The sequence below is a fragment of the Pseudonocardia lutea genome, from assembly GCF_042658055.1.
GTDB classification, from domain to species: domain Bacteria; phylum Actinomycetota; class Actinomycetes; order Mycobacteriales; family Pseudonocardiaceae; genus Pseudonocardia; species Pseudonocardia lutea.
Map to the genome: position 1 here is coordinate 1 of NZ_JBHSQK010000023.1, position 55863 is coordinate 55863.

Sequence of the window (55863 nt, forward strand, 5' to 3'; positions counted from 1 at the left end):
GGCGCTGCCGGCCGACGCGTTGAAGGACGCCGGCGGGCGCCTGCTGTCGCTGCTCGTGCAGCGCGCGGCCGAGGCCGCGACCGAACGGGTGACGAGCCTCACCGACCGGCTCGACACCGTGACGGAGAACGGCGGCACGGGGGTGCGCGAGGCCCTGGGCCGCCGCCGCGAGGACGACGACGCCGACGGCGACCCGGACGACGAGTCCGGCGACGACGACGGCGACGGCGGAGGCAAGGGCGGCGGCTTCTTCTCCGGGATCAAGGACAAGGTGACCGGCCTGTTCGGCGGGGGCGGCGACGACGACTCCGAGGGCGGGGGCGGCGGCAGCGGCGGCGGCAAGAAGGTCAAGCTCACCAACATCGTCGAGGAGATCGACGTCGGCCTCCCGGTGCGCACCACCTACAACCTGTGGACGCAGTACGCCGACTTCCCGGGCTTCATGAAGAAGGTCGAGAGCGTCGACCAGATCACCGACGAGAAGACCCACTGGAAGGCGAAGGTCTTCTGGTCCCACCGCGAGTGGGAGGCGACGACCATGGAGCAGGTCGCCGACTCGCACATCATGTGGCGTTCGAAGGGACCCAAGGGGCACGTGGACGGGGCGGTGAGCTTCACCGGGCTCGGCCCGAACCTCACCCGGGTGCTGCTCGTGCTCGAGTACCACCCGCAGGGCCTGTTCGAGCGCACCGGCAACATCTGGCGCGCCCAGGGCCGCCGCGCCCGGCTGGAGTTCAAGCACTTCCGTCGGCACGCCATGACCACGGCCATGCTGCACCAGGACGAGATCGAGGGCTGGCGCGGCGAGATCCGGGACGCCGAGGTCGTCACCACCCACGAGGAGGCGCTGGAGGAGGAGCGGCGCGCCCGCGAGGAGGAGGGCGAGCCCGAGGAGCGCGGCGAGTACGCCGAGGACGAGGGCACCGGGCCCGAGGAGGAATACGACGAGGAGGCCGAGCCGGCCGCCGAGTACGACGAGGACTACGACGAGGAGCCCGCGGACGAGGCCGGCGAGTACGCCGAGGACGAGGGCGACTACGCCGACGAGGGCGACTACGACGACGAGGCGGACGAGGCCGACGAGTACGAGGAGGGCGAGGAGGGCGCGCGCGACGAGGACACCGAGCCCGCCGACGAGGCGGACGAGGACACCGCGCCCGCGGACGAGGCCGCCGAGGCCGACGAGGAACCTGACGAGGAGCCGCCCCCGGCCCGCCGCCGTACCGCACGCCGGCAGCCCGCGGGCGCCGGCGGAAGGAGTCGATGACCGATGACGGTGGCGACGCAGACGGGTGGTGGCGTGCAGCGCGGCGGGGGAGGCTCGAGCGGCCTCGCCGACGTCGTCGAGCTGATCCTCGACAAGGGCCTGGTCATCGACGTGTTCGTGCGGGTGTCGCTGGTGGGGATCGAGATCCTCACGATCGACGCGCGCGTGGTGGTGGCGAGCGTGGACACGTTCCTGCGGTTCGCCGAGGCCACCAACCGGCTCGACCTGTACGGCAAGGGCAAGGGCGGCAAGGACCTCACCGAGCTCACCCAGGGCATGATGGAGGGCGGCGCCAAGGGCAAGACCTCCGGGGCCCTCGACGCGGCCGTCGACAAGGTGGGGGAGCTCCTGGGCGGCAACGACCGCGAGGAGGAGCGGGAGGAGGCGCCGCGTCGGCGGCGGCCGCAGCGGACGCGGGAGCGTGAGGCGTGAGCGCGACGTACGTCTACGGGTTGGTCCGGTCCGACGCCGAGCTGCCCGACGACCTCGTGGGGCTGGGCCCCTCGGGGACGGTCACCACGGTCGCGCACGACAAGGTCGCCGCCATCGTGGGCGACGTGCCGCTCGACCGCCCGCTCGGCACCCGGGACGACCTGGTGGCCCACGAGGCCGTGGTGGACTCGGTGGCCGCGCGCACGACCGTGCTCCCGATGCGGTTCCCGGCCGTGATCGAGGAGGAGGGCGTCGTCGACGAGCTCCTCACGCCGCACCACGACCGGTTCGTCCGGGCGCTGGACCAGCTCGAGGGGACCGTGCAGTACACCCTCAAGGGCCGCTACGAGCAGGACGTCCTGCTCCGCGAGATCGTGGAGGAGGACTCGGGGGTGCGCGAGCTCCAGGAGCGCATCCGCGGGGTGCCCGAGGAGGCGGCCTACTACGACCGCGTCAAACTGGGCGAGCTGATCGTCAAGGCGCTCGAGGAGCGGCGCGAGGTCGACGCGAAGGACATCGTCGACCGGATCGGCCCGTTCGCGGAGGCGGTCTCGACCACCACCCCGACCCAGCCCGAGGACGTCGTGAACGCGGCGTTCCTGGTCCGGCGGGACGGCGCCGAGGAGTTCGAGAAGGCCGTCGAGGAGCTGGGCGCGGACACCGGCGAGTGGCTCCACCTGCGTCTGCTCGGGCCGCTCGCCCCCTACGACTTCGTCCCGGAGGAGTGAGCGAGGGTGGGGCTCGTGTCGGGTCTGCTCGGGTTGCCGCTGGCACCGGTGCGCGGTGTGCTGTGGCTGGCGGAGCAGATCCAGGACCAGGCCGAACAGCAGTACTACGACCCCGCCCGGATCCGCGCCGAGCTGGAGTGGGTCGACGAGGCGCGCCGGACGGGCGAACTCACCGAGGAGGAGGCGGCCGAGCGGGAGAACGAGCTGTTGCAGCGGCTGATGGTGCGCCGCGCCTGAGCGACGGGGACGGATGACGGAACGACACGAGGACACCGGACGCGAGCGCCCCGCTCGCCGCACCGCCGCCCGCCGGGGCGAGCGGGCCGGCCAGCGGGAGGGCTCGCCGGACGGCGCGCGCGACGGAGCCCCCGACGGCACCGCGCGCAACGGCACGGCGCCCGCGCGCAGGCGCGGGCGCTCCCGTGCCGTGCTGCCGGCCGAGGCGGCCCGCCGTGCGGCCGAGCAGATCGTGGCGCTCACCGGCCGCGAGCTGGAGTCCGTGGTGTCGATCGAGCGGCAGGGCGAGGGCTGGCGGATCGGCGTGGAGGTCGTCGAGACGCGCCGCATCCCGGACTCGGCCGACATCCTGGCCGTCTTCGAGGCGGAGGTCGACGAGCACGGCGACCTCCACGGGTACAAGCGGATCAGCCGGCACAGCCGCGGGCAGCTGCACGGAGGAGGACGATGACGACCGGAGGCCTTCCGCTACCGGGACGCACGGCGCGCCCGCCCGAGCACCGCGTGGAGTCGACGAACCTGGCCGACATCCTCGAGCGCGTGCTCGACAAGGGCATCGTGATCGCCGGCGACATCCGGGTGAACCTGCTCGACATCGAGCTGCTCACCATCAAGATCCGGTTGCTGGTCGCCTCGGTCGACAAGGCCCGCGAGATGGGCATCGACTGGTGGGAGCACGACCCGACGCTCAGCTCCGGCCAGCGGGACCTGAACGAGGAGAACCGCAGGCTGCGGCAGCGCATCGGCGACCTCGAGGCCGCCCGCAACCGCGAGCTCGGGAACGGATCGGAGCCGGAGGCGCAGCCCGAGCCGGCCCCGAGGCGCACCGCGCGAGCCCGGCAGGAGCAGGGGGAGCGGGAGTGAGCCTGGTCTGGTTGTACGCGGTGCGGCGCGGGGAGGCGGAGGCGCCCGCCGGGCCGGGCGTGGACGGCGAGGCGCCCCGGCTCGTCGCGGAGGGCCCGCTCGTCGCCGTGGTCGGCACCGTGCGCGAGGAGGAGTTCGACGAGGCGGCGCTGGCCCGGGCGATGGAGGACCTCGGCCGCATCGAGCGGCTCGCCCGCGCGCACCACGCCGTGATCGTGCAGGCGGGGGCCGGGCTGCCCACCGCGCCGCTGCGGCTCGCCACCGTCTACCGGGACGACGAGGCCGTCGCGGCGATGCTGCGCGAGCGGGCGGCCGAGTTCGGGGCCGTGCTCGACCGGGTGCGCGACCGGCGCGAGTGGGGCGTCAAGGTCTACGTCGACGCGAAGCCCGACGCGCCCGCCGAGGAGCCCGAGCCCTCCGGCAGGCCCGGCACCGCGTACCTGCTGCGCCGGCGCGCCGACCGGGACCGCGGGGCGCGGGCCCGGGAGCGCGCCCGGGCGGTCGCCGACCGGATCGACGAGACGCTCGCGCGGGTCGCGGCGGGCGCGCACCGGATGAAGCCGCAGGACGCCCGGCTCAGCGGCCGCGAGCAGGAGATGGTGCTCAACGCGACGTACCTGGTCGACGTGGCCGGCGAGGAGGAGTTCCGGGCCGCGCTGGCCGGTGTGGCGGCGGAGGGGGCGACGGTCGAGCTCACCGGGCCGTGGCCGCCCTTCTCCTTCGCCACGCTGGGGGAGTCGTGACGCTCGCCCGAGCTGACGGTCGGGGTCGCGAGCTCCCCCTCCACCCGGACGACGAGCTGAGCCTCGTCGACCTGCTGGACCGGCTGCTCTCCGGGGGCGTGATGCTCACCGGCGACATCACGATCTCGCTCGCGGACGTCGACCTCGTGCACGTCTCGCTCCGGGCGTTGATCAGCTCGGTCGCGAAGCTCGACGAGGGCCACGCGCCGCCGGCGGAGGCGCTCGCGGAGGCCGAACGTGCCCAGGTCGACGTCGCGGAGGTGCGGCGTGCCTGAGCTGCCCCGCCGCGTCGAGGCCCAGCCGGACACGGTCGGCCGCGACCTCGGCCGGCTCGTCCTCACGATCGTCGAGCTGCTCCGCCAGCTCATGGAGCGGCAGGCGCTGCGCCGGGTCGACGCCGGCGACCTGCCGGAGGAGAAGATCGAGCAGCTCGGCCTGGGCCTGATGCGGCTCGAGGAGGCGATGGTCGAGCTGCGCGAGCACTTCGGACTGGAGCCGGGCGACCTGAACATCGACCTGGGTCCGCTCGGCAACCTGCTGGGCCCGGAGGCCGGGACCCGGTAGGCAGGAGGGCGCGAGGACTGCCGGGGCGCGGTCCCGGGTACACGACCGGCGCCCGGGGCGTCCGGGACGGACGAGGGAGGCGGCGTGGCACGCGCGATCTGGACGGGCTCGATCACCTTCGGGCTGGTGTCGATCCCGGTGGGGCTGTTCACCGCGACGGACGACCACACCGTGCACTTCCACCAGTTCCAGCGGGACACCTCGGACCGGATCCGCAACCAGCGGGTCAACGAGCGCACCGGCGAGGAGGTCGAGTACGACGACATCGTCAAGGGCGCCGAGGTCGGCGACGGCGAGTACGTCGTGGTCGAGCCCGAGGAGCTGGAGCAGATCGCGCCCGGCCGCTCCCGCACCCTCGACATCACCGACTTCGTCGACCTCGCCGACATCGACCCGGTGTACTTCCAGCGCACGTACTGGCTGGCCCCGACCGGCGACGAGTACCGCAAGCCCTACGCGCTGCTGCGCGAGGCGATGACCAAGGGCGACAAGGCCGCGATCGGCACGTTCGTGATGCGCGGCAAGGAGTACCTGGCCGCGGTGCGGGCGGACGGCGCCGTCCTGGCGCTGCACACCCTGCACTTCGCCGACGAGGTCCGGGACCCGTCGGAGCTCGACAACGTCCCCACGCGCCGGACGAAGCCGGGGGAGAAGGAACTGAAGATGGCCACGCAGCTCATCGAGTCGATGAGCGGGCCGTGGAAGCCCGAGCAGTACCGCGACACCTACCGCGACCGCGTCGAGCAGCTCATCGAGGACAAGAAGCAGGGCAAGGAGATCGTCACCGAGTCCGAGCCGCCGGAGCCCACGGAGACGAACGCGCTGCTGGAGGCGCTGCAGCGCAGCGTCGAGGAGGCCCGCGGGAAGAAGTCCGGGAAGTCGGGCGGGAAGAGCGGCGACAAGTCCTCCTCGGGCTCGCGCCGCAAGGCCTCCTAGCGCCCTCGGCCGGTCGGCTCAGTCCCGCGCCGCCAGCGCGTCCCGCACCACGGACCGCAGGTCGCCGCCCTGCGCGAAGGCCCGGCGCTGGTGGGTCGCGCCGGGCCGGCGGGCGGCCAGGGCCTGCCACAGCTCCCGGACGGTGTCGAGGTCGCCGGCCTCGCGCAGGGCCGGCCCGACGTGGTCGACCAGCGCGCGCACGACCTCGTCCGCCGGGGCCGGGCGCCAGGTGTGCGGGTGCAGCAGCTCCTCGTCCAGCCCGGAGCGGCTCGCCCGCCAGGCGGCCAGCCGCAGGATCTCGACGCGCACGGGGTCGGCCGGCACGCCGTCCGCCCACTCCCGGGCGGCCGTCTCGACCAGGGCGCGGGTGAGCGCGGCCACGAGCACGGCGTCCGTGGGCTCGCGGCACACGTCGGCCACCCGGACCTCGAGCGTGGGGTGGTGGGCGGAGACGCGGGCGTCGAAGTAGAGCATGCCCTCGTCGAGCAGGGTGTCCGTGCCGAGCAGGGTCTCGGTGAGCTCGCGGTAGGCGGCCGCGGAGCCGTGCGGCCCGGTCGGTCCCGCCGAGGGCCAGCGGCCCCAGACCTGGGTGCGGAAGCCGGCGTAGCCGGTGTCGGTGCCGCGCCAGAAGGGCGAGTTGACCGACAGCGCGAGCAGCACCGCGAGCCAGGGCCGGATCCGGTCGAGCGCGCCGACCGCCTCGTCGTCCGACCCGACCGCGACGTGCACGTGGCAGGCACAGGTCAGCTGCTCGCTGCCGGTGCGCCCGAAGCGCTCGACCATCGCCCGGTAGCGGGCGTCCGAGGAGACGTGCGGCTCCGCGGGGACCGGTGGCGTGCCGAGCGGTACGGCCTCGACGCCGGCGGCGCGGGCCGCCCGCGCGGCCTCCCCGCGCCGGATGCGGATCTCGCCGAGCAGGTCGCCGAGGTCGCGGCAGGGATCGGTCGCGGTCTCGACCTGCTGGGCCTGCAGCTCGGCGGTGAGGTCGGCGGAGCCTGCGCGGCGCAGCACGGTGGACCCCACGGCGCGTGGTTCGCCCGAGTCCGGATCGACCAGCAGGAACTCCTCCTCGACGCCCAGCGTCCGCACCGCCACGCGAGCAGTATCGCCGAGGGCCGTGATCGGCTCCGGGCCCACCCACGGAGCCGGTCCGCGCCGGTCCGCGTCGGTCGGCGTCGGTCGGCGTCGGTCGGCGTCGGTCGGCGCCGGTCGGTGCTAGTCGGCACCCCCGGCCCCGGCGCAGGAGCCGTCGCAGGGGCCGCCGTGATCCCGGCGGCGCAGGCAGCGCCACCACAGTCCGCTCACGAACGCCATGGCCGCCCCGATCAGCGCCCACCCCGTCCGCCCGGCCACGAGGCCGACGAGCAGCCCGAGGACCGCCACGACGGCCAGCGCGGCGATCCCGGCGACCTCGGCGCCGCCACCGGGCGGCTCCGCCTCCTCGTCCTCCTCGCCGGCGTCCGCACCGTGGCCGCCCCGGCCTTCGGCACGCTCGTCGGCGTCCGCGGGTGCGNCGGCCCGTTCGTCGGCGGCCGCGGGTGCGCCCGCCCCGAGCACCGGGTCGGGGACGGGGGCCGCGGCGGCGGGACGACCGGGGCTCGGCTCGACCGGACCGGGCACCTCCCTGGGGTCGGCCGTGAGCTGCCGCGCGAGCCGGGGGTCCTCGCGTTCGAGGACCCGGCCGATCGCCGCGAGGGCGGCCCGTTCCCTGCTGCTGAGCACCGTTGCGCTCCTTCCGTCCGGATCGCGGCCCGACTACCCCGGTCCGGCGGGCCGAACCCCGCTGCGCGGCACGGGGATCGGCCGGCCGGACGGGTCGTCGCGACCACGCGGGGTACCCGCCGGCCATGACCTCCTTCGGCTACACCCTGATGACCGAGCAGCGCGGGCCCCGCGAGCTCGTCGCCGACGCCGTCGCGGCCGAACGGGCCGGGTTCGACTTCGAGGTGATGAGCGACCACTACTTCCCGTGGCTCGACGAGATGGGCCACGCCCCGTACGCCTGGAGCGTCCTGGGCGCCGTCGCCACCGCCACCGAGCGGGTCGGCCTGATGACCTACGTGACCTGCCCGATCATGCGGTACCACCCCGCCGTCGTGGCGCAGAAGGCGGCGACGGTCGCGCTGCTGTCCGAGGGCCGGTTCACGCTCGGTCTGGGCTCGGGCGAGAACCTCAACGAGCACGTCGTCGGGCGGGGCTGGCCGACGGCCGACGTCCGCCAGGAGATGCTCGACGAGGCCGTCGCGATCATCCGGGGGCTGTTCGCCGGGGGGTACGTGACCTACGAGGGCAAGCACTACCGGGTCGACTCGGCCAAGCTGTGGGACCGCCCGGAGGACGGCGTCCCGCTCGCGCTCGCGGTGTCCGGCGCCCAGTCGGTGAACAGGTACGCGCCCCTCGCCGACGCGATGGTCGCCGTGCAGCCGGAGCCCGACCTGGTGCAGGGCTGGGACCGGGCGGCGGGCGCCGACCTGCCCAAGATCGGCCAGCAGCCGATCAGCTGGGGCCCGGAGACGGACGCCGCCGTCGACCGCGCCCACGCGCTGTTCCGCTGGTTCGCCGGCGGGTGGAAGGTCAACGCCGAGCTGCCGAGCACCGCCGGGTTCGCCGCGGCCACGCAGTTCGTGCGCAAGGAGGACGTGGCCTCGGCGATCGCCTGCGGGCCGGACGTGTCGGCGCACGTGGAGGCGGTGCGCCCGTTCGTCGAGGCCGGCTTCACCCACGTCGCCCTCGTCGAGGTGGGCGGGGAGATGCAGCCGGAGTTCCTCGAGTTCGCGCGCACCGAGCTGCTGCCGGCGCTGCGCGAGGAGTACGGCGAGGCGAAGGACCCGGCTATCGCCGTCCGAGCGCGCTGACGAGGTGGTCGCGCAGCTCCGGGACGGACTCGAACACCTCCCGGGCGCCCGCCTCCCGCAGCTCGTCGACCGAGAAGCCGCCGGTCCGGATCGCGTAGCCCGCGCACCCGGCGCGGCCGGCCGCCTCGAAGTCCCACACCGAGTCGCCGACGACGAGCCCGCTGCGCCCGCCGACCTTCTCCATCGCCACCCCGATCAGGTCCGGCTGCGGCTTGGTCGACTCGACGTCCTCGCTGCTCGTCCAGGCGTGGGCGAGCTCGCGGCCGCCGAAGAGGTCGAGGTAGGCGTCGACGTGCTCCGGCTTGCCCGAGCTGGCCAGCACGACCTTGAGGTCGGCGTCGCGCAGCGCGGCGAGCAGCTCCCGGACCCCCTCGAACGGTTGGATCTCGGCCAGCAGCGGCGCGAACTCCTCGCCCCAGGCGTCCCGGGCCGCGTCGCCGTGCTCCTCCTCGAACCGCTGCCCGGCGACGGCGGGGACCAGCTGGTCGCCGCCCATCCCGATCGCGCGGTGCAGCCGCCACACCGGCAGCGTCACGTCGAACCGGCGGAAGGCCCGGAACCAGGCCAGCGCGTGGTGGTAGTTGGTGTCGACCAGCGTCCCGTCGACGTCGAGGACGGCGGTGTCGAGCGCCGAGAAGTCCGGCTCGCCCGCCTGCGAGGTCCTGTCCACCGTGGTCTCCGAAGCCATGGGGGCCGGGTACCCAGGGAGCGCGGCCTGACGCGCGGTCAGTGGCGCCGCAGCCAGTGCGCACCCTCTCCCGGGCGGCGTCGGCGAAGGGCGACCCGTCGGCGGCCAGCCCGTCGGAGCGCGCCCGCAGGTCGTGCAGCACGTGCCCGTCGAAGCCGGTGCCGACCTTGCCCGCGTAGTGCAACCGGTCGCCGTCGTACACGCCGACGAGCAGCGCGCCGGCCGTGCGCACCGGGCCCCGGCGACGCACCGGGCGCGGCGCCGGCGTCGGCGCTCAGCGGCGGGACCGGCGGCGGACCGGGGGCGGGCTCAGCGGCGCAGCTCGCGCAGCAGCGCCGGCGGGCGGCCGCCGAAGCCCTCGGCCTCGAGCATCGCCAGCAGCACCCGCGGCAGGTCCCGCACCGCCGGGAACAGCAGGAAGCGGGGCACCCAGCACGGCCGGAACTTGGCGTTGAACCGGTAGAGGCTCTCGATCTGCCACCAGCGCGAGGCGACGTGCAGGATCCGCGCCCACAGCCGCGCGACCGGCCCGGCGCCGAGCCGCTGCCCGCGTTCGAGGGCGCCGCGGAACACCGCGAAGTTCAGCGAGACCCGGACGATCCCGTGCCCGCCCGCCCACCGCACGACGTCGACGACGAGCTTCTCGGTGAGCCCGGTGTCGGCCGCCGGGTCGCGGCGCATGAGGTCGAGGGAGAGCCCGTCGCGGCCCCAGGGGACGAACTGCAGCAGCGCGGCCGGGACGCCGTCGCGGTGCGCGACGGCCAGGACCGCCTCGCCGTCCGTGCCGTCGGCCGTGCGGGAGAGCGCCATGGAGAAGCCGCGCTCCTCGGCGTCGCCGCGCCAGCTGCGGGCCAGCCGGGCGAGCTCCGCCCGCTCGGCCGGGTCGATCTCCCGGATCCGCCGGACGTCCACGGCGACGCCCGCCCGCTCGGCGCGGGCGACGGTCTGCCGCACGCCCCGCATCGCGCGGCCCTTTAGGGAGAAGGCCGCGGTGTCGAGGACGGCCTCGTCGCCGAACTCGAGCACGGAGAACCCGACGCGGGCCCAGGCCGTCGCCCCCTCCTCGGAACAGGCCAGCACGGCCGGCACCCAGGCGTGCGCGACCGCCCGCTCGAGGAAGGCCGCGATCGCGGCGCCCCACTCGCCCTGCTCGCCGAGCGGGTCCCCCGAGGCCAGCGCGACGCCGGCGAGGACCCGGTAGGACACCGCGGCGCCGCCGCTCGGGGCGTAGACGACGGTCCGGTCGCGGCGCAGCGCGAAGTAGTCGAGGGAGTCCGGGTCGGGCCGGCGGGCGAGCATTGCGCGCAGCCGCGCCTCGTCCGCCGGCTCGAGGCGGGACTCGGGCTCGGGGGAGCGGAGCAGGAAGTACCCGGCGCCCAGCACCGCGAGCACCCCGAAGGTGAGGCCGACGGTCGCGGTGAGGTCGTCGAGCCACACCCCGTGGGCGGTGAACGCGACGGGGCCGGACACCCCGACCAGCGCGAGCAGCGCCTGGACCAGCTGGTCCGTCGCCGCGGTGCCCGGGGCGAGACGGTGCGGGTTCAGCGCGAGGAACAGCCACACCACCGCCACGCCCGCCACGGCGAACTGCACGAGCACGCGGGCCGCCCGGGTGACCCCGCCGGGATCGGAGCGGGCCGGGAACGAGCGGCGGGTCACGACGAGCAGGACCAGCAGCAGCGCGGTGACGACGGCCGCCTCCGCCCCGTGGCCGTGCGCCGGGCCGATCACCCGGGCGAGATTGACCGCGGTCAGCGCCGCGGTGATCAGCACGGCGAGCGCCCACGCCCGCCGCTTGCGGCGCCGCAGTCCGGCGGCGAGCAGCAGCATCCCGACGCCGGCGACCACCGTGACGACGACCTGCCCGACCCCGACGATCTCCGGCAGGCCCACCGAGGCCCGGAACGGCTCGCCGAGCATCCGGCGCGGCCCGGCCAGCAGGCCGCCGGCGAGCGCGAGGATCCCGACCAGTCGTGTGGACCACACGACCACCCCGACCGCGGTCGCCCCGGCCAGGGCGCGGGCGGGCACCCGCGGCAGGGCGCGGCCCGCCGCGGGTCCGCTCGCGGGACGGGTCAACGCGCCCTCCCCGCTTCGCGGGACGCGCTCGACGCCGGTGCCATGAGGTCGCACGATACGACCTCCCGGCCACCGCGCGGCGTGCACTCCCGGTAGGTGATCGGGCGGTCGCCGGCCGGTCGTCAGTCGCGGGACCCCGCGGGAACCGGCAGCGCGTCGACGGGCCCGGACGGGTACGGGGCGGGCCGCCGCGCCGACAGCAGGGCGACACCGACCGCCGTCACGACCATCCCGAGGATGCCGACGGCGAGCGTCGGCGGCGTGGTGCCGAAGGGCTCGCCGAGCACCAGCACGCCCACCGCCCCCGCCGTGACCGGGTCGAGGATGGTGAGCACCGCGAGCGGGGCGCCGAGACCGCCGCCGCGGTAGGCGTGCTGCGCGAGCGCGGTCCCGACCAGCGCGGCCGCCGCGGTCACGGCGAACCGGCCGGGGGTGAGGTCGCCGAGCAACAGGGTCTTGGCCGTCGCGGAGGCGGCGCCGAAGCACAGCGCGGCGCCCACCGCGTAGCAGACCGCGCCCCCGCGGGGTCCCCGCCGGCCCAGCAGCAGCCCGGTGGCGGCCGCGGCCGCGACCACCACCGCGAGCACGCCGACGACCGGCCAGAACCCGACGCCGCCGCCCGGCGGGAGGTGTACGCCGTGCGGGCGGTGGTGCGGCACGGCGGAGAGCACGGCGGGCAGGCCGAGGACCACGCACAGGAGCCCGGCCCACGAGCGCGGCGTGATCGGCGTGCGGTTCACCCGCGAGCCGAGCAGGAGGGCGATGGCCAGGCAGGACACGCCCAGGGGCTGCACCACGACGAGGGGCCCGGCGGCCAGTGCCGCGACGTGCAGGCCCGCTCCGGTCAGCGTCGCGGCCACGGCCGCCCACCAGAGCCGGCGCCGCAGCAGCCGGGTCATCAGGCCGAGACCGGCCGCCGACTGCCGGGACGCCTCGCGCTCCTGCAGCACCGCGGACACCGCGTAGAACACCGCCGAGGCGACGGCGAGCAGGATCGCGAGGGGGATCAGCACCTCCTCGACGATACGGGGCGCCGGCCGAGGACCGGGGCCAGCCGGGTCGCGATGTCGGTGAGGATCTGGACGTAGTCCTCCTGCGCGAAGCTGAACGGCAGGGCGAACACCACCTCGCGCACCGCCAGGAACCCGGCGTGCGCGTAGAGCTGCTCGGCGATCCGCTCGGACGGGCCGACGAGGTCGGGGGAGAAGAGCATCCGGGCGGGGCCCTGCGGCGCGCGCGTCCGCGGCAGCCGGGCGGCCGCGTAGGCCTCGTACTTCGCGCGCTGCTCGGGCGTGGCGGTGTCGGTCGGCACCACGACGAGCCCCTGCGAGACGCGGGCCGCGGCCCCCGCCGGGTGCGCCGCCCGGAAGGCGTCGATGTGCGAGCGCTGGATGGCGGCGAAGTCCGTGCCGGCGCCGTCCTCGGCCCGGACCACGCTGCTGGTCAGGAAGTTCATCGCGTGCTCGCCCGCGCGGCGGGCGGAGCCGAGGCTCGCCGCGCCGTACCACATCCGCCCGCGCAGCCCGGGGGAGTGCGGCTGCACCCGGTCGGAGAACACCTCGATGCCCCGCGTCCCGGAGAAGCGGCTCGCGGGCTCCCCGGCGACCAGCCGCAGCAGCCGGGTCACCCGCTCGTGCCCGAAGTCCTCCCGGTCCGCGGTGTCCGGGTAGAGCGCCTCCCGGACGTCGTCGAAGTGCATCGGCGGCCCGACGCTGACGCCCGGGTTGAGCCGCCCGCCGGACAGGACGTCGACCGTCGCCAGGTCCTCGGCCAGCCGCAGCGGGTTCTCCCAGCCCAGCGGGATCACCGCGGTGCCCAGCTCGATCCGCCGGGTGCGCTGCGAGGCCGCGGCGAGCACCGCCACGGGCGAGGAGATCCCGAACTGCAGGTGCCGGTGCCGGACCCACGCGCTGTCGAACCCGAGCTCCTCGCCGAGCTCGATCATCCGCAGCGTGGTCTCGTGGCCGCCGCCGGGGTCGGCCTCGTCGAACGAGCCGATGGTGAGGAAGCCGAGCTTCTCCAGCGGTTCCGACGGTGCGGGCATGCGTCCATCATGATCCGCGGCGCGGGGCGCCGCTCGTGGGGCCGGGCCGGCCGGGGGCTACGGGCAGACCCCGGGCCGGACGAGGTCGAGGGCGAACCGGTCCCGCCAGCGCTCCGGCCGCTCCCGGGGCACGATAACCAGGCCGACCTTCGGCTCGTCGTCCCCGGGCGGGTCCGCGTCGATCAGCTCCCGCACGCGCTGTCCCGCCCGCCGGTAGAACTCCAGCTGGAGGGTGCGCCCGAACAGCACCCAGCCGAGCCGGAGGAGCGGGTTGGGCACGGGGCCGCGGCGCGAGTAGGCGTGGATCCAGAAGGTGACGCGCCCGGTCTCCGGGTCCTTGACCACCTCGTAGCTCAGCCGGCCCTGCTCGAGGTGCCCGCACAGCGTCTGATAGGTCCAGCCCCACACGCGCTTGCCGTCGCGGACCGTGTCGTAGGCGTCCGTGACCCGCACCGGCATCTGGAACCGGAGGAACAGGAACCGGCCCTCCAGCACCATGTCCCGGCCGAGCAACGGGTCGTCGCGACGGTAGATGCCCCGGAGGATGCGGTCGTCGGGGAACTCGTAGTCGCGCACGATCCGGCAGGCGCGTTCGAAGGGTCCGCCGGGCTCGGGCGGGCCCGGGGCCTCGGTGCCGAGCTCGGCGTAGCCCGAGTCGACGTGCCAGTTCGGGTCGTCCGGGCTGGTGGGCGCCTCGTCCTCGGAGTAGTTCACCTCGAGGCCGGCCAGGTACGCGACCTCGGCCTCCAGCGCCGCGCGGTTCAGCGGGACTCCTCGCGCCGCACGGACTCGCTGATCAGCCAGAAGGTCGGCGGCCACAGCCCGACGAACAGGGCGCGCCGCTCGGCGTTTCCCCGTTCCTCCTGGTCGAGGGTCTTCGCCCGCATCCACAGCCCGATGCAGAGCGCGATGCAGCCCAGCGACACGCTCTGCAGGTGGATCGCGCGCACGCCCGCGCGCCGGAGGATCGTCCCGATGGTCACGGCGCATGGGTTCCCGCTCCACGGGTACTCACACGCGATGCTCGCTTCCCCTGCGCGCCGCGAGCCGGTCACGGGCACCCGGCGGCACCGGCGGGTCGGCGCGGTCGTCCGGTGGCCCCTGGGGCTCGCCATCGTGGCGTGGCGCTACCTGTGGCGGACCACGGTCACGCACCGCAGCGACGAGCCCGGCGACGCCTCGGACCTGCCGAAGCCGCTGCCGCCCGAGGTCTGCGACGACCGCGTCCAGCACATCGAGGGCGGGCACGGGGACCTGCTGCACCGCTGCTACTCGGTGACGATCGCCGGCGGCGACTGCACCCCCGAGCTGCTCCTCGAGCGGCTCGCCGCGGACCCCAACGACTGGTCGCCCTCCGGGCTGGCCGTCTTCCGGCGGACGAAGGGGCACGACGGCGCCATGACCGTCGGCGACGAGTTCCTCATCCGGCTGCCCGGCCCGTGGGACGGGCCGGTCCGCGTCGTCGGGTCCGGGCCGCGCCACTTCCGGCTGGCCACGCTCACGGGCCACCTCGAGGCCGGGCAGATCGAGTTCCGGACCGAGGAGGCGGGGGAGGACGTCCGGTTCGTCATCGAGTCCTGGGCCCGCCCGGGCGACCGGCTCGCGCACGTCCTCTACGACCGTCTGTCGCTGGCCAAGGAGGTGCAGCTGGTCATGTGGACGCACGTGTGCCTGCGCGCCGCGGCCCTGGCGGGGGGGCGGCCGCGCGGGGGTCTCACCGTGCGCACCCGGTGGCTGGACATGGCCGGCGGGCAGACGCCGGCGACACGCCCGGCGGACGCGGATCGCACGGATTCACCGGATGAGGTGTAGGCCACGGCCGGGGTGGGGATCCCAGGACCGAGGCACACGAGGCCGGCGGGGAGCCGGCACGGACCGCGACTGTCCGTCGTTGGGGAGCGGATCGGACAGTCCGTCGGGCCGGGGTCGCCCTGGTCGGGGTGGCGACCCCGGCCCAGCTCTTTCCGGCGCCTCGTCCGAAGGCGTTCTCCGGCACGTCCTCCGGCGCCTTCCTCCCGCGCCGGCCACCGTTCAGCGGTGCAGGGTCAGCAGCTGCTCGTAGAACCCGCCGAAGCCGCGCTCGCGGTCCACCAGGTGCACCTCGAGGATCCAGTGGCACCGCCGCCCGGAGGGGTCCGTGCGGCGCATCGGGTGGTCGCTGCCGGGCGCGATGTAGCTCTCGATCCGCTCGCCGTCGATCCACTCGTGCGGGAACTCGCCCACCAGGTGGCCGCTGTGCGCGCCGCCGAACTCCCAGCCTGCCTCCTCGGCCAGCCCCACGACGTGCGCGTACAGCTCGGCCCCGCTGATCTCCGGGTGCGCCTCGAAGTGGGCGCGGCCGGCGTCGAAGATCCGGGGCAGGTCGTCGCGCAGGCGGTGCTTGACCGGGTCGTCGCCCAGCACGAAGGTCCGGCCGAAGTCGGCCTCCCACTCGGCGAAGATCGGGCCGAGGTCGAGGAAGACGATGTCGTCCGCCTCGATCAGCCGGTCCGGCGGGTTCTCCTTGTAGGGCAGCAGCGTGTTCGGGCCGGAACGCACCACGCGCTTGTGCCAGTGCCGGTCCGTGCCGAACAGCTCGGCGCCGAGGTCGCGCACCCGGTCGCTGACGGTCCGCTCGGACTCGCCGGGGGCGATCAGCCCGCGCCGCCCCGCCTCCTCGAACAGGTGCAGGGCCTTGCGCTCGGCCTCGACGAGGTTGCGCGCCCGCGCCTCCTCGTCGACCGGTGCGGTGCCCGTGACATCGCCCATCCCGCCTCCTCGCGTCACCGGTGACCCTAGGTCGGCGGGGGCGCCGTCTCCAGGGCCGGCGGCCCCGGGTGTCGTGCGGGGCGCGGGCCCCCGCCGGAACCGCGGGGACCTGACGACGGGTCTCCGGGCACGGCCGGACCGCGGGGCGCCGCAGCGCCCCGCGGTCCGGTGGTCGTGCGGGTGGGCGGCTACTCCGGGGTGACCTCGGCCATGTCGTTCCAGGCCTCGCCCTCGAGGTCCTGGTAGTTGATCTTCGGCCGCTCCGCGACGACCTTGCCCATCCAGGGGAAGAACTTCTGGGCGTGCTCGGTCTGCACGTGCGCGGCCCCGGCGTCGCCGTCGCGGAAGGTCTCGACGATCGCGAACTCGTTCGGCGTGGTGCCGCTCTCGTAGAAGTCGAACGAGACGTTGCCCGGCTCGGCCCGCACGTTGTCGGTGTACTCCTTGATGCCGGCCAGCCAGTCCTCGCGCTTCTCGGGCTTGATCTTCACCTTGAGCACGATGAGGATCACGGTCACCTCCGGGGTCGTGGATCGTGGTCGGCCCCGGGCACCCACCCGGGACGGTGGGGGAAGCCTCCCACCCCGGCACCGCGGATGGTGTCTCAATCGGCGACGGCCCGTCCGTCGGGTGAGGCGCCGAGGATCCGGACCGCCCGCCGCGGCACTTCCGCCCACCGGAAGCTTGCCCTGACAAGGGTCCGGTGGCCCGCTCATACTCCGGCGGATCCGGACACCGAGGAGGGTTCCATGACAACGGAGTCGGCAGGACCGTCGGAGCGGGCGGGGGCGCGGGCCGGCTGGGCGGCGCCGCTGTGCTGGTCGGCCGTGGCGCTGGAGGGGTTCGACCTGGTCGTGCTGGGGGTGGTCCTCCCGTCGCTGCTGCGCGACCCCGCCTGGGGGCTCAATCCCGCGTCGGCGTCGCTGATCTCGGTCGTCGGCCTGGTCGGCGTCATGGTGGGCGCGCTCGCGGCGGGCCCGCTCACGGACCGGTTCGGCCGCCGGTCGATGCTGCTGGTCACCGTCACGTCGTTCTCGGTGCTGACGCTGCTGTGCGCCTTCGCCCCCGGGCCGGTGCTCTTCGGCGTGCTGCGCTTCCTCGCCGGGCTCGGCCTCGGCGGCGTGCTCCCGGTGGCGATCGCGATGGTCAACGAGTTCGCCCGGTCGGGCCGCGGCGGCAGCGCCACCACCGTGCTCATGACCGGCTACCACGTTGGCGCGGTGCTCACCGCGCTGCTCGGCATCGTCGTGATCCCGTCGCTGGGCTGGCGCGCGATGTTCGTCATCGGGGCGCTGCCCGCGCTGGTGCTGGTGCCGCTGGTCCGGGCGCGGCTGCCCGAGTCCGTCCCGGTCGAGCGCGGGCCGGCCGCCCGGCGCAACCCGGTCGCCACGCTCTTCCGCGGCGGCTACCTGCGCGCCACGCTCGCCTTCTGGGTCACCTCGTTCATGGGGCTGCTGCTGGTCTACGGCCTGAACACGTGGCTGCCGGAGATCATGCGCACGGCGGGGTACGCGCTGGGCGCCGCGCTGGCGCTGCTGCTGGTGCTCAACGTCGGCGCGGTCCTCGGGCTGCTGGTCGCCGGCCGGGTCGCGGACCGGATCGGCGTGCGGACGTCGACCATCGCCTGGTTCACCGCCGCCGCCCTGTTCCTCGCGCTGCTGTCGATCAAGCTGCCCGGCGTGGGTGTGTACGTGAGCGTGCTGCTCGCCGGCGTGTTCGTGTTCAGCTCCCAGGTGCTCACCTATGCCTACGTCAGCCAGCACTACCCGGCCGAGGCCCGCGCGACGGCCATCGGCAGCGCCTCCGGCGTCGGCCGGCTCGGCGCCATCTGCGGCCCGGTGGTCGGCGGCGCGCTGCTGTCGGCCGGCATCGCCTACCCGTGGGGCTTCTACGCCTTCGCGGTCGTGGCGGCGATCGGCGCGGCCTCGGTCGCGGTGGTCGGGCGCAGCCGCACCGACGAGCCCGCGGACCGCCGGATGGAGACCGCGTGAGGACGGTCCGGGACGCCACCTTCGACGTCCTCCGCCGGTACGACCTCACGACGGTCTTCGCCAACCCGGGATCCACCGAGATCACGCTGCTCACCGACCTGCCGGCGGACCTCGAGTTCGTCCTCGCCCTGCACGAGGGGTCCGTGGTCGGCGTGGCCACCGGCTGGGCCACCGCGCACGACCGGCCCGCGCTGGTCGTCCTGCACACCACGGCGGGGCTGGGCAACGCCGTCGGCGCGCTCGCCACGGCGCGGGTCAACCGGGTGCCGCTGGTGGTCGTCGTCGGGCAGCAGGACCGCCGGCACCTGGCCTTCCGGCCCTTCCTCACCGGGGAGCTGGAGGGCCTGGCCGGCAGCTACCCGGTCTGGACGACCACGCCCGCCCGGCCGCAGGACGTCCCGTCGGCCGTGGCCCGGGCCCACCACGAGGCCGTCGCCGGCCGCGGACCCGCGCTGGTCGTGGTGCCCAGCGACGACTGGGCCGAGCCGGCCGGCGACGAGGTCGCGGCGCCCTCCGTGGTGCGGCATGGCACGCAGGCCGGACCCGAGGTCGTCGAGGAGCTGGCCGCGGCCCTCGCCGGGGCGGCCTCGGCCGCGCTCGTGGTCGGGGCCGACGCCGACGGCGAGGAGTCCTGGGCGGCGCTCGTCGCGCTCGCCGAGCGGCTGGACTGCCCGGTGTGGCAGGAGGCGTTCGCGGCCCGGGCCGGGTTCCCGCAGGACCACCGGCTCTTCGCCGGGCACCTCCCGGCGGGGCGGGCGCGGCTGCGCGACGTCCTCGCCCCGCACGACGTCGTCCTGGTCGTCGGGGCGCCGGCCTTCCGGCAGTACCCCTACGAGGCCGGGCCGCTGGCGGGCGAGGGCACGCGGCTGCTGCTGGTCACCGACGACCCCGAGGACGCCCACCACAGCCCGGTCGACCTCGCCGTGGTCGCCGACTCGGCGTCGGTGTGCCGGGCGCTGGCGGAGCGGCTGCCGGGTTCTCGTGGTGAGCGGTCCTTCCCGAAGGCGGCCGCGCCGGAGCCGCCGGGCCCGGGGGAGCCGCTGCGCGCGGGGCACGTGCTCGCCGCCCTCGCCGCGCGGGTGCCGGCCGAGACGGTCGTGGTGGAGGAGACACCGTCGAGCCGCCCGGACCTGCACCGGCTGCTCCCGGCCCGGCGCCCGCTGGGCTTCCTCTCCGCGGCGATGGGCGGGCTCGGGTTCGGGCTGCCCGCGGCGATCGGCGTGCGGATGGCCCGCCCGGAACGGCCCGTCGTCGCGGTGGTGGGGGACGGGTCGTCGCTCTACGGGATCCAGGCGCTGTGGACCGCCGCGCACTACGGCGTCGGCGCGGTGTTCGTGGTGTTGGCCAACGGCCGCTACGCGATCATGGACCGGCTCGCCGAGAAGCAGGGCGGCGCGGCCCCCTGGCCCGCGTTCACCGAGGTCAGCGTGTCGGGCCTGGCGCAGTCGCTGGGCTGCCCGGCGCGGCGGGTGGACACGTGGGAGGAGCTCGCCTCGACCCTCGACGCGCTCGTCCCGACCCTGGGCTCCCGCACGGAGCCGCTGGTGCTGGAGGTGGTGGTCGAGCCCGACCACACCTTCGACCCCTGACCCGGGCGGGTGTGCCGGAGCCGGTCGGCCGGTGGGCGCCCGCGCTGACACCCCTGGTCGAGCACGACACACCCGCTCGAGCCCGGCGGCGCATCCGGGAGGTGCGCCGCACACCCCGTCGACCGGTTGTACGGAGCGCGAGCGGGTGTGAGAGCGGGCAGGGCCACGGCGATCGTCGTCCCCGACGCCGTTCGAAGAGTGCTCTCGCACGCTCTCACACCCCGAGAGGCGTCCCACCTGTCGTCGACGGGGTGTGTCGCGGATGTTCCGGGTGCGGGACGGGGCCCCGGTGGGTGTGCCGACACCACGCGAGAGCGGGCGGGCGGGTCAGCGCGTGAACCAGGAGGGGGCGTCGAGGCGCGGGCCGGAGGTGACGCGGCTGAGCGCGTCCTCGATCGTGCGGACCGCGTCCTCGCCGAGCTCGGTCGCCCAGCGGGTGCGGAGGCCGTCGAAGATCTCGGCGGAGCGGGTGAGCAGGTCGCGGCCGCGGGCCGTGGGGCGGACGAGGACCCGGCGGGCGTCGGCGGGGTCGGCCCCGCGCTCGATATAGCCGGCCGCCTCGAGCGCGGCGATCGTCTTGGCCGCCGCCTGCTTGGTCACGCCGAGGCGCCGGCCGAGCTCGGCGGCCGTGGTGCCCGCGCCGACGGCCTGGAGCGCGAAGCCGTGCATCGGCCGGGCGTCGGGGTGGCCGTGGATCCGCTGACGCGGCGGGCGCGCCGGGGACCCCTCGACCCCGGCGCGCCCGTGCGGCTCCGACCCCCGGCTCGCCCCGGGCCCGGCTCAGCGCGTGACCAGCGCGCGGATCTCGTGCCGGCGGACCCACGCGATCAGGCCGAACAGCACGCCCAGGATGATCGGGGTGTAGACGTACTCCGCCATGCCGATCACGAAGACCTGGAAGAGCGCGGCGCCGATCATCAGCGCCACGAAGCAGGCCGCGGCGAGACCGGCCAGCGCCGGGATCATCAGGCCGATGCCGCCCGCGACCTCCAGTGCCCCGATCAGGTAGCGGAACCAGTCGCCCGCGCCGATGGCGTCGAAGGTCTGCACGGCGGTGGCCTCGCCGAGCAGCTTCGGGGCGCCGGAGGCGACGGCCATGAACAGGCCCAGCACGACCTGCAGGACGACGAGGGCGACGCGGCCCTTGCTGCGGGGGCGGGCGGAAGTGGCGGTACCGGCGGCGGTCATCTCGGTGGTCCTCTCGGTCTCGGTGCGGCGTCCGCCGCGGTGTCACAGGGGAGACCGCACCTGCGCCGGAAACTCATCGCCGCCCCCGGGAGCGGTTCCGAGGTCGCGCAGGATCACCTCCGGATCCGACGGGCGTTCGAGGACCGTGTCGTCCGGAGCGGCGAACCCGAAGCGGGCGTAGAGGCCGTGCGCGTCCTTGGTGTGCAGCGACCAGCGCATCCCCGGCCCGCCGGCGAGCATCATCTCGACGAGCGCGACGCCCAGCCCCCGCCCCCGCGCGGACGGGTCGACCCAGACGTCGGCGAGGTAGGCGAAGGACACCCCGTCGGACACCGCCCGGGCCGAGCCCAGGGTGCGGTCCCCGCGGTACAGCCCGACCACCCGCCAGGCCACGTCGAGCTGGCGCTCCAGGTGCTCGCGGTGCCGCCACCGGCCCCAGTAGGCCTCGGTCGACAGCCAGGCCCAGACGGCGTCGCGGTCCAGCCGGGCGGGGTCGTCGTCGATCTCGAACTCACCGATCACGCGCTTCACGGGGCCACCCTTGCAGGCGCCGCGCCCCGCGGGCAGCCGGATTCGGCCGGTTCCGCCGCGCCTTCCTCCGCCTACGGCAGCATCCAGCCGAGCACCGGCGTGGACTGCAGGTAGATCAGGATCGCGAGCAGCAGCAGCATGCCCAGGCTCCACCCGATGACCTTCCGCAGCAGCACGCCCTCCTGCCCGTCGAGCTTCACCGCGGCGACGGCGATCGTGAGGTTCTGCGGCGACAGCATCTTCCCGAGCACGCCGCCCGACGAGTTCGCGGCGGCCAGCAGCTCCGGCGGCAGCCCGGCCGTGTTGGCCGCGGTGACCTGCAGCGAGCCGAACAAGGCGTTGGCCGACGTGTCCGATCCGGTGACGGCGACACCGAACCAGCCGAGCACCGGCGACACGAAGGCCAGCGCACCGCCCGCGCCCGCGATCAGCAGGCCGATCGCCGTGGTCTGCGCCGACGCGTTCATCACGTACGCCAGCGCCAGGACCGCGGCGACGGTGAGGATCGCCCACTTCAGCTCCGAGACCGTCCGCCCCCAGATCCGCGCGGCCTCGGCGGCACCGATGCCCAGCACCGCCGCGACGATCACCCCGGCGATGAGCATCAGGGTCCCGGCGGTCGACAGCCAGGTCAGCGAGTACTGCGTGGTGCTGCTGGGCTTGCCGTTCATGGCGACGACGTCGAGGCCGGGCCAGTGGAACGCCAGCTTCAGCTTGTCCACGGCCGGCTTGATCCCCGGCAGCTGCACGAGCGCGAAGACCAGCACGATGATCACGTACGGGGCGTAGGCGCGGCGGATCTCGCGCGGGTCGTCGACCCGGGCCCCCGACCGCACGGTCGCGACCGCCTCGCCGCCCTCGGCCGAGCTCCCGGCCGGGACGGGCCCGCCGGAGGGCCGGGGCCCGTCGCGGCGGGATCCGCCGCTGCCGCCGGTGCCCTCGCCGGAGGTGTCGCGGCCGTCCGGGCCGCCCGCCCCGACGAGGCTCCCGCCGTCCGGACCGGCCTCGGGCTCCGGTTCGGGCTCGGCGCCGGTGCGGCGCGCGGCCCACACCGCGTTCGGGTTCGCCCGCGCGACCACCACGACCGCGACCGCGGACAGCAGGGCCGCGAGGATGTCCGTCAGGGGCACGGAGATGTAGTTGGACGTGACGAACTGGACGACGGCGAAGACGACACCGGACACCACCGCCGGCACCCAGGCCTCCCGCACGCCGCGGCGCCCGTCGACGAGGAACACCAGCACCAGCGGGACGAACAGGGCCAGGAACGGGGTCTGCCGGCCGACCATCGAGGCGACCTGGTCGAGCGGGAGCCCGGTCACCTGCGCCAGTGTGATCACCGGGACGCCCATCGCGCCGAACGCCACCGGCGCCGTGTTCGCGACGAGCGCGAGCACGGCCGCGCGCAGGGGCCGGAAGCCGAGCGCCATCAGCATCACCGAGGAGATCGCGACCGGCGCGCCGAAGCCGGCGAGCGCCTCCAGCAGGGCGCCGAAGCAGAAGGCGACGAGGATCGCCTGGGTGCGCCGGTCGGAGGACAGCGTGCCGAAGCTGCGCCGCAGCACGTCGAAGTGCCCGGTCGCGACGGTCATGTTGAACACCCAGAGGGCGTTCACCACGATCCACATGATCGGGAGCAGCCCGAAGAACGCGCCGTGCGCCGCGGCGAGGAGCGACATGCCGACCGGCATGGAGAACCCGACGATCGCGACGACCAGGGCGGCCACCAACCCGGCCAGCGCCGCCCACTGGGCCCGCACGCGCAGTACCCCCAGCAGGAGCAGCACCACCGCGAGCGGCACCACCGAGACCAGGGCCGACCACCCCAGCGAGCCGCCGACGGCCTTCGGGTCCTGCTGGTATGCCGCCAGGACCGGCCCCGCCAACGATCCGGACAACACTGTCGCAGCCGTCATGGTCGGGGAGTGTGCGCCGCGTCACGGCGCTCGGCAGGACGGACTGGGCCGAACGGGTGTCGGGCCGGCGCCGGCGGGGCGGCCGGCGGGCCGCGAGATCAGCCCTCGCTGATCGACAGCGCCCCGGACGGGCACGCGTCGACCGCGGCCCGCACCTTCTCGTCGACCTCCGGGGCCTCCTCGAGGAGCACCACGATCCCGTCGTCGTCCTGGTCGAACACCGCGGAGTCGGTCATCACGCACATGCCGGCCCCGATGCACGTGCCGCGGTCCGCCCTGAGCTCGCTCATCACGCTCCTCCCCAGGTCACGGGCAGGCTCTCCATCCCGTAGACCACGTTGAACGACCGGAACCTCCGCTCGTCCCCGGCCGGGCGCAGGTCCGGGAAGCGCTGTAGCAGCGCCGGGAAGGCGATCCGCATCTCCATGCGGGCCAGCGGTGCCCCCAGGCAGTGGTGCACCCCGTGCCCGAAGGCCATGTGCCCGAGCGCGCCCCGCCGGACGTCGAGCCGCTCGGGGTCCTCCAGCAGCGCGGTGTCGCGGTTGGCGGCCGGGATCGAGAGCATCACGAGCTCGCCCTCGGCGATCGCCCGCCCCGCGATCTCGGTCGGCCCGGTCACCGACTTGATCGTGCCGGAGTGCACGATCGACAGCCACCGCAGCAGCTCCTCGACGGCCGGCCCGATCGCCTCCGGGTCCTCCCGGACCAGGGCGAGCTGGTCGGGATGGTCCATCAGCGCCAGCGTGCCCAGGCCGAGCATGTTCGACGTGGTCTCGTGCCCGGCGATCAGCAGCAGGTTCGCGATGCCGATCAGCTCGTCCGTGCTCAGCTCCTCGCCGTGCTCGCGCACGAGCACGCCGAGCAGCTCCTCCCCCGGCTCCGCCCGCTCGCGGGCGACCAGGCTCGCCATGTAGTCGCGCTGCTCCTCCTGGGCCCGCAGCCGCACGTCCGTCGGCACCGACAGGTCGAGCAGCCGTGCGCTGCGCCGCTGGAACTCCGCCCGGTCCTCGTACGGCACCCCGAGCAGCTCGCAGATCACCAGCGACGGGACCGGCAAGGCGAAGTCGGCGACCAGGTCCGTGGGCGGCCCGGCCTGCTCCATCGCGTCGAGGTGCTGGTCGACGATCTCGCGCACGCGCGGTTCGAGCCGCTGCATCCGCCGCCCGGTGAACGCCGGGGTGAGCATCCGCCGCAGCCGGGTGTGCGCGGGCGGGTCGAAGGCCAGCAGGTTGCCGGCCCGCAGCCGGGCGATCTCCTCCGGGCTCCGCTCCGGCATGCCCGGCGGGCGGAAGGCGCCCGGCCACTCGTTGCTGAACCGCGCCGCGTCGCCCAGGACCTCCCGGACGTCCTCCCAGCGGGTGACCAGCCACGCGTCCCGCCCGAAGGGCGTGCGCACCTTCCGGACGCCCTCGCCCTCGCGGATCGCCGCCAGCTCGGGTGCGGGGTCGAAGCCGCTGCGCTGCATGTGCAGCGGCAGCTCCTCGAGCCGCGTGCGCGCGTCCCCGCCGGCTCCCGTGCCGGCTCCCGTGCCGGCTCCCGTGCCCGCCCCCGTGCCCGCCGTTGCGGTCTCCGTCATCCGGCCTCCCCGATCGGCTCGCTCCTCCGCCACTCTCACACCGCCCCGCCGGGCGGGCACGCAGTGCGCTGAGAGGGCGCTGAGCGAGTCGGACATTCCCCGACGAGCCGGGCGCCGGCCCTCATCCGCGCCGGTCCTGGTGCAGGTTCCGGTACAGGTCCCGCAGCAGCAGGATCTCGGCGCCGTGGTGGATCGCCTCGCGGTTGATGTGCAGCACCAGGTCCGACAGCGGGAACTCGGCGTACGGCCCCTCCGCGGGCCCGCACGGCCGGGCGAGCCCCGGCTCGTCGAGCGCCTCCACCCCGCCGATCCACGAGGCGTACGCCCGGTCGAGCTGGCGCAGCGCCTCGGCCGCCGTGCCCGCGTAGCCGTGGCTCTCGTACGCCATCGGCGGGCCGCCGAAGTGCGCCGCCGCGCGCACGCCGAACACGCCGACGATCAGGTGCCCCATCCGCCAGGCGATCGTGGTGAGCGGCGGCGGATCGGGTTCGGGGAACGCGAAGTCGATCCGGTGCTCGCCCGACCCCACCTGGAGCGCACCCGGCGCCGGGCTCCCGGCCGGGCGTACGTTCCAGCCCGGCACGGGCTCCCAGAGGTACTCCTCGTCCGTCAGCCCCTCGAGCTTCGGGCGCAGCAGCGTCTGCCAGTGCCAGGACAGCTGCTCGGCGAGTGCGGTGGCGAGGCTGCGGGCCGTGGTGTCCGTCATGCCCCGCACGCTAGCCCCGGCCCCCGACAGGCCGGGCCGCTCGCGATCCGGGGACCGGCCGTCCGCGCGGGAAGTGGTGCTTCGGCGCCACTTCCCGCGCGCCGGCGGTCAGCTGCGGGGCACCGGCACGTTGCGGATGCTCGCGTCGAGCAGCTGGACCGGGTGCAGCAGCGGCAGCGGGTCACCGGAGCCGTTCTGCAGGTGCTTGCCGATCTGCAGCAGGCACCCCGGGTTCGCGGTCACGACGACCGCCGGCTCGACCGACCGGACGTTGTCCGCCTTGCGCTTGCCCAGATCGTCCGCCGCCTCGGGCATCACCATGTTGTAGATGCCCGCGGAGCCGCAGCACAGGGCCGCCTCGGGGATGTCGAGCAGCTCCAGCTCCGGGATGCTCCGCAGCACCTCCCGCGGCTGCTCGCGCACGCCCTGGGCGTGCCCGAGGTGGCAGGCGTCGTGGTAGGCGACCCGCGCGGCGATCGGCGAGCGCGGGGCGCGCGGCCCCAGATCGGCGAGCACCTCGTGGACGTCCCGGACCCGCGCGCTGAACTCCTTCGCCCGCACCGCCCACTCCGGGTCGTCGGCGAGCAGGTGGGCGTAGTCCTTCATCGAGGACCCGCAGCCGGCCACGTTGGTCACCACGTGGTCGACGTCGAGCCGCTCGAACCGCGCGATGGTCCGCTTGGCCCGGGCGAGCGCCGGGTCCTCGCGGCCTGCGTGCAGCTCGAGCGCCCCGCAGCACTGCTGGTCGCGCGGCACGAGGACGTCGAGACCCTCGGCCGAGAGCACCCGCACGGTGGCCTCGTTGACCCGGTGGAAGAACACGTCCTGCACGCAGCCGGACAGCAGCGCCACCCGTCCGCGCCGCTCGCCGACGGCGGAGGTGTGCACCGGCAGCGTCGCGAAGGCCTCCCGCACGGTCACCGGCGGGAGCAGCGACTCCAACGCGGCCAGCCGGCCCGGCAGCTTCGCCGCGAGCCTGCGGACGGCGGGCACCGCGGCGAGCTTCTGGTACAGCGCGCCGGGCAGGGCCGCCGCGCGCAGCCGCCGCTTGTACGGGAACAGCGCGAAGATCGCCTCGCGGAACAGCCGGTCCGACGGCGTGCGCCGCACGTTGCGCTCGAGCTGCGGGCGCACCGCCTCGAGCAGCTTGTCGTACTGCACCCCGGACGGGCAGGCCGTCACGCACGCCATGCAGCCCAGGCAGGCGTCGATGTGCTGGCGCAGCGGCCCCTCCAGCCCGATCTCCCCCTTCTCGGCGAGGTCCATGAGGTAGATGCGCCCCCGCGGGGAGTCCATCTCCTCGCCCCAGAGCTGGTACGTGGGGCAGGTGGGCAGGCAGAAGCCGCAGTGCACGCAGTCGTCGAGCAGCTCCCGCGAGGGCGGGTGGTGCGCGTCGAAGCTGCTCGGGCCGGTCTGCGGCAGGGCGGTGTGGGCGGAGCCGGCGGGTGTGTTCACGAGATCTCCCACGGGTCGAAGCGGCCCGGGCCGAAGCGGCCGTCCGGGTCGAACCGCTGCTTGACGGCCTTGAGCACGGTGAGGGCGGAGGGCGGCGGCCCCCAGGCGGGGGCGTCGAGCCCGGCGGGGCGCGACCGCAGGACGCTCGTCCCGCCGGCCGCGTGCACGGCGGCGTGCGCCTCGGCGACCGCCGTTCCCGGCAGCGCCACGGTGGCGACGCCCGTGCCGAGCCCGGCGGTGACCGACGAGGCGGGCAGCGCCGCGAGCAGGCCCGGCAGCAGCGAGGGCTTCGCCCCGATCCGCAGCACCGCCGCGTCCGCCGCGTCCGCCGGGCCGGAGGCGCCGCGGGTGAGCGCGGCGTGCTCGGCCCACACGTCCGACGACGCCACGGCGGCCGCGTCGCCGAGCAGCCGGGTGAGCCGCTCCAGCCGGGCCGGCAGGGCCTCCTCGGTCGAGTCGATGCGCACCAGCAGCTTCCCCGAGCTCAGCCACTCCACCGCCGTGGGCTCGAGCTGCGAGGCCAGGACCTCGCGGGCGAGCCGCACCGCCTCGGCGAGGTCGCACTCCACGACGACCGTGCCGACCGCCCGCGGCACGGGGTGCAGCCGCAGCACGATCTCGACCAGCACGCCGAGGGTGCCGTAGGACCCGTGCAGCAGCTTGGCCAGGTCGAACCCGGCCACGTTCTTGATCACGTGCCCGCCGGAGCGGGCCACCGCGCCGTCGGCGAGCAGCGTCGTGGCCCCGATGACGAGGTCGCGCATCGTGCCGTACACCAGCGCGGACGGCCCGGCGTCGGCCGTGGCCACCAGGCCGCCGACGGTCGCGCCGTCGGCCACCCGCGCGGCGTCGAACGACAGGTGCTGGCCGTGCGCGGCCAGCTCCTCCTGCAGCGCCCGCAGCGGGGTCCCGGCGTGCACCGACACCGTCATGTCACCCGGGTTGTGCGTGATCACGCCGGTCAGCCCGGTGGTGTGGAGCACGGCGTCGACGGGCCCGAGCCGCCCCGCCCAGTCCGCGGCCGTGCCGGCCCCGGCGACGGAGATCCGGCCGGCGGTGTCGAGGACGGCCTCGCGGGCCTCCTTCAACGACGCCGGCTTCAGTGCCGTGAGAGTCCCTTTCCGATCACTCATAGCCGCTCGATCACTCCCGCCTCCTCCAGCGGGTGCGGCCGGTACCGCCCCGGCCGCTCGCCGCACAGCCGCGGCGTGGGCAGGACCTTGCCCGGGTTGCAGATGCCCTCCGGGTCGAAGGCCGCACGCACCCGCTGCATCACCGCGAGGTCCTCCTCGCCGTACATCTTCGGCATCGAACACGCCTTGTCCGTGCCGATGCCGTGCTCGCCGGACAGCGACCCGCCCAGCTCCACGCAGAGCTCGGCGATCGCCCCCGACAGCTCCTCGGCGCGCTCGGTCTCGCCCGCCGCGGCGCTGTAGAGCACCAGCGGGTGGAGGTTGCCGTCCCCGGCGTGGAAGACGTTGGCCACCCGCAGGCCGGCCTCGTCGCCCATGTCGGCGATGCGGCCCAGCACCTCGGCGAGCCGGGTCCGGGGCACCACGCCGTCCTGCACGAAGTAGTCCGGCGAGATCCGGCCCACCGCGGCGAAGGCCGCCTTGCGCCCCCGCCAGATCGCCGCGCGCTCCTCCGGCGAGCCCGCGATGTGCAGGCGGGTGCAGCCGTGTGCGTCGCAGATCTCCTTGACCTGGGCGAACTCGGCGTCGCACTGCTCGATCGGTCCGTCGAGCTCCACGACCAGGGCGGCCGGCGTGCCCACGGTGTACCCGGCGTGCACCGCCTCCTCGGCCGCCTCGATCGCGAGGGTGTCCATCATCTCGACGGCCGCGGGGACGATGCCGGCCGCGACGATGTCCGACACCACCTCGCCCGCCTCCGAGACCGACGGGAAGTCGGCCAGCAGCGTGCGCACGGTCTCCGGGGTGCGCAGCAGCCGGACCGTGATCTTCGTGGTGATCCCGAGCGTGCCCTCCGAGCCGAGGAACACCCCGCGCAGGTCCGGGCCCTGCTGCTCGGCGGTGTCGCCGCCGAGGGTGACCAGCTCGCCGTCCGGCAGCACGACCTCCGTCGACAGCACGTGGTTGGTGGTGAACCCGTACTTGAGGCAGTGCGCCCCGCCGGAGTTCTCCGCCACGTTGCCGCCGATCGTGCACACCTGCTGGGAGGAGGGATCGGGCGCGTAGTAGAGGCCGTGCCTGGCGACGGCGGCGGTGATCTCCAGGTTCGTCACCCCGGGCTCGACGACGGCGCGCCGGTTCTCCGGGTCGACCTCGAGCACGCGCTTGAGCCGGGCCAGCGAGATCACCACGCCGTCCGCCACCGGCAGCGCCCCGCCGGAGAGCCCGGTGCCGGCGCCCCGGGCGACGAACGGGACCTTGTTGCGGTGGCAGGCCCGCACGACGCGGGCGACGCCCTCGGCGTCGCGCGGGATGAGCACGATCTCGGGACGGACCCGGTAGCCGGTCAACCCGTCGCACTCGTAGGCGCGGGTGCGGACCGGGTCGTCGACGACGCAGTCGTCGCTGTCGGGGCCCAGGGCCGCCACGATCGCGGCGCGGGCCACGGGATCGAGGGCCATCCGACCTCCTTGTCACGGGCTCGTGGTGGGAACGGGGAAAGCGTAGGGCGGTGCGGGCGGGACGACCGTCCGAGCCGGCCGCGAACCGGCTTCTCCGGCGGCGTCACGCGGTCGCCAGCAGGGCTCCCAGCCGGCGCCCGGCCGCGACGACGAGCGGCGCGATCCGCGCGACCGCGGTGTCGTCCATGCGGGAGAGGGGACCGGAGACCGAGACGGCGGCCGAGCCGTGGGGCCCGGCCACGGGTGCGGCGACGCAGCGCACGCCGGTCTCCTGCTCGCCCTCGTCGAGCACGTAGCCGCGCTCGCGGGCCACGGCCAGCTCGCGGGCGAGCACGTCCGGATCGGTGATCGTGGTCGGCGTGACGGCGGGGAGGCCGGTGCGCGCGACGACGGCCGCCGCGTCGGCGGGCGGCAGCGCGGACAGCAGCGCCTTGCCGACGCCCGTGCAGTGCACCGGCACCCGCCGCCCGATCTCGGTGAACATCCGCATCCGGTGCGGCGAGGGCACCTGGGCGACGTAGACCGCGCGGTCGCCGTCGAGCACCGCGAGGTTCGCCGTCTCGCCGACCTCGGCGACCAGGTCCGCCAGCACCGGGGTGGCCCACCGGCCGAACTGGCGCGCCGCCGTCTCGCCCAGGCCGACGAGCTTGGGGCCGAGCGTGTAGCGCCGCGAGGGCAGCTGCCGCAGGTACCCCAGGCCGACGAGGGTGCGGACCAGCCGGTGGATGGTCGCCGGGGCGAGCCCGGTCCGGTCCGCGAGCTCGGACAGCCCCGCCTCGCCGCCCGCCTCCGCCAGTGTCTCGAGCAGGTCGAACGCGCGGGTCAGCGACTGGACGCCACCCGTGCGGGGTACATCGGGCCGGGTGGTCGGCGGAGCCGGCTGGGTGCCGTCGGTCACGGGACGCACGTTACATTCCGTACTGCGGAAATGCCAATCCGTCTGGTAGAAAAGGCGCCGCAGCAGAGTCGAGCAGAGAGGACGCCGCGATGGCCGGCACCGCAGGACTGCAGGTCGACCCCGAGCTCCGGCGGTTCGTGGAGGGCGAGCTGCTGGCGGGTCTGGAGCTGACGCCCGAGGCCTTCTGGGGCGCGCTCGCGGACCTGCAGGAACGCTTCGCCCCGCGCATCGCCGAGCTGCTCGCCCGCCGGGACGAGATCCAGGCGCGGATCGACGCGTGGCACGAGACCCACGGCCCGGGCGACCCCGAGGAGTACCGGGCCCTGCTCACCGAGCTCGGCTACCTCCTGCCGGCGGACGAAGCGGCCTCGATCTCCGTCGGCGACGTCGACGCGGAGATCGCCGAGGTCCCCGGCCCGCAGCTGGTCGTCCCCGCCACGGTGCCGCGGTACGCGCTCAACGCGGCCAACGCCCGCTGGGGCTCGCTGTACGACGCCTTCTACGGCACGGACGCGCTGCCGCTCGACCACGAGCTGGCCAAGGGCTACGACGAGCAGCGCGGCGCCCAGGTCATCGCGGCCGCCGACGAGCTGCTCGACGAGCTGTTCCCGCTGGTCCAGGGCTCGCACGCGGACGTCACGGCCTACTCCGGCTCGGAGCAGGGCTTCGTCGCGTTCACCGCGGGCGGCGAGACCGGGCTGGCCGACGCCGCGCAGTTCGCCGGCTTCCGCCCGCCCGACGGCGAGGGCCGCGCCGCGATCCTGCTGCGCCGCAACGGCCTGCACGTCGAGCTCACCGTCGACCCGACCCACCGGGTGGGCCGGCAGCACCACGCGGACGTCGCCGACGTCCTGCTGGAGTCCGCCGTCACCACGATCGTCGACCTGGAGGACTCGGTCGCGACGGTCGACGGCGAGGACAAGGCCCTGGCCTACCGCACCTGGCTCGGCCTGATGACCGGCGAGCTGGAGTCGACCTTCGAGAAGGGCGGCGAGACCGTCGTCCGCACGGTGCACGCCGACCGCGAGTACACCGGGGCGGACGGCGCGCCGCTCACGCTGCCCGGCCGGTCGCTGCTGCTGGTCCGCAACGTCGGCCACCACATGACCACGAACGCGGTGCGCACCGCGGAGGGCGAGGAGATCGCCGAGGGCGTGCTCGACGCCCTGGTCACCGCCACCGCCGCGCAGTACGACCTGCAGGGGAAGGGGCGGTTCTCCAACTCCCGCGCCGGGTCGATGTACATCGTCAAGCCCAAGCAGCACGGGCCGGACGAGGTGGCGCTGACCGTCGAGCTGTTCGCCGCCGTCGAGGAGGCCCTCGGCCTGCCGGCGCGCACGCTCAAGGTCGGCATCATGGACGAGGAGAAGCGCACGAGCGTGAACCTCGCGAGCTGCATCGCGGCCGCCGCCGACCGCGTCATCTTCGTGAACACCGGCTTCCTCGACCGCACCGGCGACGAGATCCACACCTGCTTCGCGGCCGGGCCCGTGGTGCGCAAGGGCGACATGAAGTCCTCGACCTGGCTGAACGCCTACGAGGACCGCAACGTCGACGTCGCGCTCGCCTCCGGGTTCGCGCACACCGCGCAGATCGGCAAGGGCATGTGGGCCAAGCCCGCCGCGATGGCGGACATGCTCGAGCAGAAGGGCGCGCAGCCCCAACAGGGCGCGAACTGCGCCTGGGTGCCCTCGCCGACCGCCGCGACCCTGCACGCACTGCACTACCTGCGCACGGACGTGCACGCCGTCCAGGAGGAGATCGCCCGGCGGCCGGTCACCGACCGCGACGAGCTGCTGGTGCTGCCGATCCTCGCCGAGCAGCTCACCGACGAGCAGAAGACCCACGAGCTGGAGACGAACGCGCAGTCGATCCTCGGCTACGTCGTCCGGTGGGTGGGCCTGGGCATCGGCTGCTCCACGGTGCCGGACCTCGAGGGCGTCGGGCTGATGGAGGACCGCGCGACCCTGCGGATCTCCAGCCAGCTCATCGCGAACTGGCTGCACCACGGCGTGGTCGAGGAGAAGACGGTGCGGGACACCTTCGCCCGCATGGCCGCGCTGGTCGACGAGCAGAACGCCAACGAGCCCGGCTACCCGCCGATGGCCAAGGACCTCGAGGGCAGCGAGAGCTTCCAGGCCGCCCTCGAGCTGGTGTTCACCGGCCGCACCGAGCCGAACGGTTACACCGAGCGCGTGCTGACCACCTGGCGGCAGAAGGCCAAGCAGAAGTAGCCGCGAGTCGGCACTTCCCGTCGCCCGGGTCACACATTCCGGGAGACCGGCATGCCCGGGGTGTCCGGACGGTGTTGCGAGGAGGGTGTACCGGGATGTGCGGTTCGGTGACCCGGAGGTGCCGACTCGCGGGATGATCATGGAGTGCGGATGAGGGCGTGGGTGCGGGTCGCGGCGGTGCTGTTCGTCATCGGCTACGGCGCGAACCAGTTCAGCCCGCTCATGGTCATGTACCGCGAGCAGGGGCACTACTCGGCCACGGTCGTCGCGGCGTTCTTCGGCGTCTACGTGGCCGGGCTCGCGCCGGGCCTGCTCGTCGGGGGACCGCTGTCGGACCGGCTCGGCCGCCGGCGGGTCCTGCTGCCGGCGCTGGTCGCGTCGGTGCCGGCGAGCGCGGTCCTCGCCGCCGGCGCCTTCTCCGAGGCGCTGCTCTACACCGGTCGCTTCCTGTTCGGCGCGGTCACCGGCGTGGCCATGGCCGTCGGGACGACCTGGGTGAAGGAGCTCTCGCAGGCCCCGCACGACCCGGGGGCCGACGCGGGCTCCGGCGCCCGTCGTGCCGCGCTCGCGCTGTCCGCGGGGTTCGGCGTGGGCCCGGCGGTCGGCGGCGTACTCGCCCAGTGGGCACCGCTGCCGATGGAGCTGCCCTACCTGGTGCACATCGTGCTCACGCTGCCGGTGATCGCGCTGGCCCTGCGGGCGCCGGAGACCCGGACGCCCGAGTCCGCGCCGCGCCGCTCGCTCGTCGCCGACCTCACGGTGCCGGCGGTGGCGCACCCGCGTTTCCGCGGCCTGGTCCTCCCGCTGGCCCCGTGGGTCTTCGCCGGGCCCGCGCTGTCCTTCGCCGTCCAGCCGGCCGCCCTCGGGGCGGAGCGCACGGCCGGCTTCGGGCTGATCTTCGCCACCGCACTCACCGCCGTGACGCTGTCGGCAGGCATCGCGATCCAGTCCGCCGCCCGCCGGCTCGACGCCCGCGCCCCGCTCGCCGGCGGCCGGCTCGGCCTGGCGCTGATCGTCGCCGGGACCCTGGTCGCCGCGGTCACGGCGCTGACCGGGTCGTTGGTGGTGGCGTTCGTGGCCTCCGCGGTCCTCGGTGCGGCCTACGGCATCTCGCTGGTCTCCGGGCTGCTGGAGGTGCAGCGGATCGCCGAGCCGGCGCACCTGGCCGGGCTCACCGCCGTCTACTACACGCTGACCTACGGCGGGTTCCTGCTGCCGGTGGTCCTCGCGCCGCTCGCCGTCCACGTGCCGTACGCGGTGCTGCTCGTCGTGGTCGCCGCGGTCGCCGCGGTCTGCCTGGCGGTCCTCGCGGCAGCCGGACGCCGCACGCGGGTCGCCGTGCCGGCATGACGCTCGAGCTCCGCGCCACCCCGTTCGACCATCCCGACGCGCAGCGGCTGAAAGCGGCCGTGCAGCAGGTGTACGTCGAGCGCTACGGCGGCGAGGACGAGACGCGCACCGACCCGGCGGAGTTCGCCGCGCCGCACGGGCTCTTCCTCGTGGGCTACGCCGCGGGCACCGCCGTCGCCGCGGGCGGCTGGCGGGTGCGCGACGCCGAGCCGGCCGATCCCGTGGTCCGGAACGGCGACGCCGAGATCAAGCGGATGTACGTGGTCCCGGAGGCCCGGGGGAGGGGCCACGCCCGCGCGGTCCTGGCCGCGATCGAGCGTTCGGCCGCCGCGGCGGGCCGGCGCCGGATGATCCTCGAGACCGGCACGAAGCAGCCCGAGGCGGTCGCGCTCTACCGCAGCGCGGGCTACGTCCCGATCCCCGGGTTCGGGGTGTACCGGGACGAACCGGGCAGCCTTTGTTTCGCCAAGATCATCGCCTGACGCCGGGGTCCGCCGAGCCGGACCAGTAGGATCGGTGTCGGCGCCGGAATCCGGTGCACCCTGTCCGAAGCTCGTCAACGACCCGACCCACCCTGAGCCGGGCCGCTCCCTTGAGCATGCGCGCCGCACGGTGGTCGCGGGACGGAGGTGTCTTGCTCGCGCTCGTCGTCGCCCATCTCGTGGTGGCCGCGCTGCTGCCGCTGGTGTCGCGGCGCAGCCGGCGTGCCGCCTTCGGGATCGCCGCGGTCCTGCCCGCCGCGACGCTGGTCTGGGGGTTCGCGCACCTCGGTGCGGCGCTCGGGCCCGGTCTCGAGGAGACCGTGACCTGGTCGGCGGCCCTCGACCTGGAGCTCGGGTTCCGGCTCGACTCGCTGGGCCTGGTCATGATCGTGCTGGTCGGCGGGCTCGGGGCGCTGATCCTGGCCTACAGCGCCTGGTACTTCGGCCGCGACAGCCGCGACGCCCCGCGCAACTCCGCGCTGCTGCTGGCCTTCGCCGGGGCGATGCTGGGTCTCGTCCTGGCCGACGACCTGCTCACCCTCTACGTCTTCTGGGAGCTGACGTCGATCGCGTCGTTCCTGCTGGTCGGGCAGGGCGGGCTGCACCGGGCGAACCGGCGCGCGGCCGTCCAGGCGCTGCTGGTCACCGTGTTCGGCGGGCTCGCGATGCTGCTCGGGATCGTGTTCGTCGGCGAGTCCGCGGACACCTACCGGATCTCCGCGATCGTCGCCGCACCGCCCACGGGCGGGCTCGCCGCCACCGGCGTCGCGCTGATCCTGGCCGGTGCCCTGACCAAGTCCGCGCAGGCCCCCTTCCACCCCTGGCTGCCGGCCGCGATGGCCGCGCCCACCCCGGTCAGCGCCTACCTGCACGCGGCGTCGATGGTGAAGGCCGGCGTGGTGCTGGTGGGCCGGCTCTCCCCGGGCTTCGCCGACCGCGCCGAGTGGTGGGTGCCGATCGCGGCGCTGGGCCTGGTCACGATGCTGATCGGGGGCTGGCGCGCGCTGCAGGAGACGGACCTCAAGCGGCTGCTGGCCTTCGGCACGGTGAGCCAGCTGGGGTTCCTCATGGTGCTCTTCGGCTCCGGCGACCGGATCGGCGAGATCGCCGCGCTGACGATGCTGCTGGCGCACGGCCTGTTCAAGGCGCCGCTGTTCATGGTCGTCGGGATCGTCGACAAGGTCACCGGCACCCGCGAGGTGGGGGCGCTGTCCGGGCTGGGCCGGGCGCTGCCGGGGCTCGCGGTGGCCTCCGTGCTGGCCGCGGCGTCCATGGCGGGCGTGCCGTTCCTGCTCGGGTTCCTGGGCAAGGAGGCCGCCTTCGAGGCCTTCGTGCACGAGGGCGGTGCCCGGGGCTGGGTGCTGGCGCTCGGCCTGCTGGCGGGCTCGGTCCTGACCGTCGCCTACTCGGCGCGGTTCCTGTGGGGCGCCTTCGCCGCCAAGCCGGGGGTCGAGCGCGCCGACCCGAAGCGCCCGGTCGTGGGCCTGCTCGCGCCGACCTGGCTGGCGGCGGTCGCCGGGCTGGTGCTCGGCTGTGTCCCGCCGCTGGTCGACGCCCTCGCGCAGCCCTACGCCGCGGCCTATCCGGCCACGGACGCGACGGCGGCGGACTACCACCTCGCGCTCTGGCACGGGCTGTCGCTGCCGCTGCTGTTCTCCGTGGTCGCGCTGGGCGCCGGCCTCGCGCTGCACCTCGGGCGCGACCACGTGACCGGCCTGCACCGGGCCCTGCGCCATCCGCTGTCGGCCCAGCGCGCCTACGAGATCGCGGTGGCCGGCCTCGAACGCGCCGCCACCCAGGTCACCGGCCGGGTCCAGGTCGGCTCGCTGCCCGTCTACCTGGGCGTCCTGCTGTGCACGGTGCTCGCCCTGCCCGGCGTCGCCCTGGTCACGGGCGGCACCTGGCCCCGCGACCAGTCCTGGGTGTCCTCGCTGCTGCAGCTGCCGCTCGGGCTGATCGTGGTGGCCGCGGCGCTCGCGCTCACCCGGGTCCGGCGCCGGTTCACCGCGGTCCTGCTCGTCGGTGCCATCGGGTACGGGATCGGCGGGCTGTTCGTCGTCGACGGCGCGCCGGACCTCGCGCTGGCGCAGTTCCTGGTCGAGACGCTCACGCTCGTCGCCTTCGTGTTCGTGCTGCGCAGGCTGCCGGCGCACTTCGAGTCCCAGGACGGCGCCGCCGGCGGCCCCGGGTCCGGCACCGACACCGCGCCCGCCGCGCCACCCCGCCGGGGGGTCCAGCTGCGCAAGGCCGCCCTCGCGACCGTCGCGGGCGTGTTCGTCGCGGTCGCCGGCGTGGTGCTCACCGGGGCCCGGCAGCAGCCGCCCGCGGCCAGCGGGGAGTTCGTCGCCCGCGCCCCGGAGGCCGGGGCGGACAACGTGATCGCCGCGATCCTCGTGGACTTCCGCGCGCTGGACACGGTCGGCGAGATCACCGTGCTGCTCATCGCCGCGGCGGGCACCGCGAGCCTCGTGCTCGCCACGCGCTTCGACCGGAAGCGCCGGACCGGGAGCGGCACACCCGAGCACGAGAGGGAGGTCCTCGGATGAGCACCCGCGAACCGGTGCCGTTCACGCAGTGGGACGAGCCGGAGGGCGAGTGGACGCTCCCCGGCGCCTGCCCCGTGCGCTCCAACCGCACCCTCATGCTGGAGGCCGCCGCCCGCTTCCTCTTCCCGACCGTGCTGGTCTTCTCGGTCTACCTGCTGATCGTGGGGCACTACGCGCCGGGGGGCGGGTTCCCCGGCGGGCTGGTGGCCGGGCTGGCCTTCGTGCTGCGCTACATCGCCGGCGGCGAGTCGGAGGGCGCCGAGATCGGCTCGCGGTTCGTCGTGCGCCCGCCCGTGCTCATGGGGCTCGGCCTGCTGGTCGCCGTGGTGTCCGCGCTCGCCCCGGTGGCCTTCGGGGCGCCGGTGCTGGCCAGCGCGAAGGTGTCCTTCGACATCCCGCTGATCGGCACCGTCGACCTGGTCTCCAGCCTGCTGATCGACATCGGGGTGTACCTGCTGATCATCGGTGTGGTGCTCGACCTGCTGCGCTCCCTGGGCAGCGGGATCGAGCGGGACGCCCGGGAGGCGGCCGGCGAGGAGGCCGGTCCGTGATCACGATCAACGCGACGATGGCGGTCGTGCTGGCCGTCCTCTACTCCGTGGGCTTCTACCTGCTGCTGCAGCGGTCGCTGATGCGGATCCTGATCGGCATCGTGGTGCTCGGGCACGGCGCGAACCTGCTGCTGCAGCTCGCCGGCGGCCCGCCCGCCCGCGCCCCCGTACTGGGCACCGCCCTGCCCGAGGAGTTCGCCGACCCGCTCCCGCAGGCCCTCGCCCTGACCGCCATCGTGATCACCTTCGCGCTGACCACCTACCTGCTCGCCCTCGGCTACCGCAGCTGGGTGCTCACCGGGCGGGACGAGGTCCAGGACGACGTCGAGGACCGCCGGGTCGCCGAGCGGCAGCGCCCCGAGGGCTCGATGGAGGCGGACGCCGAGGTGCCGGAGGACGAGGAGGACCCCGGGTCCGCCGCCGCCTCGGACCGCACCGACGAACCGGCCGAGGCCACGGCGGGCACGTCGGGCACGGCGGCCACGGCGGGCACGGCGGGGAACGGGGCGGCCCGGTGAGCACGCTCGTCACGCTGCCCGTCCTGCTGCCCATCCTCGGGGCGGCCCTGACGGTGCTCGCCGCCCGCTCCGCACGGATCCAGCGGCTGATCGGGATCGTGGTGCTCGCCGCGGTCTCGGTCGTGGCCGCCGTGCTGCTGGTCGCGGCGGACCGGACCGGCCCGGTCGTCGCCGAGCTGGGCGGCTGGCCGGCCCCGGTCGGGATCGTGCTGGTGGCCGACCGGCTCGCCGCGCTGCTGCTGCTGATCTCCGCGGTCGTCACGCTCGCGGTGCTGGTCTACGCGATCGGCCAGCGGATCTCCGACTACGGCCGGGAGACCGCCAGCACCACCTTCCACCCGATCTTCCTGCTGCTCTCCACCGGCGTGTCGCTGGCCTACCTGACCGGCGACCTGTTCAGCCTGTTCGTGGCGTTCGAGATCATGCTGGCCGCCTCCTACGTGCTGATCACGCGGCGCACCAGCGCCACCCGGATCCGCTCCGGCATGACCTACGTGATCATCTCGCTCACGTCGTCGCTGCTGTTCCTCACCACGATCGCGCTCGTCTACGCGGCCACCGGCACGGTCAACCTGGCCGACCTCGCCGGGCGCGTCGCGGAGCTGCCGGCCGGGCTGCGGACGCTGCTGTCGATGCTCACGATCGTCACCTTCGGGATCAAGGCGGCGATGGTGCCGCTGCACTTCTGGCTGCCCGACAGCTACCCGAACGCGCCGGCCCCGGTCACCGCCCTGTTCGCGGGCCTGCTCACCAAGGTCGGCGTCTACGCGCTGCTGCGCACCCAGACGCTCGTGTTCCCGGGCACCGGCCCCTCCGCCGTGCTGCTGGTGCTGGCCGTGCTGACCATGGTCGTGGGCGCCCTCGGCGCGCTCGCCCAGGACGACCTCAACCGCCTGCTGTCCTTCCTGCTGGTCAGCCACATCGGGTTCATGCTGTTCGGGCTCGCCGTGTACGACGCCCGGGGCGCGGGCGGCACGGCCCTCTACATCGTCCACCACATCACCGTGCAGGCCACGCTGTTCCTGGTCAGCGGCCTGATCACGCGCCGGACGGGCACGGTCTCGATCGACGCGATGGGCGGGCTCGCGAAGCGCTCGCCGGTGCTGGCCGTGCTCTTCGCGATCCCGGCGCTCACCCTCGCCGGGATCCCGCCGACCTCGGGCTTCGTGGCCTGATCACGCGCCGGACGGGCACGGTCTCGATCGACGCGATGGGCGGGCTCGCGAAGCGCTCGCCGGTGCTGGCCGTGCTCTTCGCGATCCCGGCGCTCACCCTCGCCGGGATCCCGCCGACCTCGGGCTTCGTGGCCAAGCTGGCGCTCCTGCAGTCGGGCACGGGCGACGCGGCGACGGCCGTGGTCGCCGGGTTCGTGGTCCTCGCCAGCCTGCTCACCCTGTACGCGATGGTCCGGGTGTGGGTGCGGGTGTTCTGGGGCGCCGAGACGGAGCCGCTGCCCGACCCCGACCCGACGGACGAGCTGGTCGTCGGCACCGCCCGGGCCTCCCGGCCGATGTACGCCGCCACCGTCGCCCTGGTCGCGGTGAGCATCGCGATCGCCGCCGCGGCCGGCCCGCTGTCCGCGGTCACCGAGCGGGCGGGCTCGGACCTGCTCGCGCGGACGCCCTACATCGAGGCGGTGCTGGGATGAGGGCCGGGACGAGGGCCGGGACGAGGGCCGGGACGAGGGGGCCGGCGTGACCGTCGTGCGGCGCTGGCCGCAGGTGCTCTGGCTGACCGTCGTCTGGGTCCTGCTGTGGGGCACGATCTCGGTGAAGATCCTGGTCGGCGGGGTCCTGGTCGCGGCCGCCGTGACCGCGCTGTTCCCGCTGCCGCTGCTGCCGCGGCTGCCCTTCCGGCCGTGGGCGTTGCTGCAGCTCGCCGGCTGGCTGCTGGCCGACCTGGTCGTCTCCGGCGCGCAGGTCGCCTGGGAGACGCTCCGGTACGGCCCGGGGGCGCGGGCGGGGATCGTCGCCGTCCCGCTGCTGACCGAGTCCGAACGGATCACGACCTTCGTCGCCGCCGCGACGGCACTCACCCCGGGGAGCGTGGTGCTGCAGATCGACCGGGCGGGCGGCCGCCTGTACGTGTACACGCTGGGCCTGCGCGGGCCGGGCGACGCCACGCGCGTGCGCCGGCAGATGGAGCGGCTGCAGGACCGGATGGTGCGGACCCTCGGGGAGGAACGATGACCCCCGCCGACGTCCCTCTCCCCGGGGAGGCGGCATGAACCCCGCCGACGTACTTCCTCCCGGGGAGGCGGCATGAACCCCGCCGACGTACTTCCTCCCGCGGAGGCGGCATGAACATCGTCTTCGCGCTGGTCCTCGGCATGCTCGCGGCGGCGGCGCTGATCACCGTCGCGCGGGTGCTGCGGGGGCCGGGCACGCTCGACCGGGTCGCCGCGCTCGACGTGTTCGTGGTCCTGATCGTGGCCGCGTCGGCGGTCTACATCGCGATCTACCGGGACGGGTCGACGATCCCGCTGATGGCGGCCGTCGCGCTCGTCGGATTCGTGGGGTCGGTCACCGCGGCCCGGCTCGTCGAGCGCTGGGAGCGGCACCGGTGATCACCGATGTGGTGTCGGCCGTGTTCCTGCTGCTCGGCGCGCTGTCCTGCCTGCTCGGGGCGCTCGGCCTGGTCCGGTTGCCGGACCTGCCGGCCCGGCTGCAGGCCGCGACCAAGCCGCAGACCCTCGGCCTGCTGCTGATCCTGCTCGGCACGGCGATCCGGCTGGACTTCGAGAACGCCGCCACGCTGATCCTGGTGATCCTCTTCCAGGCCGTGACGGCGCCGGTGATCTCGCAGATCGTGGCCCGCTCGGCCTACCGGACGGGCACGCTGGACCCGCGCGCCCTCGTCGTCGACGAGCTGGCGGAGCGGATGGAGCGCGAGGCCCGGGAGGGCGGCTCCGGCGAGCGAAAGTAGGCTCGGACCGTGGCTGTCTACGCGCTCGGTGACGTCGAACCCGACATCCATCCCGAGGCCTACGTCCACCCGGACGCGGTCGTGATCGGGAACGTGAGGCTGGGGGCCCAGGCGTCGGTGTGGCCGACCGCGGTGCTCCGCGGGGACGACGGCTTCATCGTGGTCGGCGAACGCACCAGCATCCAGGACGGCTCGATCATCCACACCACCGCGCGGCAGCCGACGCTGATCGGCAACGACTGCACGGTGGGGCACAACGTGCACATCGAGGCGGCCGACATCGCCGACAAGGTGCTGATCTCCTCGGGCTCGGTGGTGCTCAACGGCTCGACGATCGGGGAGGGCGCGATCGTGGCCGCCGGCGCGGTCGTCTCGCCGAACGCCGTGATCCCGCCCCGGCGCATGGCGCTCGGTATCCCGGCGCGGGTCCGCGAGGGCTACGAGGTGCCGGAGGGCCGGTTCCGGTACGCCGTCGACTCGTACGTGCAGCGGGGCGAGCGCTTCCGCGCCGAGCTGCGCCGGCTGGACGTCTGATGCCCGCCAAGCCGCTGGTCGAGGTCGTCGAGGAGGGTTGGGCCCGGGCGCTGGAGCCCGTCGCGCCCGTCGTGGCGCAGATGGGCGAGTTCCTGCGCGCGGAGCTCGCTGCCGGCCGGAGGTACCTGCCCGCCGGCGCGAACGTGCTGCGGGCCTTCCAGCAGCCGTTCGACGAGGTCCGGGTGTTGATCGTGGGGCAGGACCCCTACCCGACGCCGGGGCACGCCGTCGGGCTGTCCTTCTCGGTGTCCGCCGACACCCGCCCCCTGCCGCGCTCGCTGGTCAACATCTTCAAGGAGTACCAGGAGGACCTGGGGCTGCCGCTGCCGTCGTCGGGCGACCTCACGCCGTGGACGAAGCAGGGCGTGCTGCTGCTCAACAGGTGCCTCACCGTGGAGCCCGGCTCGCCCGGCTCGCACCGGGACAAGGGGTGGGAGGCGGTCACCGAGCAGGCCATCCGCGCGCTGGTGGAGCGGGACGCCGAGCCCCTCGTGGCGATCCTGTGGGGGCGCGACGCGCGCAACCTCGCCCCGCTGCTCGTCGACGTCCCGATCATCGAGTCGGCGCACCCGAGCCCGATGTCGGCCGACCGCGGGTTCTTCGGCTCGCGGCCCTTCAGTCGGGCCAACGACCTGCTCGAGGAGATCGGCGGGGAGCCCGTCGACTGGCGTCTGCCGTGACCCGACCGCGTGTGACCTGACTCACGGCACCGAGCGGCAGACGAAGCCCCACGGCAGCCCTCCCTCGCGTCGAGATCGAGTGAGGTGAGGCTAACCCGCGGCCGGACCCGAGGTCGAGGCGTTCCCGGCCACGGATCGTCACCGCACGACGACGGGGCGGCCCCTCGAGGGGAGCCGCCCCGTTCGCGTCTCGCGGGTCGCTCGCGTCAGGCGCGCGCGACCTTGCCCGCCTTCAGGCAGGAGGTGCACACGTTGAGGCGCTGACGGTTGCCGCCGTCGACCTTGGTGCGCACGGTCTGGATGTTCGGGTTCCAGCGGCGGTGGGTACGGCGGTGCGAGTGCGAGACGGACATGCCGAAGCCCGGACCCTTGCCGCAGACGTCGCAGACGGCAGCCACGTCGGACACTCCTCGGGGTAGAAGACAACGTTGCGAGGCCCGGGTCGCCCCGGGCACGTGTCGTCCAGGGTAACCGCCCCTCCGCCGGCCCTCCCACCGGCCCCCCGCCCGCGGCCGACCGGGATCAACGGACGGGTCCGCTCGCTAGGGTGAACGCGTGCCCCCGACGCTCGACGCCGCCCTGCTCCGGCGCTGGGCCGCCGCCGCCGTGGCGGGGCTCGAACGGCACCGCGGGGAACTCGACGGGATCAACGTCTTCCCGGTCGCCGACGCGGACACCGGCACCAACATGCTCCTCACCATGCGGGCGGGGGCCGACGCCCTGCCGGAGACCGAGGACCCGGCGGAGGCCGCGGCGGCGCTGGCCAAGGGCGCGCTCCGCGGTGCCCGCGGGAACTCCGGGACGATCCTCTCCCAGCTGCTGCGCGGGCTCGCCGAGGCGGTCGGCGCCGGCGAGGACCTCACGGGCGCGCTGCGCCGGGGCGCCGAGCTGGCCACCGCCGCGGTCGCCGCGCCGCGCGAGGGCACGATGCTCACCGTCCTCGCCGCCGCGGCCGAGGCCTGCGCCGAGCTCGGCGGGGACCCGGCGGCGGTCGCCGACGCCGCGCACGCGGCCCTCGCCCGGACCACCGGCCAGCTCGCCGAGCTGAGCCGGGCCGGGGTGGTCGACGCGGGTGGGCTGGGGGTCGCCGTGGTGCTCGACGCCCTGGTCGAGGCGTGCGCCGGGCGTGCGCCCGAGCGGTCCCGGGTCGTCGTCCGGAGCCGGACGGCGCTCACCGCCGCCCGCGAGTCCGGCTCGGAGCAGTACGACAGCGAGGTCATGTACCTGCTGGACCGGACCACGGACGACGCCGTGTCGACCCTGCGCGCCCGGCTGACCTCGCTCGGCGACTCCGTGGTCGTCGTCGGCGACGGGGCCGGGACCTGGAACGTGCACGTGCACTGCACGGACGTCGGTGCGGCGATCGAGGCCGGGATCGAGGCGGGCCGGCCGCACCGGATCACCGTCATGCGCTTCGACGACCGCCCGCCCGAGCCCGCGCGGCCCGCCTTCCGCCGCCCGCGCGCCGTGCTGATGATCGCCTCGGGGGCCGGGGTGGCGGAGCTGGCGCGCGGGGCCGGGGCGGACGTGCTGGAGACCCGGCCCGGAAACCCCGTCACGGGCAGGGAGCTGGCCGACGCCGTCGAGGCGACCGGCGCCGCGCACGTCGCCCTGATGACCTGCGACGCCGGCCTGCTGGACCTGGCCGCCCGGGTCGCCGGGGCGGCCCGCGACGAGGGCCGCGAGGTGGTCGTCGTCCCCGCGACCTCGGTGCCGCAGGGGCTCGCCGCCCTCGCCGTGCACGACCTGTCCCGCAACGCCGCCGACGACGTCGTCGCGATGGCCGAGGCCGCCGCCGGGACCCGCACGGGCGGGCTCGTGGTGGCGGAGGCGGAGGCGCTGACCTGGGTGGGCCGGTGCGCGCCGGGGGAGGTGCTCGGGATGAGCGAGGGCGAGGTCGTGCTGATCGCCCCCGACCTGACCGTCGGTGCCCTGTGGTTGGCTCACCGCATGCTGACTCCGGGTGGTGAGCTCGTCACCGCGCTGCTGGGGGCGGACGCCCCCGAGGAGCTGGGCACCGGCCTGGCCGAGGACCTGCGCCGCACCCACCCCGAGGTGGACCTCGTGGTCTACCGCGGCGGCCAGGCGGACTTCCCGCTGGTGCTGGGGGTGGAGTAGGTGGCCCTCACGAAGATCGACATGGACACCCCGCTGATCGACGTGATCGGCAAGGCCTCGGCGAAGGCGCTGGGCGGCAAGCTCGAGCTGCACACCGTCGGCGACCTGGTGCGGCACTACCCGCGCCGGTACGTCGAGCGCGGAAAGCTCACCGACATCGCCGGGCTCGAGGTGGGCGAGTACGTCACGGTGATCGCCACCGTCGAGTCGGCGACCGTCCGGGAGATGCGCACCCGGCGCGGGAAGCTGATGAACTGCACCATCCGGGACGCGAAGGGCGCCACGCTGTCCTGCACCTTCTTCAACGCGCAGCGGGTGCAGGGGTTCATCCAGGTCGGGCGCACGCTGATGTTCTCCGGCACGGTGTCGGTGTTCCGCAGCGGCCGGCAGACCACCCTGCAGCTCACCCACCCCGAGTTCGAGGAGCTGGAGGAGGACGCCGAGGACCGGCCCTACATCTCGATCTACCCCGCCACCAAGGGCGTCCGGTCGCAGGCCATCGCCCGCAGCGTCCGCCAGGTGCTCGCCCTGCTGGACGACCCGACCGACCCGTTGCCGGAGGACCTGCGCCGCGAGCACGCGCTCATGCCGCTGGGTGCCGCGTTGCGCAAGATCCACGTGCCGCAGTCCGAGGCGGACCGGCACGCGGCGAAGGGCCGGCTGGTGTGGGACGAGGCGTTCGGCGTGCAGCTCGCGCTGTCGCTGCAGCGGGAGCGGGCGATGCACCGGCCCGCGGCGCCCTCGCCGCGCAAGGCGGGCGGTCTGCTCGAGGCGTTCGACCGGATCCTGCCCTTCCCGCTCACCGCGGGGCAGCGGTCCGTGGGCGAGGAGATCGCCGCGGACCTGGGGCGCCCGCTGCCGATGAACCGGCTCGTGCAGGGCGACGTCGGCGCCGGGAAGACCGTCGTCGCGCTGCGGGCGATGCTGCAGATCGTCGACAACGGGCGGCAGGCCGCGATGCTGGCGCCCACCGAGGTGCTCGCCACCCAGCACGCCCGGTCGCTGCGGGCGATGCTCGGGCCGCTCGGCAACGGGGGCGAGCTCGGCGCGTCCGAGGGGGCCACGAGGATCACGCTGCTCACCGGGTCGATGTCCACGGCGGAGCGGCGGCAGGCGCTGCTGGACATCCAGTCCGGCGCCGCGGGGATCGTCGTCGGGACGCACGCGATCATCGAGGACGCGGTGGGCTTCGCCGAGCTCGGCCTCGTGGTGGTCGACGAGCAGCACCGCTTCGGCGTCGAGCAGCGGGACGCACTGCGTGGCCGCGGCGAGCGCACCCCGCACCTGCTGGTCATGACGGCCACGCCGATCCCGCGGACCGTCGCCATGACGGTGTACGGCGACCTGGAGGTCTCGGCGCTCACCGAGCTGCCCAAGGGCCGCTCGCCGATCAGGACCACCGTGGTGCCGGCCGGGGAGAAGCCGAGCTGGCTGGAGCGGGTCTGGGCGCGCGTCCGCGAGGAGGTCGCGGAGGGCCACCAGTGCTACGTCGTGTTCCCGCGGGTGGGCGGGGAGTACGCGACGAAGAGGAAGGGCCGCGACCCGGAGGACGCGGACGATCCCGACGACGCGGGCGCGGACGGCGACGACGGCGAGCGCGCGCCGCCGCTCGCGGTGCTCGACATCGGGCCGAAGCTGGCCGAGGGGCCGCTGGCGGGGCTGCGGATCGGGATCCTGCACGGCAAGCTCCCCGCCGACGAGAAGGACGCGGTGATGCGCGCCTTCGACGCCGGCGAGCTCGACGTGCTGATGGCCACGACGGTGATCGAGGTGGGCGTCGACGTCCCGAACGCCACGGGCATGATCATCATGGACGCGGACCGGTTCGGCCTCTCCCAGCTGCACCAGCTCCGGGGCCGGGTGGGCCGGGGGTCGGCGCCCGGGGTGTGCCTGCTGGTCACGGACATGCCGGCCGGCACCACGGCCCGCGAGCGGCTCGACGCCGTCGCCTCGACCACGGACGGGTTCGAGCTCGCCCGGCTGGACCTGGAGCTGCGCCGGGAGGGGGACATCCTGGGCTCGTCGCAGTCCGGGCGGCGCTCGGGGCTCAAGCTGCTGTCGCTGCTGCGGCACGAGAACGTCATCTCCGCGGCCCGGCTCTCCGCGGCGCGGCTGGTCGCCTCCGACCCCGGCCTGACCCACCACCCCGGCCTGCGCGCCCTCGTCGCCGAGACGGTGGGGGACGAGGAGTCCGCCGCCTACCTCGACAAGGTCTAGACCGGCGCGCGGGTCGCGCCGGGGGCTCCCGCGAGTCGGGAGTTCCGGCACCGCGAGTCGGGAGTTCCGGCACCGCCGACTCCCGGGAATCTAGGCGCTGAGCTGGCCCCGGCCCTCGTTCTCCAGCGCGGCGACCGCGGCGCGGGGCAGGTGCACCACGCCCGCCTTCTCGAGCCGGGCCAGCTCCGAACGGGCCATCGCGTACGCGGCGAGGCGCTCGGCGTCGTTGTCCGAGTCCCGCGCCGTCGTCAGCAGCTTGATCGCCCGCTCCACCGACGCGCGTTCCGACGCCGAGAGCGAGGAGTGCCGGATCCGCTCGGCGGCGTCCCGCGCGGCCTCCCACGCCCGCACCGCCCGGTCGACGGCCGCGACGAACATCTCGGCGTGGTGGCGGTCGGCGGGCCGGGTGTCCGTGTCCAGCGCCTGGGCCTCGGCGAACGCCTCCACGAACCGCCCTGTGCTGGGCACCGACACGTCGGCCAGGGCGGGCAGCCGCAGCACGGCCATCGGGTCGCACTCGTAGGCGGTGTACTCCTCGCGCAGCCGGTCGAACCGCGCCCGGGCCTGCGCCCAGGGCGGCGCCGGCGGCGCCTGGGGGCGGACCGCCGCGGCCGGCGGCGGGGGGATCGGGCGGCGACGCCCGGCCCGGTGCGCCGTGATCGCGACGACGGCGAGCAGGAACAGCGGCGAGAAGGAGACCGCGGCGAAGGCCGTCGCGGCCGCGGCGCTGCCCACGAGCCCGATCAGCACGATGATCAGCGGCAGCGCGATCCACGGCGAGGGCACGGCCATGCCCGGTCGGTAGGGGCCGTGGTGCCGGTACGGCGGCCCCGACGCCGCCCGGCGGACCCGTCGCGCGGTCCGCTCACCCGGGTTCTCCCAGCGGGGACCGTGGCCCCGGCCGTAACCGCCGGGCCCGCCGTAGCCGCCCGGGTGATGCGGACGCCGTGTCATTCCTCCTTGGTACCCGAACGGGTGGTGACGTGCATCGACCCTGCGGGGGAATGTCCCGGTCGGCGACCTCGGCGGTGCCCGCCGGTCTCAGCGGCGTCTCAGACGGTCCGGTGCGGACGGGGCCGGGAGGGCCCCGCGCACCCCGTCCCATCTGGTGGTTCAGCGGTCGACGGGTGTCCGGGCCGCGTGCCACGATGCCCCGTCCCCGCCGCCACCGCGGCGCGGACGCACGTCACGTCCGACGGACCAGGGAGCCGGATGTTCTCGAAAGTGCTGGTGGCCAACCGCGGGGAGATCGCGATCCGGGCGTTCCGGGCCGCGTTCGAACTGGGGATCTCGACGGTGGCGGTGTTCCCCCACGAGGACCGCAACTCGCTGCACCGGGCGAAGGCCGACGAGTCGTACCTGATCGGCGAGCGCGGCCACCCGGTGCGGGCGTACCTGTCGGTCGAGGAGATCATCAAGGCGGCGAAGAAGGCGGGGGCCGACGCCGTCTACCCCGGCTACGGCTTCCTGTCCGAGAACCCCGACCTCGCCGCGGCCTGCCAGGAGGCCGGCATCACCTTCGTCGGGCCGCCGTCGGAGGTCCTGCACCTGACCGGCAACAAGTCCCGCGCGGTCGCGGCCGCGCGCGAGGCGGGGGTGCCGGTGCTGAAGTCGTCGGAGCCCTCGGACGACGTGGAGACCCTGCTGGCCGCGGCCGACGAGGTCGGCTTCCCGATCTTCGTCAAGGCGGTCGCCGGCGGCGGCGGCCGCGGCATGCGCCGGGTGCTGCGCCCCGAGGACCTGCGCGACGCCGTCGAGGCCGCCTCGCGGGAGGCCGAGTCGGCGTTCGGCGACGGCACCGTGTTCCTCGAGCAGGCGGTGGTGAACCCCCGCCACATCGAGGTGCAGATCCTGGCCGACGGCGACGGCAACGTCGTGCACCTGTTCGAGCGGGACTGCTCGGTGCAGCGGCGCCACCAGAAGGTCGTGGAGATCGCGCCGGCGCCGAACCTGGACCCCGAGCTGCGCGAGCGCATCTGCGCCGACGCCGTGAACTTCGCCCGCCACATCGGCTACCGCAACGCGGGCACCGTCGAGTTCCTGGTCGACGAGCGCGGTAACCACGTGTTCATCGAGATGAACCCGCGCATCCAGGTCGAGCACACGGTGACCGAGCAGGTCACCGACCGCGACCTCGTGATCGCCCAGCTGCGCATCGCCGCCGGGATGACGCTGCCGGAGCTGCACCTGACCCAGGAGGAGGTCACGCTCTCCGGCGCGGCGCTGCAGTGCCGGGTGACGACCGAGGACCCGGCCAACGGCTTCCGCCCCGACACCGGGGTGATCAGCGCGTACCGCTCGCCCGGCGGTCCCGGCGTGCGGCTCGACGGCGGCACGGTGCACACCGGAGCCGAGGTGTCGGCGCACTTCGACTCGATGCTGGTCAAGCTGACCTGCCACGGCCACGACTTCGCCAACGCGGTGCGCCGCGCCCGCCGCGCGATCGCCGAGTTCCGGATCCGCGGCGTCTCCACGAACCTGCCGTTCCTCGCCGCGGTGCTCGACGACCCGGACTTCGCCGCCGGGCGGATCACGACCAGCTTCATCGAGGACCGGCCGGAGCTGCTGCGGGCGCGCCCCTCGGCGGACCGCGGCTCGCGGATGCTGGCCTACCTGGCCGACGTCACGGTGAACAAGCCGAACGGTGCGCGCCCGGAGGTCGTCGAGCCCGTCGACAAGCTGCCTCCGGTCGACCTGGGCGCCGAGCCGCCCGCCGGGTCCGCCCAGCTCCTGCGCGAGCTGGGGCCGGAGAGGTTCGCGCAGCGGCTGCGCGAGCAGAAGGCCGTGGCGGTCACCGACACGACCTTCCGGGACGCCCACCAGTCGTTGCTGGCCACCCGGATCCGCACCCGGGACCTGCTCGCCGTCGCCCCGCACGTGGCGCGGACGGCGCCGCAGCTGCTCAGCCTGGAGTGCTGGGGCGGGGCGACCTACGACGTCGCGCTGCGGTTCCTGGCCGAGGACCCGTGGGAGCGGCTGGCGGCGCTGAAGGAGGCCGTGCCGAACATCTGCACGCAGATGCTGCTGCGCGGGCGCAACACCGTCGGCTACACGCCGTACCCGACCGAGGTGACGGACGCGTTCGTGGCCGAGGCCGCGAAGACCGGCATGGACGTCTTCCGGATCTTCGACGCGCTCAACGACGTCGCGCAGATGCGCCCGGCGATCGACGCGGTCCGCGAGACCGGCACGGCGGTGGCGGAGGTGGCGCTGTGCTACACCGCCGACCTGTCCGACCCGGGCGAGAAGCTCTACACCCTCGACTACTACCTGCGGCTGGCCGAGCAGATCGTCGAGGCCGGCGCGCACGTGCTGGCGATCAAGGACATGGCCGGGCTGCTGCGGCCGCCGGCCGCGCGCACGCTCGTCGAGGCGCTGCGCAGCCGGTTCGACCTGCCCGTGCACCTGCACACCCACGACACCGCGGGGGGCCAGCTGGCCACGCTGATCACCGCGATCGAGGCCGGGGTCGACGCCGTCGACGGCGCGGTCGCCTCGATGGCCGGCACCACGTCGCAGCCCTCGCTGTCGGCGCTGGTGGCGGCGACCGACCACACCGAGCGGGCGTCGGGGCTGTCCCTGCAGGCGGTGTCGGACCTCGAGCCGTACTGGGAGGCGGTGCGCAAGGTCTACGCGCCGTTCGAGTCCGGGCTCGCCTCGCCGACCGGACGGGTGTACCACCACGAGATCCCCGGCGGGCAGCTGTCCAACCTCCGGCAACAGGCGATCGCGCTCGGGCTGGGGGACCGGTTCGAGCTGATCGAGGACTGCTACGCCGCCGCGGACCGGATGCTCGGCCGGCTGGTCAAGGTCACGCCGTCGTCGAAGGTGGTCGGGGACCTGGCGCTGCACCTGGTCGGTGCCGGGGTCACGGCCGAGGACTTCGAGTCCGACCCGGGCAAGTTCGACGTCCCGGACTCGGTGATCGGGTTCCTGCGCGGCGAGCTGGGCGACCCGCCCGGCGGCTGGCCCGAGCCCTTCCGGACCCGGGCGCTGGAGGGCCGCTCGCCGGAGGCCGAGCACGCCGAGCTCTCCATCGAGGACCGGCGCGGACTGCGCGACGAGCCCCGCCAGACGCTCAACCGGCTGCTGTTCCCCGGCCCGACCAAGGAGTTCGACGCCCACCGGGAGCACTACGGCGACACCAGCGTGCTGTCGTCGAAGGACTTCTTCTACGGGCTCGAGCCGGACATCGAGCACACGGTCACCCTCGAGCAGGGCGTCACGCTGCTGATCGAGCTGGAGGCGATCTCCGAGCCGGACGAGCGCGGCTACCGCACCGTGCTGACCACGCTCAACGGGCAGCTGCGGCCGGTGTCGGTGCGCGACGAGTCCATCCAGACGGACGTCAAGGCCGCGGAGAAGGCCGAGCGGGGCAACGACCACCACGTGGCCGCGCCGTTCGGCGGTGTGGTGACGCTGCAGGTCGGCGAGGGCGACTCCGTCTCCTCGGGCCAGACCGTCGCCACCATCGAGGCCATGAAGATGGAGGCCGGCATCTCCGCCCAGCGCGACGGCACCGTCACGCGGCTGGCCATCGGCAAGGTCCAGCAGGTGGAGGGCGGCGACCTGCTGCTCGAGATCGAGTAGCGCGGTGAGTGGCGGCGGCGGCGCCGGCGGCTGTCGCCACCCGCGAGCCCGGCCCCGCCCCTGCCCGCACGAACGGCACTGTCGTGCGCTAGGACTGCACGAGAGTGCCGTTCGTGCGGCGTGCGGGCAGGGGAGGGTCGGGTGCGGTGACGCGGATCATCGGGGGACGCGCCGGCGGGCGGCGGCTCGCGGTCCCCGGCGTGGGCACCCGGCCCACCTCCGACCGCGTCCGCGAGGCGCTGTTCTCCTCGCTCGACCACGACCCGGGTCTCGAGGGCGCCACGGTGCTCGACCTCTGCGCGGGCACCGGGGCGCTCGGGCTGGAGGCCCTGTCCCGCGGGGCGGAGCACGCCACGTTCGTCGAGCTGGACCGGCGGGCGGTGGCGGTGCTGAAGAAGAACGTCGCGGCCGTGGGGCTGGGTGGGGACGTGCGGTACGGGCCCGCCGGCACCGTGCTCGAGACGGACCCGCCGCGCGCCCACGACCTCGTGTTCGTCGACCCGCCGTACGCCGAGCCGGACGAGGCGATCGCGCGGTGGCTGCACACGGGGCGCCGGACCGGGTGGATCGCCGCCGAGGCGGTGGTGGTCGTGGAGCGGGCCCGGTCGAAGGGCGGGTTCCCCTGGCCGGCGGGGTTCGCGGCGGTGCGTGAGCGTCGTTACGGGGACACGGTGATCCACGTCGGCGGCTGTTACGGTCCGGCCATGCCAGCTGAGGCGCAGCGATGAGGCGCGCGGTCTGCCCGGGCTCGTTCGACCCCGTGACGCTCGGCCACCTCGACGTCATCTCGCGGGCGGCGGGCCTGTTCGACGAGGTCGTCGTCGCCGTGCTGATCAACAAGAAGAAGCAGGGCCTGTTCTCGGTCGAGGAGCGCATCGCGATGCTCGAGGAGGTCACGGCCGACCTCGCGAACGTCCGTGCGGACTCCTTCCACGGCCTGCTCGTGGACTACTGCCGCGCGCACGACATCAAGGCCATCGTGAAGGGCCTGCGCGCCGTCACGGACTTCGACTACGAGCTGCAGATGGCGCAGATGAACCAGCGGCTCTCCGGCGTCGACACGCTGTTCATGTCGACCAACCCGGAGTTCAGCTTCCTGTCCAGCTCGCTGGTCAAGGAGGTCGCGACCTACGGCGGCGACGTCGCGCACCTGCTGCCGCCGACGGTGCACCGCCAGCTCCTGGACCGGATCGCCGAGCGCAACTGAGCGCGTACCCGGGAACCGCGGGGACCATGCCCGTGATCACCCGGACGGAACTTGACACGCCCTGGGCGCGGGCAATACGGGGAACGCGGGCCCGCCGGTGAGAGGATCGCCGCCGTGTACAGGGTCTTCGAGTCGCTCGACGCACTGGTGACGGTGGTGGAGGAGGCGCGCGGCGTCCCCATGACCGCCAACTGCGTGGTGCCGCGCGGCGACGTCCTCGACCTGCTCGACGACCTCCGCGAGGCGGTCCCCGGCGAGCTCGACGACGCCCAGGACGTCCTCGACCGGAGGGACGAGATCGTCGGCGAGGCGGAGCGGGAGGCCGAGGAGACCCGCACCGCCGCCGCGACCGAGGCCGAGGAGATGCTCGCCGAGGCCCGGGCCGAGGCCGAACGGCTGGTGGCCGAGGCCCGCGAGGAGGCCGAGCGCACCCTCGCCGACGCCCGGCACGAGGCCGACACGATGATCGCCGACGGCCGGCAGGAGTACGAGGAGCTCACCGAGCGGGCCCGGCACGAGGCCGACCGGCTCGCCGAGGCCGGGCGCGCCACGCACGACCGGTACGTCGCCGACGGGCAGGCCGAGCAGGCCCGGCTGGTCTCCGGCACCGAGGTCGTCCGGGCGGCGCACGCCGAGGCGGCCCGGATCGTCGACACCGCCGACGGTGAGGCGGACCGGCTCCGGCGCGAGTGCGACGGCTACGTCGACGCCAAGCTCGCCGAGTTCGAGGACACCCTCACCAAGGCGTTGCGCACGGTCAGCCGGGGGCGCAGCCAGCTGTGGAAGGGCGGCTCGCCCAACGGCACCCCCGCCACCGCCCTGCACGGGCGGACGGGGACGGGGATGGACCTGATCGACTGACTCCTGGCCCTCGCCGCCGGCCGGTGATCGCCGGTCCGGTGCGCTCGGGGCGGTGCGGGGCGCCGTGGGCGCTGCTCGTCGCTGATCGTGCTCCGCGCAGCGGCGGGTCCGTGATCGCCGCTCGCGGCGATGCGCGTCGTGATCGGCACCGGGTGCGGCGACGGCGGGTGCGGGCTCGACGACGATGATCGTCGGCCGGATGCGCCGAGGGTCGCGGGGGCGCTTCGCGTCGAGCACGGTGCCGTACGAGCCGGGCGGCCACGGCCCGTCCAGCAGCCGACGCGTGGCGCGTGATCCACTATCCGGTCAATCCTCTCCAACAGAGCGTGCCCGTCGGACTACTCTGCGCGCATGGCCCGCCACGACGAGCCGGATCCGGCGACCTGGTGGGAGCGGTACGGCCACCGCCTGCACGGCGAGCCGACGGGATCCGGCGAAGGGGAGACGACGGTGGCTGAGCACGAGGGGCGCGAGCCGCGGGCGGCCTACCCGCAGCGGCAGGGTGGTGAGGCAGGAGCCTGGTTCACCGATCCCTCCGGCCCGCCGGCGGCCGAGCGGGCCGAGCCGGGACGTCGTCCGTCCGGCCCGGCGCATCTCCGCGCCTTCGACCCGGACTCGCTCGTGCGGGCCCGCGGGCCGGTGCCGGACCGCGGCTGGCGCAGGATCCTGCACACCGCGACGCTCGGCCGGATCGACCCCGGACCCAGCGCCGCGCAGCTCGCCGCCCAGGACCGGCTCGCCCGGGTGCGCAGCCACCTCGCCGGGACGCACCGGGTGGCGGTGACCTCGCTGAAGGGCGGCGTCGGCAAGACCACCGTGACCGCGTGCCTGGGGCTCGCCCTGGCCGAGCACCGCGGCGACCGCATCCTCGCGCTCGACGCCAACCCCGACGCCGGCACGCTCGCGGACCGGCTGACCGGGCAGAGCGACCGCACGGTCCGCGACCTGCTCGACGACCTCGACGCCATCGACTCCTGGACCGCGGTCTCGCGCTACACCAGCCTCGCGGGCCGGCTGCAGGTCCTCGCCTCCGAACAGGACCCGGCGGCGGGGGAGGCGTTCACCCGCGACGAGTACCTGCGGGCCGACGAGGTGCTCGCCCGGTTCTTCAGCGTCATGATCACCGACTCCGGAACCGGCATGGTGCACTCGGCGATGGCCGGGACGCTCGACGTCGCCGACTCGCTGGTCGTCGTCGGGGCGCCGACGGTCGACGGGGCGGGCCGGGCCAGCAAGACCCTCGACTGGCTGGTCGCGCACGGGCGCGAGCGGCTGGTGTCCGACGCCGTGGTGGTGCTGGTCGGGCGCGCGGGCCGCGAGATCGACGCGCCGGCGTTGCGGGAACACTTCGGCGGACGGTGTCGCGCGGTGGTCGAGGTGCCGCACGACCCGCACCTCGCGACGGGCGGGCGGATCGACCCGGGCCGGCTGCGACCGGCCACGCGGGACGCCTTCCTGGAGCTGGCCGCCGCGGTCGCCGAGGCCTTCCCGGCGCGCGTCGGCCGCTGAGGGCCGGCTGCGCCGCCTCCCGGCATCGCACATTCGGTGGTGCGAAACCGCCGACTCGCGGTGCTGGAAGCCCCGACTCGCGGTGCGGGAGCTCGCGACTCGCGGGGGAGAGCCGGGGTGGGATTCGCGGTGGACGGCGGGGCGCGAACTGGGCGTATCCTCGCGCTCGTCATGAGCACGAACCGCGCCCCCGCCCCCCGCCCCGAGACCAGCCCCTGGGTGTTCTCCACCCGCGAGATGGGCCGTCGCCCGGGCACCATGCGCACCGTCACCCGGTCGGTCCCCGGCCCGGGAACCGAACGCGCCGACGAGGCCATCGGCCTGGTCGGCGTCCTCGCCGTGCCCCCGGGCAGCCCGGTGGAGCTGGACCTGCGCCTGGAGTCGGTGAGCGAGGGCGTCTACGTCTCCGGCACCGCCGCGGCGCACCTCGCGGGCGAGTGCTCCCGGTGCCTCGACGAGCTCGACGAGGACCTCGAGGTGCGCATCGAGGAGCTGTTCGCCTACCCGGACAGTGTGACCGAGGAGACCACCGACTCCGACGAGGTCCCGCGGGTCGTCGACGAGCACGTGGACCTCGAGCAGACCGTGCGCGACGCGATCGTGCTGGAGCTCCCGCTCGCCCCGCTGTGCAGCGAGGACTGCCCCGGACTGTGCCCGGAGTGCGGCGGACGACGGGCCGATCTCGGGCCGGACCACCGGCATGAGACACTGGATCCTCGGTGGGCCGCTCTGCGTGAGCGCCTGCCTTCCGACTGAAGACGTCTCGACGTCGCAAGACTCTCGAGCACAACCGTAGGAGATCTGCCGTGGCCGTACCCAAGCGCCGGATGTCGCGGTCCAACACGCGCTCTCGTCGGGCGCAGTGGAAGGCCAGCGCGCCGACCCTCGTCGCCTGCAGCAACCGCGCCTGTGG

The 55863-nt window shown here is 74.8% G+C and carries 56 protein-coding genes and 2 pseudogenes (1 of these 58 only partly in view); 35 read left to right on the forward strand and 23 right to left on the reverse strand.

The window, feature by feature from the left end:
- The 10 genes from ACFQH9_RS11510 to ku all read left to right on the forward strand — a co-directional run.
- The coding region (locus ACFQH9_RS11510) for an SRPBCC family protein (RefSeq protein WP_379565984.1) at positions 1-1267 on the forward strand (1267 nt) is incomplete at its 5' end.
- Between the two features lie 3 nt (positions 1268-1270).
- Positions 1271-1699, forward strand: coding sequence for a gas vesicle protein GvpJ (gene gvpJ, locus ACFQH9_RS11515; RefSeq protein ID WP_379565985.1), 429 nt, complete (start codon positions 1271-1273; stop codon positions 1697-1699).
- The gene (locus tag ACFQH9_RS11520) at positions 1696-2427 is read left to right on the forward strand and encodes a GvpL/GvpF family gas vesicle protein (RefSeq protein WP_379565986.1); all 732 of its coding nucleotides are present in this window, start codon (positions 1696-1698) and stop codon (positions 2425-2427) included. The genes gvpJ and ACFQH9_RS11520 overlap by 4 nt, the downstream gene beginning before the upstream one ends.
- A 6-nt stretch (positions 2428-2433) precedes the next feature.
- Positions 2434-2664 (forward strand): gas vesicle protein GvpG, encoded by a 231-nt coding sequence (locus ACFQH9_RS11525; RefSeq protein WP_379565988.1) that lies wholly within the window; start codon positions 2434-2436, stop codon positions 2662-2664.
- A 13-nt stretch (positions 2665-2677) separates the two neighbouring features.
- Positions 2678-3115 (forward strand): gas vesicle protein GvpO, encoded by a 438-nt coding sequence (gene gvpO / locus ACFQH9_RS11530; protein ID WP_379565989.1) that lies wholly within the window; start codon positions 2678-2680, stop codon positions 3113-3115.
- Positions 3112-3528: a gas vesicle protein gene (locus ACFQH9_RS11535; RefSeq protein WP_379565990.1), complete on the forward strand. Its 417-nt coding sequence runs from the start codon at positions 3112-3114 to the stop codon at positions 3526-3528. The genes gvpO and ACFQH9_RS11535 overlap by 4 nt, the downstream gene beginning before the upstream one ends.
- Positions 3525-4271, forward strand: coding sequence for a GvpL/GvpF family gas vesicle protein (locus ACFQH9_RS11540; protein ID WP_379565991.1), 747 nt, complete (start codon positions 3525-3527; stop codon positions 4269-4271). Before ACFQH9_RS11535 ends, ACFQH9_RS11540 begins: the two co-directional genes overlap by 4 nt.
- Complete coding sequence (locus ACFQH9_RS11545; RefSeq protein ID WP_379565992.1) at positions 4268-4546, forward strand: gas vesicle protein; 279 nt, start codon at positions 4268-4270, stop codon at positions 4544-4546. Before ACFQH9_RS11540 ends, ACFQH9_RS11545 begins: the two co-directional genes overlap by 4 nt.
- Positions 4539-4835: a gas vesicle protein K gene (locus ACFQH9_RS11550; protein WP_345381456.1), complete on the forward strand. Its 297-nt coding sequence runs from the start codon at positions 4539-4541 to the stop codon at positions 4833-4835. The genes ACFQH9_RS11545 and ACFQH9_RS11550 overlap by 8 nt, the downstream gene beginning before the upstream one ends.
- Positions 4836-4919: 84 nt before the next feature.
- Positions 4920-5771, forward strand: a complete 852-nt coding sequence (gene ku / locus ACFQH9_RS11555) for a non-homologous end joining protein Ku (protein ID WP_379565993.1) — start codon at positions 4920-4922, stop codon at positions 5769-5771.
- 18 nt (positions 5772-5789) lie between these two features.
- Here the strand turns inward: ku and ACFQH9_RS11560 are convergent, their stop codons facing one another.
- Positions 5790-6866, reverse strand: a complete 1077-nt coding sequence (locus ACFQH9_RS11560) for a carboxylate-amine ligase (RefSeq protein ID WP_379565994.1) — start codon at positions 6864-6866, stop codon at positions 5790-5792.
- Between the two features lie 752 nt (positions 6867-7618).
- Between ACFQH9_RS11560 and ACFQH9_RS11565 the strand changes: the two genes are divergently transcribed.
- A complete protein-coding gene (locus ACFQH9_RS11565) occupies positions 7619-8626 on the forward strand; it encodes a TIGR03557 family F420-dependent LLM class oxidoreductase (protein ID WP_379565995.1) in 1008 nt (335 codons plus the stop codon).
- On the opposite strand, the gene ACFQH9_RS11570 is transcribed toward ACFQH9_RS11565, so the two are convergent.
- From ACFQH9_RS11570 to ACFQH9_RS11600, 7 genes and pseudogenes are all read right to left on the reverse strand, one after another.
- Complete coding sequence (locus tag ACFQH9_RS11570) at positions 8604-9314, reverse strand: HAD family hydrolase (protein ID WP_379565996.1); 711 nt, start codon at positions 9312-9314, stop codon at positions 8604-8606. The genes ACFQH9_RS11565 and ACFQH9_RS11570 overlap by 23 nt on opposite strands.
- Positions 9315-9438: 124 nt before the next feature.
- Positions 9439-9564, reverse strand: a pseudogene (locus ACFQH9_RS11575) (ATP dependent DNA ligase); the annotation flags it as partial.
- Positions 9565-9623: 59 nt separating this feature from the next.
- The gene (locus ACFQH9_RS11580) at positions 9624-11393 is read right to left on the reverse strand and encodes a phosphatidylglycerol lysyltransferase domain-containing protein (protein WP_379565997.1); all 1770 of its coding nucleotides are present in this window, start codon (positions 11391-11393) and stop codon (positions 9624-9626) included.
- A 122-nt stretch (positions 11394-11515) separates the two neighbouring features.
- Entirely contained in the window at positions 11516-12406 is an 891-nt protein-coding gene (locus ACFQH9_RS11585) for a DMT family transporter (RefSeq protein WP_379565999.1), read from the reverse strand.
- Positions 12400-13437 carry an LLM class flavin-dependent oxidoreductase gene (locus ACFQH9_RS11590; RefSeq protein ID WP_379566000.1) on the reverse strand — a complete coding sequence of 346 codons (1038 nt, stop codon included), beginning with the start codon at positions 13435-13437 and terminating at the stop codon, positions 12400-12402. The genes ACFQH9_RS11585 and ACFQH9_RS11590 overlap by 7 nt, the downstream gene beginning before the upstream one ends.
- Positions 13438-13494: 57 nt before the next feature.
- Complete coding sequence (locus ACFQH9_RS11595) at positions 13495-14256, reverse strand: DUF1990 family protein (protein ID WP_379566001.1); 762 nt, start codon at positions 14254-14256, stop codon at positions 13495-13497.
- On the reverse strand, positions 14199-14420 hold the full coding sequence (locus ACFQH9_RS11600; protein WP_345381465.1) for a hypothetical protein: 222 nt from the start codon (positions 14418-14420) through the stop codon (positions 14199-14201). The genes ACFQH9_RS11595 and ACFQH9_RS11600 overlap by 58 nt, the downstream gene beginning before the upstream one ends.
- Before the next feature lie 37 nt (positions 14421-14457).
- On the opposite strand from ACFQH9_RS11600, the gene ACFQH9_RS11605 reads away from it, so the two are divergent.
- Positions 14458-15249 (forward strand): DUF1990 family protein, encoded by a 792-nt coding sequence (locus ACFQH9_RS11605; RefSeq protein ID WP_379566002.1) that lies wholly within the window; start codon positions 14458-14460, stop codon positions 15247-15249.
- Between the two features lie 219 nt (positions 15250-15468).
- On the opposite strand, the gene ACFQH9_RS11610 is transcribed toward ACFQH9_RS11605, so the two are convergent.
- Both ACFQH9_RS11610 and ACFQH9_RS11615 read right to left on the reverse strand, forming a co-directional pair.
- Positions 15469-16185, reverse strand: a complete 717-nt coding sequence (locus tag ACFQH9_RS11610) for a M24 family metallopeptidase (protein ID WP_379566003.1) — start codon at positions 16183-16185, stop codon at positions 15469-15471.
- A 188-nt stretch (positions 16186-16373) separates the two neighbouring features.
- Complete coding sequence (locus ACFQH9_RS11615) at positions 16374-16703, reverse strand: putative quinol monooxygenase (protein ID WP_379566004.1); 330 nt, start codon at positions 16701-16703, stop codon at positions 16374-16376.
- A 231-nt stretch (positions 16704-16934) separates the two neighbouring features.
- On the opposite strand from ACFQH9_RS11615, the gene ACFQH9_RS11620 reads away from it, so the two are divergent.
- Positions 16935-18176 carry an MFS transporter gene (locus ACFQH9_RS11620; protein WP_379566006.1) on the forward strand — a complete coding sequence of 414 codons (1242 nt, stop codon included), beginning with the start codon at positions 16935-16937 and terminating at the stop codon, positions 18174-18176.
- Positions 18173-19765 (forward strand): benzoylformate decarboxylase, encoded by a 1593-nt coding sequence (mdlC, locus tag ACFQH9_RS11625; protein ID WP_379566007.1) that lies wholly within the window; start codon positions 18173-18175, stop codon positions 19763-19765. Before ACFQH9_RS11620 ends, mdlC begins: the two co-directional genes overlap by 4 nt.
- A gap of 327 nt (positions 19766-20092) precedes the next feature.
- Here the strand turns inward: mdlC and ACFQH9_RS11630 are convergent, their stop codons facing one another.
- From ACFQH9_RS11630 to ACFQH9_RS11680, 11 genes are all read right to left on the reverse strand, one after another.
- Positions 20093-20434: a MarR family winged helix-turn-helix transcriptional regulator gene (locus ACFQH9_RS11630; protein ID WP_379566009.1), complete on the reverse strand. Its 342-nt coding sequence runs from the start codon at positions 20432-20434 to the stop codon at positions 20093-20095.
- A 111-nt stretch (positions 20435-20545) separates the two neighbouring features.
- The gene (locus tag ACFQH9_RS11635; protein WP_379566010.1) at positions 20546-20953 is read right to left on the reverse strand and encodes a DoxX family protein; all 408 of its coding nucleotides are present in this window, start codon (positions 20951-20953) and stop codon (positions 20546-20548) included.
- 42 nt (positions 20954-20995) lie between these two features.
- A complete protein-coding gene (locus ACFQH9_RS11640) occupies positions 20996-21472 on the reverse strand; it encodes a GNAT family N-acetyltransferase (protein WP_379566057.1) in 477 nt (158 codons plus the stop codon).
- An 83-nt stretch (positions 21473-21555) separates the two neighbouring features.
- On the reverse strand, positions 21556-23400 hold the full coding sequence (locus ACFQH9_RS11645) for an L-lactate permease (RefSeq protein WP_379566011.1): 1845 nt from the start codon (positions 23398-23400) through the stop codon (positions 21556-21558).
- 98 nt (positions 23401-23498) lie between these two features.
- Positions 23499-23690 (reverse strand): ferredoxin, encoded by a 192-nt coding sequence (locus tag ACFQH9_RS11650; protein WP_379566012.1) that lies wholly within the window; start codon positions 23688-23690, stop codon positions 23499-23501.
- Positions 23690-24865, reverse strand: coding sequence for a cytochrome P450 (locus ACFQH9_RS11655; RefSeq protein ID WP_379566058.1), 1176 nt, complete (start codon positions 24863-24865; stop codon positions 23690-23692). The genes ACFQH9_RS11650 and ACFQH9_RS11655 overlap by 1 nt, the downstream gene beginning before the upstream one ends.
- Positions 24866-25097: 232 nt before the next feature.
- The gene (locus ACFQH9_RS11660) at positions 25098-25682 is read right to left on the reverse strand and encodes a DinB family protein (protein WP_379566013.1); all 585 of its coding nucleotides are present in this window, start codon (positions 25680-25682) and stop codon (positions 25098-25100) included.
- A 108-nt stretch (positions 25683-25790) separates the two neighbouring features.
- Positions 25791-27137 (reverse strand): (Fe-S)-binding protein, encoded by a 1347-nt coding sequence (locus tag ACFQH9_RS11665; RefSeq protein WP_379566014.1) that lies wholly within the window; start codon positions 27135-27137, stop codon positions 25791-25793.
- On the reverse strand, positions 27134-28270 hold the full coding sequence (locus ACFQH9_RS11670; RefSeq protein ID WP_379566015.1) for an FAD-binding oxidoreductase: 1137 nt from the start codon (positions 28268-28270) through the stop codon (positions 27134-27136). Before ACFQH9_RS11670 ends, ACFQH9_RS11665 begins: the two co-directional genes overlap by 4 nt.
- Entirely contained in the window at positions 28267-29730 is a 1464-nt protein-coding gene (locus ACFQH9_RS11675) for an FAD-linked oxidase C-terminal domain-containing protein (RefSeq protein ID WP_379566016.1), read from the reverse strand. The genes ACFQH9_RS11670 and ACFQH9_RS11675 overlap by 4 nt, the downstream gene beginning before the upstream one ends.
- A gap of 103 nt (positions 29731-29833) precedes the next feature.
- On the reverse strand, positions 29834-30628 hold the full coding sequence (locus tag ACFQH9_RS11680; RefSeq protein ID WP_379566017.1) for an IclR family transcriptional regulator: 795 nt from the start codon (positions 30626-30628) through the stop codon (positions 29834-29836).
- A gap of 89 nt (positions 30629-30717) precedes the next feature.
- Here ACFQH9_RS11680 and ACFQH9_RS11685 point away from each other — a divergent pair, with 89 nt between their 5' ends.
- The 12 genes and pseudogenes from ACFQH9_RS11685 (at position 30718) to ACFQH9_RS11740 (ending at position 42448) form a co-directional block, all read left to right on the forward strand.
- On the forward strand, positions 30718-32862 hold the full coding sequence (locus ACFQH9_RS11685) for a malate synthase G (RefSeq protein WP_379566019.1): 2145 nt from the start codon (positions 30718-30720) through the stop codon (positions 32860-32862).
- Between the two features lie 150 nt (positions 32863-33012).
- On the forward strand, positions 33013-34212 hold the full coding sequence (locus tag ACFQH9_RS11690) for an MFS transporter (protein WP_379566021.1): 1200 nt from the start codon (positions 33013-33015) through the stop codon (positions 34210-34212).
- Positions 34209-34694, forward strand: coding sequence for a GNAT family N-acetyltransferase (locus ACFQH9_RS11695; protein WP_379566022.1), 486 nt, complete (start codon positions 34209-34211; stop codon positions 34692-34694). Before ACFQH9_RS11690 ends, ACFQH9_RS11695 begins: the two co-directional genes overlap by 4 nt.
- A 152-nt stretch (positions 34695-34846) precedes the next feature.
- Positions 34847-37240, forward strand: a complete 2394-nt coding sequence (gene mbhE, locus ACFQH9_RS11700) for a hydrogen gas-evolving membrane-bound hydrogenase subunit E (protein ID WP_379566023.1) — start codon at positions 34847-34849, stop codon at positions 37238-37240.
- Positions 37237-37791: an MnhB domain-containing protein gene (locus ACFQH9_RS11705; RefSeq protein WP_379566024.1), complete on the forward strand. Its 555-nt coding sequence runs from the start codon at positions 37237-37239 to the stop codon at positions 37789-37791. The genes mbhE and ACFQH9_RS11705 overlap by 4 nt, the downstream gene beginning before the upstream one ends.
- A complete protein-coding gene (locus ACFQH9_RS11710; RefSeq protein ID WP_379566059.1) occupies positions 37791-38309 on the forward strand; it encodes a Na(+)/H(+) antiporter subunit C in 519 nt (172 codons plus the stop codon). Before ACFQH9_RS11705 ends, ACFQH9_RS11710 begins: the two co-directional genes overlap by 1 nt.
- A pseudogene (locus tag ACFQH9_RS11715) lies at positions 38306-39957 on the forward strand (Na+/H+ antiporter subunit D). Before ACFQH9_RS11710 ends, ACFQH9_RS11715 begins: the two are co-directional and overlap by 4 nt.
- A 46-nt stretch (positions 39958-40003) precedes the next feature.
- Positions 40004-40498 carry a Na+/H+ antiporter subunit E gene (locus tag ACFQH9_RS11720; RefSeq protein WP_379566025.1) on the forward strand — a complete coding sequence of 165 codons (495 nt, stop codon included), beginning with the start codon at positions 40004-40006 and terminating at the stop codon, positions 40496-40498.
- Positions 40499-40608: 110 nt separating this feature from the next.
- A complete protein-coding gene (locus tag ACFQH9_RS11725) occupies positions 40609-40875 on the forward strand; it encodes a monovalent cation/H+ antiporter complex subunit F (protein WP_379566026.1) in 267 nt (88 codons plus the stop codon).
- The gene (gene mnhG / locus ACFQH9_RS11730) at positions 40872-41234 is read left to right on the forward strand and encodes a monovalent cation/H(+) antiporter subunit G (protein WP_379566027.1); all 363 of its coding nucleotides are present in this window, start codon (positions 40872-40874) and stop codon (positions 41232-41234) included. Before ACFQH9_RS11725 ends, mnhG begins: the two co-directional genes overlap by 4 nt.
- A gap of 9 nt (positions 41235-41243) precedes the next feature.
- Entirely contained in the window at positions 41244-41768 is a 525-nt protein-coding gene (locus tag ACFQH9_RS11735; RefSeq protein ID WP_379566028.1) for a gamma carbonic anhydrase family protein, read from the forward strand.
- Positions 41768-42448 (forward strand): uracil-DNA glycosylase, encoded by a 681-nt coding sequence (locus ACFQH9_RS11740; protein ID WP_379566029.1) that lies wholly within the window; start codon positions 41768-41770, stop codon positions 42446-42448. The genes ACFQH9_RS11735 and ACFQH9_RS11740 overlap by 1 nt, the downstream gene beginning before the upstream one ends.
- Positions 42449-42654: 206 nt before the next feature.
- On the opposite strand, the gene rpmB is transcribed toward ACFQH9_RS11740, so the two are convergent.
- Positions 42655-42846, reverse strand: coding sequence for a 50S ribosomal protein L28 (gene rpmB, locus ACFQH9_RS11745; RefSeq protein ID WP_232870450.1), 192 nt, complete (start codon positions 42844-42846; stop codon positions 42655-42657).
- Between the two features lie 157 nt (positions 42847-43003).
- Between rpmB and ACFQH9_RS11750 the strand changes: the two genes are divergently transcribed.
- Positions 43004-44566: a DAK2 domain-containing protein gene (locus tag ACFQH9_RS11750; RefSeq protein ID WP_379566031.1), complete on the forward strand. Its 1563-nt coding sequence runs from the start codon at positions 43004-43006 to the stop codon at positions 44564-44566.
- Between the two features lie 21 nt (positions 44567-44587).
- Positions 44588-46783, forward strand: coding sequence for an ATP-dependent DNA helicase RecG (locus ACFQH9_RS11755; RefSeq protein ID WP_379566060.1), 2196 nt, complete (start codon positions 44588-44590; stop codon positions 46781-46783).
- A gap of 90 nt (positions 46784-46873) precedes the next feature.
- On the opposite strand, the gene ACFQH9_RS11760 is transcribed toward ACFQH9_RS11755, so the two are convergent.
- The gene (locus ACFQH9_RS11760; protein ID WP_379566032.1) at positions 46874-47575 is read right to left on the reverse strand and encodes a hypothetical protein; all 702 of its coding nucleotides are present in this window, start codon (positions 47573-47575) and stop codon (positions 46874-46876) included.
- A gap of 420 nt (positions 47576-47995) precedes the next feature.
- Between ACFQH9_RS11760 and ACFQH9_RS11765 the strand changes: the two genes are divergently transcribed.
- From ACFQH9_RS11765 to rpmF, 7 genes are all read left to right on the forward strand, one after another.
- Positions 47996-51373 carry a pyruvate carboxylase gene (locus ACFQH9_RS11765; protein ID WP_379566033.1) on the forward strand — a complete coding sequence of 1126 codons (3378 nt, stop codon included), beginning with the start codon at positions 47996-47998 and terminating at the stop codon, positions 51371-51373.
- Between the two features lie 146 nt (positions 51374-51519).
- Positions 51520-52101, forward strand: a complete 582-nt coding sequence (rsmD, locus tag ACFQH9_RS11770) for a 16S rRNA (guanine(966)-N(2))-methyltransferase RsmD (RefSeq protein WP_379566034.1) — start codon at positions 51520-51522, stop codon at positions 52099-52101.
- The gene (coaD, locus tag ACFQH9_RS11775) at positions 52098-52580 is read left to right on the forward strand and encodes a pantetheine-phosphate adenylyltransferase (RefSeq protein WP_379566035.1); all 483 of its coding nucleotides are present in this window, start codon (positions 52098-52100) and stop codon (positions 52578-52580) included. Before rsmD ends, coaD begins: the two co-directional genes overlap by 4 nt.
- A 114-nt stretch (positions 52581-52694) precedes the next feature.
- A complete protein-coding gene (locus ACFQH9_RS11780) occupies positions 52695-53441 on the forward strand; it encodes a DivIVA domain-containing protein (protein ID WP_379566036.1) in 747 nt (248 codons plus the stop codon).
- 351 nt (positions 53442-53792) lie between these two features.
- Positions 53793-54950, forward strand: coding sequence for a nucleotide-binding protein (locus ACFQH9_RS11785; RefSeq protein ID WP_379566037.1), 1158 nt, complete (start codon positions 53793-53795; stop codon positions 54948-54950).
- A gap of 171 nt (positions 54951-55121) precedes the next feature.
- Positions 55122-55706 carry a YceD family protein gene (locus tag ACFQH9_RS11790; RefSeq protein WP_379566038.1) on the forward strand — a complete coding sequence of 195 codons (585 nt, stop codon included), beginning with the start codon at positions 55122-55124 and terminating at the stop codon, positions 55704-55706.
- A gap of 50 nt (positions 55707-55756) precedes the next feature.
- A protein-coding gene (rpmF, locus tag ACFQH9_RS11795) for a 50S ribosomal protein L32 (protein ID WP_379566039.1) crosses the window boundary here: on the forward strand, positions 55757-55863 show its 5' portion. The gene runs 76 nt beyond the window's last position; only the first 107 of its 183 coding nucleotides appear in the window; its start codon is at positions 55757-55759; the stop codon falls past the right edge of the window.

Coding starts and splice junctions, on each gene's coding strand:
- gvpJ (WP_379565985.1), top strand. CDS start 1,271: ATGACGGTGGCGACGCAGACGGGTGGTGGCGTGCAGCGCGGCGGGGGA.
- gvpO (WP_379565989.1), top strand. CDS start 2,678: ATGACGGAACGACACGAGGACACCGGACGCGAGCGCCCCGCTCGCCGC.
- ACFQH9_RS11535 (WP_379565990.1), top strand. CDS start 3,112: ATGACGACCGGAGGCCTTCCGCTACCGGGACGCACGGCGCGCCCGCCC.
- ACFQH9_RS11565 (WP_379565995.1), top strand. CDS start 7,619: ATGACCTCCTTCGGCTACACCCTGATGACCGAGCAGCGCGGGCCCCGC.
- ACFQH9_RS11570 (WP_379565996.1), bottom strand. CDS start 9,314: ATGGCTTCGGAGACCACGGTGGACAGGACCTCGCAGGCGGGCGAGCCG.
- ACFQH9_RS11590 (WP_379566000.1), bottom strand. CDS start 13,437: ATGCCCGCACCGTCGGAACCGCTGGAGAAGCTCGGCTTCCTCACCATC.
- ACFQH9_RS11605 (WP_379566002.1), top strand. CDS start 14,458: ATGCTCGCTTCCCCTGCGCGCCGCGAGCCGGTCACGGGCACCCGGCGG.
- ACFQH9_RS11610 (WP_379566003.1), bottom strand. CDS start 16,185: ATGGGCGATGTCACGGGCACCGCACCGGTCGACGAGGAGGCGCGGGCG.
- ACFQH9_RS11620 (WP_379566006.1), top strand. CDS start 16,935: ATGACAACGGAGTCGGCAGGACCGTCGGAGCGGGCGGGGGCGCGGGCC.
- ACFQH9_RS11630 (WP_379566009.1), bottom strand. CDS start 20,434: ATGCACGGCTTCGCGCTCCAGGCCGTCGGCGCGGGCACCACGGCCGCC.
- ACFQH9_RS11635 (WP_379566010.1), bottom strand. CDS start 20,953: ATGACCGCCGCCGGTACCGCCACTTCCGCCCGCCCCCGCAGCAAGGGC.
- ACFQH9_RS11645 (WP_379566011.1), bottom strand. CDS start 23,400: ATGACGGCTGCGACAGTGTTGTCCGGATCGTTGGCGGGGCCGGTCCTG.
- ACFQH9_RS11650 (WP_379566012.1), bottom strand. CDS start 23,690: ATGAGCGAGCTCAGGGCGGACCGCGGCACGTGCATCGGGGCCGGCATG.
- ACFQH9_RS11655 (WP_379566058.1), bottom strand. CDS start 24,865: ATGCAGCGCAGCGGCTTCGACCCCGCACCCGAGCTGGCGGCGATCCGC.
- ACFQH9_RS11660 (WP_379566013.1), bottom strand. CDS start 25,682: ATGACGGACACCACGGCCCGCAGCCTCGCCACCGCACTCGCCGAGCAG.
- ACFQH9_RS11670 (WP_379566015.1), bottom strand. CDS start 28,270: ATGAGTGATCGGAAAGGGACTCTCACGGCACTGAAGCCGGCGTCGTTG.
- ACFQH9_RS11675 (WP_379566016.1), bottom strand. CDS start 29,730: ATGGCCCTCGATCCCGTGGCCCGCGCCGCGATCGTGGCGGCCCTGGGC.
- ACFQH9_RS11685 (WP_379566019.1), top strand. CDS start 30,718: ATGGCCGGCACCGCAGGACTGCAGGTCGACCCCGAGCTCCGGCGGTTC.
- ACFQH9_RS11690 (WP_379566021.1), top strand. CDS start 33,013: ATGAGGGCGTGGGTGCGGGTCGCGGCGGTGCTGTTCGTCATCGGCTAC.
- ACFQH9_RS11695 (WP_379566022.1), top strand. CDS start 34,209: ATGACGCTCGAGCTCCGCGCCACCCCGTTCGACCATCCCGACGCGCAG.
- ACFQH9_RS11705 (WP_379566024.1), top strand. CDS start 37,237: ATGAGCACCCGCGAACCGGTGCCGTTCACGCAGTGGGACGAGCCGGAG.
- ACFQH9_RS11725 (WP_379566026.1), top strand. CDS start 40,609: ATGAACATCGTCTTCGCGCTGGTCCTCGGCATGCTCGCGGCGGCGGCG.
- ACFQH9_RS11740 (WP_379566029.1), top strand. CDS start 41,768: ATGCCCGCCAAGCCGCTGGTCGAGGTCGTCGAGGAGGGTTGGGCCCGG.
- ACFQH9_RS11755 (WP_379566060.1), top strand. CDS start 44,588: ATGGACACCCCGCTGATCGACGTGATCGGCAAGGCCTCGGCGAAGGCG.
- ACFQH9_RS11760 (WP_379566032.1), bottom strand. CDS start 47,575: ATGGCCGTGCCCTCGCCGTGGATCGCGCTGCCGCTGATCATCGTGCTG.
- ACFQH9_RS11765 (WP_379566033.1), top strand. CDS start 47,996: ATGTTCTCGAAAGTGCTGGTGGCCAACCGCGGGGAGATCGCGATCCGG.
- coaD (WP_379566035.1), top strand. CDS start 52,098: ATGAGGCGCGCGGTCTGCCCGGGCTCGTTCGACCCCGTGACGCTCGGC.
- ACFQH9_RS11785 (WP_379566037.1), top strand. CDS start 53,793: ATGGCCCGCCACGACGAGCCGGATCCGGCGACCTGGTGGGAGCGGTAC.
- ACFQH9_RS11790 (WP_379566038.1), top strand. CDS start 55,122: ATGAGCACGAACCGCGCCCCCGCCCCCCGCCCCGAGACCAGCCCCTGG.